Origin of the sequence: Oceanobacillus sp. Castelsardo (assembly GCF_001659985.1) — a bacterium.
In the GTDB taxonomy this organism is placed as follows: domain Bacteria; phylum Bacillota; class Bacilli; order Bacillales; family Amphibacillaceae; genus Oceanobacillus.
In genome coordinates, this window is sequence record NZ_LYCS01000006.1 from 114,875 (window position 1) to 172,545 (window position 57,671).

The window sequence follows — 57,671 nt, forward strand, 5'->3', positions numbered from 1 at the left end:
ATAGATGCAAAAATTGAAACGGACGATGTGGTGATTCATGCCTTACCGCTTTATCACAGTGCACAGCTCCATGTCTTTTTGGGGCCAAGTGTTTATGTGGGATCAAGCGGGGTTATTCTTGGTTCAGCAACACCTGAAGCCATTCTCAAAACAATTGAGAAGAAAAAAGTAACATCCTTATTCTGCCCGCCGACTGTGTGGATTGGATTATTACGTCATCCTGATTTTGGGAAGTTTGATTTATCTTCTTTACGAAAAGGTTATTATGGAGCAGCCATTATGCCGCGCGAAGTGATAAAAGAATTAAGTGAACGACTTCCTAACATGCGACTTTGGAATTGTTATGGCCAAACGGAAGTAGCTCCATTAGTCACTGTTCTTGGACCTGAAGATCAATTAAGAAAACTTGGGTCAGCTGGGAAAGCGATTTTAAACTGCCAGACTAAAATAGTAGATGAGAATGATCAAGAAGTGGCTGAAGGCGAAATAGGAGAAATTGTACATCGAACACCACATGCAATGAAAGGGTATTTACATAACCCGGAAAAGACCGCAGAAGCATTTCGTAATGGATGGTTTCATAGTGGGGACTTAGGTGTGAAGGATGAAGATGGATACATTACCATTGTTGATCGGAAAAAGGATATGATAAATACTGGTGGTGTTAATGTTTCCAGTAGAGAAGTAGAAGAGACTATTTATCAATTGGATGGAGTATCAGAAGTTGCAGTTATTGGAGTCCCAGATGCATATTGGATAGAAGCAATTACTGCTATTATTGTACCGAAAGATGGAAAAACATTAACGAAAGAAGAAGTATTAGATTATTGTAGGAAAAATTTATCCAAGTTTAAAATACCGAAATATATAGCCATTGCAAATGAATTACCAAAAAATCCAAGTGGAAAAATACTAAAACGTTCATTACGTGAACAATATGAGGACATTGCTACACAATAGATACGGGAGCGAAACAATTTTGTTTCGCTCTTTTCACTTTTTTAGGATATATTGATAAATTTTAGAAACAATATGACTGGAGGTGTTAATCATGACAGATAAAAAATCAAGAAACAAAAGAGTCAACTCAAGTGTGAATCCACAAGGTTTAACAGAAGATGTTGCTGATCAGCAGCCAAAGTCACAATTAGAGCAACGTGCAAAGAAGAAAAATACGAAGATCTAAGTAAGAGGTGAATGATCATAGATAATACACTAAAATATCTACGAGAATCTTTATCCAATTATAGTGAAAATGAAGTTTGTCAGCATATTATAAGAAAAATAGAACAGAATCACTATAAAAGTGAAAAAGAATTCGTAGATGACTTAGAAGAGGCGGAAGTTGCATACTTAGATAATGTGTTGGAAAATGAATTGAACTACGCGAAGAATGTACAAAATGATGAGAGAGTTCAACAGTTAACAGAGGTGTTTGAGATCTTATTTTAGTGTTAGTGTAATATTGAGGATGAAAAGGACTGATGAGCAAGTCGACGGAGACATTTGAAGTATTATTTTTTCCGGAACTTTTGAATATCCTCTGATAGGAATATTTTACTATTGCCATTTGTTATGAGAACGTGTAGTATATAAGTACAAGCTACATTGTGCGTATTTAATTAAAGTTTTAACCTCTAATATGGTAATAGGGAGTTTTACATCGGAATCCTAATGCCGGGCCGTCATGTAACGGAGGGCAGGAAGATTTCTGCGAACACCCACTTGGCGAAGTGGTGGTTTAAAACTTTTTATTATAACAAATACGGCAAATGTGGCTGTACTACATAGGTGTATAATCTAAGGTCAGTATTCATGTTGAATACTGACCTTTTACATTTTTAAATACATTTACTCTTAAAATCCAAACTTTAAAGTCGAAATGTATCCCTTTTCATGATGGAATGCAAATTATTAGAAACATTTTACTTCATTTTATGGGTTGTAATTCGGGAAATCCGTGTTATACTGGAAACAAATCTGAAAACTTAATACATTTTTTTCATATAATAGCAAGGATATGGCTTGCAAGTTTCTACCGGTTTACCGTAAATTAACCGACTATGAAAAAGCAGAGGGTAATCACTTTTAGGGATTACTGTAAATTTCAAACTTTTAAGCTTGAGAATATGCTTCTTCATAGAAAGGAGTATTTCTTAAGCTTTTTTTATTTATTTCAATTGGAAGGAGATCTTTATGAAGGCATTAGAACAAAAAATCCTTGAAGAGGGAAAAGTATTATCGGAATCTGTACTAAAAGTGGATTCATTTTTAAACCATCAAATTGATCCAGTGTTAATGCAACTAATTGGACAGGAGTTTGCTCAACGATTTAAAGATGCTGGAATCACTAAAGTATTAACATTAGAGTCTTCTGGTATTGCTCCTTCTGTAATGACAGCTTTAGAGCTAAGTGTGAAAACAGTTTTTGCGAGAAAGCGTAAATCTTTAACATTAGTTGATGGCTTATATTCAGCAGAAGTATATTCTTTTACAAAAAAAGAATCGAATGAAATATCTGTTTCCAAACAATACATTTCAAAAGAGGATAAAGTACTTGTAATTGATGACTTTTTAGCGAATGGCCAAGCTGCTCTAGGACTTACTGATATTGTGGAGCAGTCTGGAGCGACATTAGTTGGAATTGGGATTGTGATTGAAAAAGGATTCCAAACGGGTAGAGAACTGTTAGAAGGACGTGGTATTCGAGTGGAGTCGTTAGCTATTATCGATTCTTTGGTGGATGGAGAAGTCACCTTTAAGGAGGAAAAATAATATGAAAACAACAGCGTTAAGTCTTCAGCATGTATTAGCAATGTATGCAGGTGCCATATTAGTTCCGCTTATTATCGGTGGTGCCCTTGGTCTAACGACAGAACAGTTAACATATTTAGTTGCTATCGATATATTTATGTGTGGGGTTGCAACTATCCTACAAGTAATAAGTAATCGTTTCTTTGGAATTGGCTTGCCAGTTGTACTTGGATGTACATTTACAGCAGTAGGTCCAATAATTGCTATTGGTGGAGAATTTGGCATCACTGCTATTTACGGGGCAATTATTTGTTCCGGTTTATTCATTATTCTTATTAGTACCGTTTTTGGAAAACTTGTTCGATTTTTCCCTCCGGTTGTAACAGGTAGTGTCGTAACCATTATTGGACTAACTTTAATTCCAGTAGCCATTAATAACTTGGCTGGTGGTCAAGGTGCAAGTGATTTTGGTTCTTCTATTAATCTATTGTTAGGTTTTGGTACGTTGGCTTTTATCATCCTTATGTATCGTTTTGCAAAAGGATTTATTCGTTCTATTTCCATTTTAATTGGCTTAGTCATCGGTACAATCGTTGCTGGTTTTATGGGGAAAGTCGATTTTAGTGCGGTTGCAGATGCGTCTTATTTGCATATGCCCCATCCTTTCTATTTCGGGATGCCTACTTTTGAAGTCTCAGCAATCATTACGATGTGTCTTGTTGCAATGGTATCATTAGTAGAATCCACAGGTGTTTATTTTGCACTAAGTGATATAACAGACAAAAAGTTAACCGAAAAAGATTTAGCAAAGGGTTATCGTGCAGAAGGTCTTGCTGTGTTTTTAGGTGGAGTATTTAATGGATTTCAATATACAGCATTCTCGCAAAACGTAGGATTGGTTCAATTGACAGGCGTGAAAAAACGTAAAGTTATCTTGGTTGCAGGTATTATTTTAATTGTATTAGGGTTGGTTCCTAAAATTGCAGCCTTAACAACCATCGTCCCAACATCCGTATTAGGTGGCGCTATGCTTGCTATGTTTGGTATGGTTATTTCACAAGGGATTAAAATGCTTGGAAAAGTAATGGGGGATTCGTCTGAGAACTCTATGATTATCGCGTGTTCGGTGGGAATGGGTTTTGGAGTAACTGTTGTTCCAGAATTATTCTCTGTTTTACCGGCAAGCTTACAAATTTTAACGAGTAATGGTATTGTTGCAGGAAGTGTAACTGCTATTGTTTTAAACATTATTTTTAATATGAAACCAGAGAAAAAAGTAGAAAATAATCCTGTCCCTATTTTGCAGGAAAAAGAAGCATAGTTCGTTTTTATAAAGGTATCTCCATGCGGGGGTATCTTTTTTTTGTTTCTCTTTATGTCCGTGATCTTTGATGACAGGACAGTTCTTGTGATTTTTTAACAAGAACTGTCCTTAGGTATATATTTAGAAAGTGAATCTATTCATTACTATACTCAAAAATGCGAAATCCTAAAGTAGAGACTTTTATCTTATCTGACGCTGTCAGTTGAATCGGCTTTCGTGAATAGACTGTATCTATACTAGTTCCAACTACTAGTTCGCTACAATATTTTTCAGGAAAATCTGGTAAACCTAACGTCTGTTCCTCCGTACTATTATTTATTACAAAAAGGATACGCCGGTTATCTGCTTGCTTTTGATAGACCAATGTATTTGTTTCATTATCGTACATAACGATTTGGAACGTACCATCATTTCCAAAAGCAGGAATTGTTTTTCGCATTGCAATCAGATTTTTAACATACGTAAACAACTCTCGATTCTGCTTCGTTTCGTCCCATACCATACATGCGCGGCAACCCGGATCTTGACCGCCTTCCATCCCAATTTCATCCCCATAATAGATACAAGGTGTACCAATGAAAGAAAGTTGAAAGAGATATAGAAGTTTCACACGATCCATCTCGCCATCTGCTAATGTCAAAATCCGCGGTGTGTCGTGGCTATCAAGCAAATTAAATGCAACTTCATTCACATTCGCTGGATACATATGCAATACATTGGTAATGGAATTCGTAAAGTCTTCAGGAGATCGCTCATTTTTTGCAAAGAAATCGATTGCACTATTTGTAAACGGATAATTCATGACAGCATCGAATTGGTCGCCGCCAAGCCAAGGCATTGAATCATGCCAAATTTCTCCTAATATATAAGCGTCCGGTTTCACTGCTTTCACTTCTTTTCTAAAATCTCTCCAAAACTGATGATCGACTTCATTCGCGACATCTAAACGCCACCCGTCGATATCAAATTCCTCGATCCAGTAGCGGGCAACTTTTAGTAAGTAGGCTTTCACTTCCTGATTTTCCGTATTGAGCTTCGGCATGGATCCAGCAAAGCCAAACGCATGATAATTTGGTACTGGCTCTGGTTTTACAGGGAATTCTCGAAGGTGGAACCACTCCGTATAAGCTGATTTCTCTTGTTTATCCAGTACATCTTGAAATGGAGGGAAATAATAGCCGCTATGATTAAATACCGCATCAAGCATGACACGAATTCCCCGCTGATGACATTCCCGCACGAGACGGCGGAAAGTTTCCTTATCCCCAAATTGCGGATCAATTTCCATGTAATCAATCGTGTCATATTTATGATTGGAATACGCTTTAAAAATAGGCGTGAAATAGATACCATTAATTCCTAAATCAACAAGATAATCCAAGTGATCGATAACGCCTTGAAAATCACCGCCAAAGAAGTTTGTAGCAGTCGGTGCAGCTGACCCCCATGGTAAAGTTCCCTTCGGATTTAATGATGGGTCCCCGTTTCCAAATCGTTCTGGAAAAATTTGATACCAAACAGTGTCCTTAACCCAGTCTGGTGCTTGGAAGACATCGATTTGATTCAAGTACGGGAAGCAGAAGTAATTTGAAATATCTGCTGGAGGATCAGAATAAATACCACTCTCCGTGTAATAGCATGTTTCACTAGAATCCATGCAACGAAATCCATAGCGCATCCGGTAGAACTCAGGTTTTACTGCGATAAACCAATAATCATATAAGGCGGTCGATCCTGACTTAATCATTTCAACCGTTTGCGTTTGCCATACCTCATCTTTCCAGTCATACGGATCTCCAAACAGAAGTGCAACAGACTCCATATCATTCTTTTTCGTTTGCAGTACGATATGTAATGTGTCCTTATCATAAGCGTATGCGAAGTTATTCTTTGGACGGTGGTAGATTGCTTCTTTTAGCATTTAATTTTCTCCTTTCTGAAATAGAAACCCCGATTTCCGTAATGTTAGAAATCGGGGTTGTTGTCATTTGTACAAAGCATTGCCCTTAAGTTGTTCTCCATTTAATGTAATGTAAGCGGATTAGGCTGTCAATAATAAAGGTAGATTTGACACTAAATTGATAGTCTCTTTTTCTCCTTAAAACGCGAGGGAAAATAGTATTTGAATTATCCTATTTATATATAAAACTAAAAAATATTTAATGAAATCGTTTGCGTAAATCTTGAGTTTAGTATAATATATTAATAGAGGTTGTGCAAACGATTTCGCAAGTTTCAAAACTACGATATTGGAAAGGAGATATCATACTTAAAACAAAATCATTTTTTGGTAATTTAAGAAAGCGTTTTAGTAGTCTTTCGGGGGCAAAAGATTGAATTAATCGACAAAACGTGAAAGAGGGGTTGTAAAATGAATATAAGGAATTGGAAAAAGTTTACATTAAGTATGATTATGGTTGCAATTCTGTTTTTAGCAGCTTGTAGTGGTGGCAAAGAAGACAAAGCTGATTCATCCAATTCAACGGATGGAGGAGAAAGTACAGGATCCGCAACATTAGAAGTTGGGGTGGAGGATGATTATATCGGCTTTATAGAGGAAATTGCCCCTGCATTTGAAGAAGAACATGGTGTCACCATTAAGGTTTCAGAAAAAGACATGTTCGACACGTTGGAGGCGTTGCCATTAGATGGTCCAGCTGGACTTGCACCGGACGTTATGATTGCTCCTTATGACCGTGTTGGAAACTTAGGCCAACAAGGACATTTAGCGGAATATACGTTCCCTGAAGATGGAAGATATGATGAAACAGACGAAAAGCAAGTGACATTTGAAGAGAAAATTTACGGAGCTCCATTCGTTATTGAAGCATTAGTCCTTTATTATAATAAAGATTTACTAGACGCGGCACCGGAAACTTTTGAGGAATTGGAAGCTCTAATAGATGATGAGCGTTTTGCATTTGCTTCTGAAAGTGGTAAGAGTACTGTATTCTTAGCAAATTGGTTGGACTTCTATAGCACATATGGACTCCTTGCAGGACATGGTGGTTATGTGTTTGGACAAGACGGAACAGACCCGACAGACGTTGGCTTGAATGATCCAGGCGCAATTGAAGGAATTGCGTATGCGACAAAATGGTTCCAGGATGTATGGCCACAAGGAATGATGGATGCCACCTCTGCAGGAGATTTCATTGATGCCCAATTCACGGGTGGAAACACTGCAGCTATTATCGGTGGACCTTGGCAAGCTGCGACTTATAATGAAGCAGGTCTAAATTACGGCGTATCTGCTATACCAACTCTTCCAAATGGTGAAGCTTACCAACCATTTGCCGGCGGGAAAGCATGGATCATCAGTAATTATGCAGAAGATAAAGAGCTGGCAGAAGAATGGTTGACTTATGTAACAAACGAAGAAAATCAAAAAATACTATATGATATGCGAGCAGAAATCCCTGCTAACAATTTCACAAAAGAAGAAGTCAGCCAAGGAGATAACGAGTTAACAAGCGCGGTAATTGAACAATATAACACTTCTGTTCCAATGCCGAATATACCTGAAATGGCTGAAGTTTGGAAAGGTGCAGAAACATTAATGTTCGATGCTGCTTCTGGTAATAAAACACCGGAAGAATCAGCGAATGATGCAGTAAAAGTCATTCAAGAAAATATCGAACAAAAATATCAATAAGGAAAACAATGTAACGGCAGGGCCCAATTAGGCTCTGCCGGGCATTTGGAAAAAGGGAGTGACACTGTTGTGGAACGTACAAAGGACGCGAAGAAGAGGGTAAGAACAGCGACATGGCTCTCAGTCATTCCAGGAATAGGTCAGTTTTATAACAAACAAACATTTAAAGGCATTGCCTTTCTAGTAGTATTCGCTTTGTTTATTTATGAAATGATTGTGTTTGGTTTTGCTGCGTTTACTGGTATGGTTACGTTAGGGTTAACACCAGGTGAGGATCATTCTTTATTCTTGCTCATAGAGGGATCCTTGCAACTACTTTTGACAGTTATATTTTTCTTATTTTATGCCATTAATATTTATGATGCGAGGAAAGTTGCAATACAAATCGTTGAGGAAAAGAAAATAAATAAAACGGCGAAGGATATTTTGAAGAATGTGTATCATAATGGTTTTCCTTATCTATTTACAATACCCGCTTACCTAGTTATGATTTTTGCAATTATCTTCCCGGTTTTAGTTACGATCTTTATCTCATTTACAAACTATGACTTTTATCATATACCTCCAGCTAGTTTAATTGATTGGGTTGGGTTTGAAAACTTTATCAATATGTTCTTCCTCAGCTCGTATCGTGATACATTTATAGCTGTACTTGGTTGGACGATAATTTGGACACTAGGTGCCACTTCATTACAAATAGCGATCGGTATATTTACGGCAGTTGTGTTAAACCAGAAGTTTATTAAGTTTAAACGGTTATTTGGAATTATTTTCTTACTCCCGTGGGCTGTACCTGCATTCATTACTATTATGAGTTTCTCAAACATGTTTAATGATAGCTTGGGAGCAATAAATTCACAGGTCATTCCGTTTATCAATTCGCTTGTTCCTTTTATAGATTTGGGAGCTTTACCATGGAAGACGAACCCCTTTTTTACTAAGATAGCAATTATATTAGTTCAAGGTTGGTTAGGATTCCCTTATATTTATGTGCTGGTATCGGGAATCTTGCAATCTATTCCAGAAGAACAATATGAATCAGCAAAAATTGATGGGGCTGGTCCAATCCAGCGCTTTCGTCATATAACCCTTCCAACGATATTAATGATTGCAGCGCCAGTGTTTATTACGCAATATACCTTTAATCTGAACAACTTCAACATGATTTACCTCTTTAATGAAGGCGGACCAGGAAGTATCGGAGCAGGTGCGGGTTCAACGGATATCTTAATATCATGGATATTTAAGCTTACAACTGGAACATCACCACAATATTCAATTGCAGCAGCAGTAACATTATTTATTTCGATATTTGTCATTACTATTGCGTTGATTGTATTTAAAAAGACAAAAGCATTTGAAATGGAGGATTAACGATGAGTAATTTATTCCGATCACAAAAATCTTCCCGATTCTTTACAAAGTTTTTCACGTATGCATTTTTACTACTCCTATCCGTGATTATATTGTATCCTTTGTTGATAACAGCAAGCTCCGCGTTTAAAGCCGGTAACATCTCCGCCTTTGATCTCAGTTTCGATGCGACATGGACATTGGATAACTTCAGGAGATTATTTACAGAAACACTCTATGGCGAATGGTATATTAATACGTTGGTCATTGCATTTGTCACGATGATTGTCCAGGTGATACTTATTACATTGGCCGGTTATACATTTAGCCGTTACCGTTTTATTGGCCGTAAGAAAAGCTTGATGTTTTTCTTACTCGTACAGATGATACCAACGACTGCTACTTTAGTTGCTTTCTACGTTATGGCATTGCTGTTAGGTGCACTCGACCAAAGTTGGTTCTTGATGTTCCTTTACATTGGTGGAGGTATTCCGATGAATACATGGCTCATGAAGGGGTATTTTGATACGATACCATACGATTTGGATGAATCGGCAAAGCTGGATGGTGCTGGTCACTTCAGGATATTCGCACAAATCGTGCTGCCAATGGCAAAACCGATGATTGCTGTTCAAGCATTATGGGCATTTATGACACCGTTTGGCGAATACATGTTAGCTAAATTCCTATTGCGGTCACCTGAAAATTACACTGTAGCAATTGGATTACATACATTTATTAGTAATCCGCAAGAACAGAAAGTAGCACTCTTCTCTGCAGGGGCAATCTTAATTGCGATACCGATTAGTATCTTATTCTTTATGTTACAAAAGAATTTTGTTTCCGGTTTAACTGCAGGCGGAACAAAAGGATAATCGATTTAAATCATAGAAATGAAGTGAGTATAGATGAAAACAGATATATTCCCATTAAATTACTTTAAAAGTATATTCAGGCCTACCGACATGTTTACGGGGAGACATCAATTAAACTGGTTGCAAATCATTATTGTGTTTTTCTTTTTAAATGGTTTGATTTTGATCCCAGTGTCGCTGGATTTTGCGAAAATGGATACTTACGAAATTGATGAAACGTATCCGAATGCGTTTGCACTTATTGATGACACAACCGTGACCTCATTAGAAAATGCAACTTTCTCTCAAGGAGAAATGGAGCATGCTCCTACTTTCTATCAAGAGAAAGAAACTGGCGTGATCGGCGGAAATTTATCAGATGAGAAAATGGAGCAAGCGCTGGAAATGGAAAATGCAGTCCTCTTCCAAAAGGAAGGCATAACAATCAAAGAAGCGGGGCAGCCAATTGCAAACATTAAATATACTCGGGATTTCAATTTGTCTGGAGTAACCAATGAAAAAGAACTGCAAGCAGCGATTTCTAATCAATGGTTTACCCAGAATAAAGCAATCGTTGTAGGTGGCTTAATCTTTGCTGTTTTTAATATCGCCTTTGCAAGCCTGCTCTTTTTTGTAATAGGTGCTTCATTCTTCATCTATTTAACGAAGAGAGGTCAATCCTCATCAATAGGGACATATAAAGAATCTGTCAATCTAATTGTAAACACACTTGGATTAGCAACTTTAATCGCAATGATTATGGGATTGTTAGGATTCGATGTTATTGTCATTATTATGACACAGTCAACGGCTCTAATCTTTATCTTGCTCGCTGTGTTTTATCATACTCACTTCAGTGATGAGTACGTTGAAAGGAAACAACTACAGAAAATAAAGACCCAGTATGGGAAGTCAGTCGATTAAAGAAGCGGGGTGAAATGGAAAATGGTAACAATTAAAGACATAGCAAAGGTAACAGGTGTATCACCCTCTACAGTTTCTAGGGTAATTGCCGATAATCCGAGAATTAGTCCTGATACAAAGAAAAAAGTACGAAAAGCAATGAAAAAGCTAGGTTATCATCCGAATATTCATGCACGAAACTTAGTTGCCAAATCAACAAAGTCAATCGGTGTTATCTTGCCATCATCTGCTGACAAAGCATTGCAAAACCCATTTTTCCCAGAAGTATTACGGGGAATTGGATCTGTTACACATAAGGAACAATATACAATGATGCTTTCCAGCGGACAAACAGAGGAAGAAATACTTGCGGAAGTTGAACGTATGGTTTATGGCAGTTATGTCGACGGTATGATCTTACTTTATTCCCGGATGAATGATCCTGTTACGCAGTTCCTTAGGGAAAGTGAATTTCCGTTTGTTATCGTTGGAAAGCCCTATGAGAACATCAGCGAAACAACCCATGTCGATAATGATAACTTTTCAGCAGGGAAAGAAATTACCGAACATCTTATTGAACAAGGGCATGAAAAAATCGCTTTTATTGGTGGGGCAAGGGATTTATTCGTAACAGTTGACCGTGAGGAAGGCTATAAAGCAGCACTGGATGAAGCTGGACTAGAAAATAAAGAAGCGTATCAGATTCATACCGAATTTCTGAAATCAGGAGGGCGGGAAGCAGTAGAGAGTTTATTAGCGCTCGAGACGCCTCCGACAGCGATTGTAATTAGTGATGATTTAATCAGCTTAGGTGTTTTAAGCATGCTTGAAGATTCGGGATTGCATGTTCCAAAGGATATTTCGTTAGTAAGCTTCAATAATGTATATTTATCAGAAATTACACGTCCTGCATTAACAACGATTGATATACAAATCTATGAAATAGGCGCACAATCAGCTAAAGCATTAATAGAAAAGACAGTAAATAAATCAGAACCGGCAAAACGGATCATCATTCCACACAAAGTAATTTACCGTGAATCCGTAAGTGAATATAAGTCTGAGTGAATATGGAAGATTGACTGGCCCCCTGCGCATGGAAATGCGGATTCACTAGACAAATAGCCGAGAAATAATCGAAGGAGGAATCGTCCTATGACAAAAATTCGTGTTGCCGTCATTGGCTGTGGAAGTATTGCAAAACACCGCCACTTAATCGAATACAACAATAACCCACATGTGGAGATTGTCGCTGTGAGTGACATTAATGAAGCAAGAGTAAAAGAAACTGCTGAAAAATATCATGCTAAGGCATATACAAGTTATGAAGCATTGCTGGAATCAGAAAATATCGATGCAGTGAGCGTCTGTCTCCCTAACTATTTACATGCACCAGTAAGTATCGCTGCCCTAAATGCAGGCGCTCATGTCTTATGTGAAAAACCGATGGCAACTTCCCGTGAAGAAGCTGAACAGATGATTGAAGCAGCCGAGAGGAATAATAAGAAACTCATGATCGGCCATAATCAACGCTTCGTTTCTTCTCATCAAAAAGCAAGGAAATTAATCGAACAAGGTGAAATTGGAAAAATTTATAGTTTCCGTACGAGTTTTGGACATGGTGGCCCAGAAGGCTGGAGTGCAGACGAAGCGGACAGTTGGTTCTTCAAAAAAGATCAGGCCTTTATCGGAGCAATGGGTGACCTTGGTGTACATAAAGCGGATTTACTGCGTTATCTGTTAGGTGAGGAATTCGTAGAGGTTGGAGCTTTTGTCGAAACGAATGCGAAAGAAAATATCAATGTCGATGATAATGCAACGTTAATTTTAAAATCAACAAGCGGCATCGTCGGTACACTTGCAGCAAGCTGGGCATATACCGCAAAAGAAGATAATTCAACGATTCTTTATGGGGAAAAGGCAACGTTAAGGCTTGAGGATGATCCCGAATACTCCCTTATTGTGCAATACAATAATGGAGAGGTAGTGAAGTATGAGTTGGATGGCATTCAATCGAATGAAGATGGAGGTCAAACAACCTCACATACAATCGATCATTTCATCGAATCCATTCTTCATGATACAAATCCATTAATTGATGGCGAGGAAGGTAAGAAATCATTGCAAGTGATTCTAGGTGCATTGGAATCAGTGGAAACGAAACGAATTATCAGTTTGGAGAAGTGAAATGGATGCGGAAATTGAAAATGGGAATCATCGGAGTAGGTGGGATAGCGCAAGATCGTCATATCCCGGCCTACCAGGCATTATCAGACAAAGTGGAAATTACCGCAATACAAGATCTTAAAATTACAAAAGCAAAAGAAGTAGCGGAAAAGTTTAATATCCCTTACGTGTTTTCCGATTATGAAGAACTATTCGCCACCGTTGATGCGGTGACAATTTGCACACCGAATAAATTCCATGCAGAAATCTCTATCGCGGCATTAGAAGCAGGAGTCCATGTTTTATGTGAAAAACCGATGGCCATCACGGCCGAAGAGTGCGATTTAATGATCAAAGCAGCAAAGAAAGCGGATAAGTGTTTAAGCATTGCGTATCATTATCGGTTCATAGAATCTGTTCAGCTGGCAAAACAAACGATGAAAGAGGTTGGGGACCCGCTTGTAGCAAGGGTCCAGGCATTAAGGTGCCGGAAAGTTCCGGGCTGGGGTGTATTTACGAATAAACAATTACAAGGCGGAGGAAGTCTGATAGATTGGGGTTGTCACTTTTTGGATGCAGCACTTTGGCTATTAGATGAACCCAACGCAGTAGAAGTAACAGGAACAACGTATAACAGATTAAGCAAAACGCCAAATCAGCTCAACGACTGGGGCAACTTTGATCATGAATCTTTTGATGTGGATGACCATGTATCTTCCTATATCCGATTTGAGAATGGTGCCTCTATGTTATTTGAATGCTCTTGGGCAGCAAATATAAAAGAAGATACGACAAATGTAAGCATATCCGGTTCGAATGGCGGATTGAATGTATTTCCAATTGAATTCTATCAGCCGAAACACGGAGCATACCTAACAACCACAGCAAAAGTAGAAGATGATCAAGCAAAAGCAGGATTTCTTCAGGCCAAAAACTTTATTGAAAGCTGTCTTGGGGAAGCGGAATTAGTGAACAAACCCGAGCAAGCCAGAACTGTTACTAAAATAATTGAAGCGATTTACAAAAGTAGTGAAAACAAATCAAGTATAACATTAAATTAACTGGAGGCGGTATCCATGAAATTAGGCGTATTTACAGTATTATTTAATGAAAAACCTTTTGAACAAATGTTGGATCATGTAAAGGAAGCTGGATTGCAAGCAGTTGAAATTGGTACTGGTGGGAATCCTGGCACTGCTCATTGTGATGTGGATGAATTACTCGCTAATGAGGATAAACGGAAGGAATTTATCGATAAAGTCCATTCAAGGGGCTTAACGATCAGTGCATTCAGCTGCCATGATAACCCGGTTTCCCCAAATAAAGAACATGCAAAAAAATCCCATGATATGTTCGTGAAAACCGTGAAACTTGCGCAAATGCTGGATGTACCAGTCGTCAACACGTTTTCCGGTACACCAGGATCACATGAAGATTCCAAATACCCTAACTGGCCTGTGACACCATGGCCAACCGAGTACACTGATATTTTAAATTGGCAATGGGAGAAAAAATTGATTCCTTATTGGAAAGAGCAAGCTCAATTTGCAAAAGATCATGGGGTGAAAGTTGGATTGGAACTTCATGCAGGCTTTCTCGTTCATACACCTTATACATTACTGAAACTGCGAGATGCAACGAACGAGGCAATTGGTGCTAATCTGGACCCAAGTCATTTATGGTGGCAAGGCATCGACCCGGTTGCAGCGATTAAAATATTAGGTAAGGAAAATGCGATTCATCATTTCCACGCGAAAGACACATTTATTGATCAAGATAATGTAAACATGTATGGACTGACAGACATGCAGCCATATGCAGATGTCCAGACGCGTGCATGGAGTTTCCGTTCAGTTGGGTACGGTCATAGTATCCAAGAATGGTCTAACATAGTTAGTGCATTAAGGACGTATGGCTATGATTATGTCATGAGCATTGAACATGAAGATCCAATCATGTCTATTGATGAAGGCTTTCGCGCAGCAGTTCGAAACTTGAAAGCTATCAATATGGAAGAGGCCCCCGCTAATATCTGGTGGGCATAATCTTGCTTTACAGGAAAAGAATTAGCTGATGTTCTATATCAAACCGTTCAGCTAAAGGAGGAAATAAGTATGACTAGCCAGTGGTGGAAGGAAGCGGTAGCCTATCAAATTTATCCGCGAAGTTTTATGGATTCAAATGGAGATGGCGTCGGGGATATCCAAGGTATCATCTCGAAATTGGATTATTTACAGGATTTAGGGATTGATGTCATTTGGATCTCCCCAATCTATCCATCTCCGAACATTGATAATGGTTACGATATTAGCGATTACCAGGGAATTTCAGCCGAATACGGAACGATGGAAGATTTTGATGAATTACTGGAAGAGGTACATGCCCGTGGTATGAAATTGATTATGGACCTCGTCATTAACCATACATCGGATAAGCATGAATGGTTCATTGAATCCCGTTCTTCAAGGGACAATCCATACCGGGATTATTATATTTGGCATCCTGGGATAGACGGCAAAGCCCCGAATAATTGGGAATCTATCTTTGGAGGGTCCGTCTGGGAATACGATGAGAAGACAGGGGAATATTACATGCATGTATTCGCCAGTAAACAACCAGACCTCAACTGGGAAAACCCGGAAGTTCGCCACGATTTGTATAAAATGGTGAATTGGTGGTTGGACAAAGGAATCGATGGTTTCCGAGTCGATGCAATTTCACATATTAAAAAAGTTCCCGGTTTTCCGGATATGCCGAACCCCGACAATCAAAAATATGTTCCTTCGTATGAGGGACATATGAACCGACCTGGAATTGAAGTTTTCCTGGAGGAACTAAGAAAAGAAACATTTGATAAATATGATATTATGACCGTCGGAGAAGCGAACGGAGTCAAAATTCAACAAGCGGATGCATGGGTCGGCGAGGAGAATGGCTTTTTCAATATGATTTTCCAATTTGAACATTTGGACCTTTGGGGCAAGAGTGCAACAGGCGGACTCGATATGCAAGGTCTTAAAAAAGCGCTCAGCAAATGGCAAAAAGGTCTGGATGGTATCGGCTGGAATGCTCTGTTCTTAGAAAATCATGATCAGCCTCGTTCTGTTTCCACATGGGGAAATGATACGGACTTGCGGGAAAAATCGGCAAAAAGCTTTGCAACCATGTACTTTTTAATGCAAGGAACACCGTTTATTTATCAAGGGCAAGAGATTGGAATGACGAACGTCAAGTTTGATTCCATTGATGATTATAATGATGTTGCAATTAAAACACTTTATAAAGAAGAACGGGTAGCCGGTAAAAGTCATGAAGAGGTGATGAAAATCATCTGGAAGAGCGGCCGGGACAACTCCCGAACACCGATGCAATGGAATAGTAAGGAAAACGGCGGATTTACAACGGGAACACCATGGATGAAAGTAAATCCAAATGTGAAGGATATCAATGTAGAAGCCGAACTGGAGAATCCCGATTCCATCTACCATTATTATAAGAAGTTGATCGAGCTGCGCCGTGGAAATGAGACACTCATATACGGTAGCTATGAACTTATCTTAGAAGAACATGAGCAAATTTATGCTTACGTGCGTACGTTAGGTGAGCAACAGTATGTTATTTTAACAAACTTATTGGATGGTACTGCCGATTTCGAGTTCCCTGAAAATTTACTAGGGAAGCAGGCGGAATTGCGATTAAGCAACTATCAGGTGCAAGAGGCTCATGAAACACTGGATACGATGACTTTCCGTCCGTATGAAGCCCGAGTGTATCAGATAAAATAAGATGTTGTTTGATCATTCAGGAGTAACCTACTCATAAGGAAGCAATCCGCTAAACTTACATGATAAGGAGTACGTCTAAATGGATGAGTTGATGATAGGCATAGATATTGGAGGCACTACTGTAAAAATCGGCTTAATCAATCATAAGGGAGAATTTTTAGTTAAGTGGAAAATACCAACGAACAAAGATAATGCAGGAAAGACAATTGTAAAAGATATTTGGGCATCGATAGCGGATACCTTATCAAAATACAAAATAGAAAATAAAATAATAGGAATAGGTGTGGGCGCTCCAGGCTTTATACATCCAGTAACTGGTATCGTGGAAGAGGCTGTAAATATTGGTTGGAAAAACTTCAATCTGAAAGAAGAACTTCACCGATTATCAAGTTTACCTGTATTTATAGAAAATGATGCTAATTTAGCAGCATTAGCGGAGAACTGGAAAGGGAGCGGCAACTCTGCTGAAAACCTTATATTTATTACGCTTGGCACTGGAGTTGGTGGCGGAATTATCGCAAATGGAGAGATTTCGAACGGAACGAATGGCACTGCCGGTGAAATTGGACACATTTTAGTTGCGCCAAACGAATACCGCTGTAATTGCGGAAGAATGGGATGTTTGGAAACAATAGCTTCGGCAACGGGAATTGTGCACATGGCCATGGATCATATAAAAGAAGCTCCTCACGGTGTACTCGCTGCCCGTTATAACCAACGTGGTATGTTAGAAGCGAAAGATGTTTTTGATTGTGCAACGTCCGGAGATGAAGCGAGTCAAAGGATTATTGAACGGATGGCAGATATGTTAGGTAAGGCGATGGCAAATATGGCAGTTACGATCAATCCTAGTCAGATTATAATTGGTGGCGGACTCTCTAAAGCAGGGGAGCCGCTGCTCGCTAAAATAACAGCAGCATTCAAAAAGTATGCCCTTCCTAGGGTAAGTGAATGTTGTGAAGTGAAGCTCGCACAATTGGACAATGATGCAGGAATGATTGGTGCGGCTTATCTTGTGAAAAGTCGATTTGAGAAGCGGGAACTAAGGAATGATAATTTAGTAGAAGCATAAAAGGAGAAAGCCGTAAGAATGGCTTTCTCCTTTTAAAGTTATTTAGGAAACGTTTAATAAAAGTGAAATCATGAAATCTAGAATTAGTCATACCTGATATAGACGAATATATCACTTCTAATATTCTTTGATATTTTCCTGTAAATTGAAGAAACTAACAGGCAGAAAGGAGGTATTATCCAATGTCTATTAAAAATCCGTTAATAAGGTTAGTTTGTGTATTTGCGGTGATCATGGTTCTTTCTAGTTTTGGCTCGCTACATGGAGTTGCAGAAACTGAAGCTCAGAATGCAAATAATGAAGTCGTGGTCGAATTGAACGATGATTTCTTTAATCCGGACGTAATTACGCTTCCAAATGAAGAAACGACAATTCTACTGCTTCAGAATAAAGGAATGAAAGAACATACCTTTACTGTAAAAAGACTAGCCATTGATGTGGAGCTTCAACCGGGAGAAGAGAAAAAAATCTCGATAAAGCCCGAAAAGACCGGCACGTATGAATTGATATGCCGATACCATGAGAAGGAGGGCATGGTTGGAGAAGTAGTGGTTGAATAATGAGGATTTGTTGAATTACGACACAGCATGACATCTCGGAGAGAGAGGGTCATGCTTTTATTTATCGACAGGTGCTATGATTATCGCGTGTCCAGTGGGAATGGGTCTTGGAGTTACTGTTGTTCCAGAATTATTCTCTGTTTTACCGGCAAGCTTACAAATTTTAACGAGTAATGGTATCGTTGCAGGAAAAAGAAGCATAGTTCGTTTTTATAAAGGTATCTCTAATAGAGGGATACCTTTTTTGTTTCCAGCATAAGTTTTCTAATAAAGGTTCTTTAGGGTCACTCTTTTTGTCTATGAACCTTGTCACGGACATTCCAGGAGCGTTTTTATTTCTTTTGTCCGTGACAGGAGCTCACGGACAATTGAAGCAAGAAGAACAGGAACTTTGTCCGTGAGAAGAGCACTCACGGACAATTGAAGCAAGAAGAACAGGAGCTTTGTCCGTGACAGGAGCACTCACGGACAATTGAAGCAAGAAGAACAGGAACTTTGTCCGTGAGAAGAGTACTCACGGACGATTGAAGCAAGAAGAACAGGAACTTTGTCCGTGAGAAGAGCACTCACGGACGATTGAAGCAAGAAGAACAGATAAAGTCCATATAATTGTGTAAAAAGAAAGGTCATCTTTCATGACCCATGTTACAATGTTTTCGACCAAGAAAATAAAACATGGAGGTATGAAAAGATGACCCAGATTAATATTACTATAAATTTGGAAGACCTAAAAGAGAAAGTTGAAAATAGTTCTCTAGAATCCCCTGTAAAATCTTCCCTGGCCTTAATTTTGAATTCATTAATGGAAAAGGAAAGGGACGAATATATTAATGCTCTCTCTCATGAAAGAACTAGTAATCGCAAAGGGTATCGGAATGGTTACTATGAACGTGAGTTAATCACAGGTGCTGGCTCACTTAAATTAAAAGTCCCTCGTACGAGAGATGGGGAATTTTCACCGACAGCCTTTAAGAGATACGAGCGATATGACCAGGCATTAATCATATCCATGATGGAGATGGTTATTAATGGCGTCTCAACGCGTAAAGTATCTAATATCGTAGAGGAGTTGTGTGGAAAGAAAGTTTCGAAGTCCTTTGTGTCAGAAATTACGAAGGCACTGGATCCAATTGTTAATGAGTGGAAAAGTCGACCACTGAATGTCTATTACTACCCCTATATTTACGTAGATGCTATGTATATCAAGGTTCGAGAAGGTAGGCGTGTGGTTTCCAAAGGGGTTTATATTGCTTGTGGTGTAAATGAAAGAGGGTACAGGGAAATCATTGGCTTGAAAATTGATCATAAAGAATCTAAGGAATGCTGGTCTAGCTTTTTCGAGTACCTAAAATCTCGTGGTATTCATTCACCAAAAATGATTATCTCTGATGCTCATGCTGGTTTAGTTAAAGCTATTAAACAAACATTTTTAGGTACTTCTTGGCAAAGATGTGCAGTTCATTTTTTACGAAATATCATTGATACGATGCCTAAAAAGAATATGGAAGAAGTCAAGGATGATCTTAAGGCTATTTTCAGAACATCCAAACGTAAGCATGCCAATGAACTAAAGGAACGTTTTATGGATAAATACCAAAATACAAAAAGCCTTGAAAAGGCGATAAAATTGTTAGATTCAGGGTTTGAAGATGTGATGCAATACCATGCCCACCCACTAAAATATCATAAACATTTGAGAACTACTAATATGTTAGAACGTGTAAATAGGGAAATACGCAGAAGAGAAAAGGTAATTTCTATCTTTCCAAATGATCAATCAGCTATTCGAATAATCGGTTCTGTACTTATGAACATTGATAAGGATTGGGAGAATAAACAATACTTTAAGAATTATGACAAATACGAAGACGATTAGGAGCTTTACTCGAATAACGCCACCATTGACTTTACTTTTATCCGTGTTAGTGGTGCTGTCAAAGGATGGCTAAAAAACACCCTTTACGGGGCATCCTTCTCTAAATTGTAACACGGATAAATCGATTCTAAGCATCTGCTGGCGGGGCCCCGTCCCCTTCCAGCAAATACTAAGAATCGGGCGCTACAGTCAACGGCAAGCAGCATAGCTGTGGCTTGATCTGGTACTTAGATTTCACTTTAATAATATTTTGGTCGGAAATGTACTTTTACACACAAATATGGACTTGACTGAAGAACAGGAACTTTGTCCGTGAGAAGAGCACTCACGGACGATTGAAGCAAGAAGAACAGGAACTTTGTCCGTGAGAAGAGCACTCATGGACGATTGAAGCAAGAAGAACAGGAACTTTGTCCGTGATCCCCTTTGTCACGGACTTTCCGCGGTAGTATTCCGTTTCTTATGTCCGTGATCCCCTTTGTCACGGACTTTCCACGGTAGTATTCCGTTTCTTATGTCCGTGATAGACTTTTATCATGGTGATTTTACTAGTTTATTCCGTTACCCTAGAAATTAGACGAATGCTTAGTAGAAGTTTTTATGGTAATTTAAAAGAAAACGGATCGGGGGCAGACAATTGAAAAGAAAGATTATTAAAGTATTAGCAATCCTTTTTATTGTCCTGAGTGCATCTTTGTTTTTCGTTGTTAATTATTTTTATGGGGAAGCTGTAAAGCGTGGAGTGGAGTTGTATGATGGTAAAAAGGAACAAACTGTTGAGGTCGTAAAAAAGGAGGAAGAACCTTCTACATTAGATGACGCGAGGAATTGGTTTAAAGAACAAAATTTGGAAGCTGTTAGCCAAACTTCTTTTGATGGATTAACATTATATGCTAGGTATTTAAAGAATGAAAAACAAAATAATAAAGCAGTCATTCTTGCCCATGGTTATAGATCGGATAGTGACAAAATGGGAGATTATGCTAAATTCTATTATGATCTGGGATTTGATATTCTAATTCCGGATGCAAGAGGGCATGGAAATAGTGAAGGAGATTATGTTGGTTATGGATGGCATGATCGAATTGATTATCTTGGATGGGTTGATGTATTAATTGAAAAATATGATATAGAAGACATAGTCCTTCATGGTAATTCCATGGGGGCGGCTACTGTATTAATGGTAAGTGGTGAGGAATTGCCTCCACAAGTGAGAGGTATTATTGCAGATAGTGGATATACAACGGTAAAAGAAGAGCTTGCCCATCAATTAAAGCATTTATATGATTTACCAGCACGTCCGCTTTTGGACTTTACTAGTATGATGACTAAAGTTAGATCTGGATTCACCTTTGAGGAGGCATCTGCTTTAGATCAAGTGAAAAATAATAAGCTACCACTATTTATCATTCATGGGGATGAGGATGAATTAGTACCAACAGAAATGGCACATGAGCTTTATGAAGCCGCGGGAGGAGAAAAGGAATTATGGATAGTTCCTGGTGCGGGTCATACAAAAGCATATGAAGTGGCGACGGAAGAATTTGAACATCGATTATCTCAATTTTTAAATGGAATAATCCACTAAGAAAACAAAACATAAAAGAACACCCTCATTTCATATAAATGAACAAACACGTATTATTTATCATTTATCCTTTATAAGGAGTGAGGTCATTGGAAAGTTTGCCACAAATATTTTTGGTCATCTATATGATTATTTTTTCTATAACCCTAGTAGCAAGCATTGTATACTGGGTCAAACAGAGATTTAGTGCGTTGGCAGCAATTGCTATGATATTATCTCTTTTAATACCATTAGTTTCATTTGTGTATACTGCACAGAGAAAAACGGGTAATGGATATGAATTTATGTTGGAGAAAGTGTTTGATTTAAATGGGCTAGCCATTACATTAATGATTGGGTACGTATATATAATCGGCTGGCTTATATTTGTTATAACCGAATTGCTCACAAGGTTATATCACGTTCCATTTATTAATGAGAAACTGAAACCGATGTTTCAAAAGATGGAAGAGCATTGGATAAAGAAAGGGATACCACCGCTTAAGCGTTTCTTTTCATTAATACGGGAAAAACTACCGAAAAGAAGAAAGAAGGCGGACGAGACCTTGGAAGAAGAACATAAACAAAGTAGCCAATAATTTTAAAAAGCAAATACGGATAGTGAGTGATTGAATTGGATAAAAAAATAGTTTCTTTTCCACCAGTACTTCCAGATGAACCAAGAGTTTTAATCCTTGGTTCCATGCCTAGTGTGAAATCACTAGAAGAACAGCAATATTATGGCAATCCTAGGAATCATTTTTGGCCAATTCTTTTTGCTTTATTTCAAGAAAATAAAATAGATAATTATGATGACCGAATCGATTTTGTGAAAAAACATGGAATAGCATTATGGGATGCAATTGCAGCTTGTTATCGGGAAGGAAGTTTAGATTCTTCCATTAAAGATGCAGAGGCTAATGATATAGCTGGGCTTTTAGAGAGATATCCCACTATTCGTTTTATTGGATGTAATGGGACGAAAGCTTTTGACACATTCAAAAAGCACTTTGATTTCACTCAATTTCCGGATGTCCATGTTAAGAAATTGCCTTCCACTAGCCCTATTCCAGGTCGATTTACCAAAACATTTGATGAAAAAGTGGAGTCTTGGAGTATTATTTTAAAATTTATCCCACCTCAAACTTCTGGGGGACAAAGAAAGTGATGGGGGATAAGCTCCACGTAAAGATGTAATAAACTAGCATTTATATCGTCTTCCGCTATGACTATCTATTCGAGTATAATAGAATAATAGTTAGCGTAGAGGAGCGAATAAATGAAAAAAATAATCTTAAGAATCGTCGTAGGGTTATTTATTATAGCAATTATTATCAATTTCGTGATTGGATATTACTTATATGATCTAGCAATAGAAAGAAATGTTAAAGATTTCTTAAATGGCAATCAGGATCTGCAGGTTTCCGCCCAAGCGATGGAAGAGTTTACACAAGGGGATTGGCGTGATTGGGTAAAAGCTCAAGACTTTAGAGAGTGGGAAATGAAATCTTATGATGGAATTACACTTAAGGGATATTTTTTACCTGCCAAAGAGCCAACGAATAAAACAGTAGTCTTTGCTCATGGCTATTTAGGACGAGCTAGTGATATGGGCTTGTTTGGTCAGCATTATGTAGAGGAATTAGGTTACAATATGTTTACTGCAGACATGCGAGGACATGGAGAAAGTGGTGGCGACTATATTGGCTTTGGTTGGCATGATCGTCTTGACTTAATCGACTGGGTCAATCGTGTAGTTGATGAACTTGGGGATGATACAGAGATTGTTTTACATGGTCTTTCCATGGGCGCCGCAACAGTATTAATGGCTAGTGGAGAAGAGCTTCCGGATAATGTTAAAGCAATTGTAGCAGATAGTCCATATACAAGTGTAAATGATTTATTTGCATATCAATTGGATAGAATGTTTAAATTACCTGAATTTCCGATATTACCAACAACTGGACTCATCACCAATATAAAAGCCGGATATAACATTAAGGAGGCTTCCGCACTGGAACAAGTAAAAAAAGCGGAGGTACCAATCCTTTATATACATGGGGGAAGTGACACATTTGTTCCAACCTCCATGACTAAGGAATTGTTGAAAAACACGAAAAGTGAAGCAGAGCTTATGATTGTGGATGGAGCTAATCACGGTGAATCCATTATCTTGGAACGAGATAAATATTTAGATACATTAACTAGGTTTTTAGACAAATATGTATATTAAAAAATGGTTCTTCAGTTTTCTGGAGAACCATTTTTTATCCTTTAACCATCGGTGGTGGATAAAGGAAAATCCCATTGATGGAAGTCTTCTTTATACATCCTTTATACAATTAAATGGAGGTTTTCAGAAATATTTATGCATAAATATTAATTTTTTTTCATAAATATACTTGCGTAAATGGATAGAAAAATCTATAATAATGAATAATTCGAAAAATATGAAAGGGAGTCATTCGGTGAAAAATGTAGCAATCATTGGTGGAACGGGTTATGGCGCGGTTGAATTAATTCGATTACTTCAGTCCCATCGTTATATGAAGATTAAACAGATCATTTCACATTCACAATATGGAGAGCAAATTACATCTGTTTATCCGCATTTAACAGAATTTTATGATGATCCAATGGAAGAATTAAATATTAATAGATTAAAAGATGAAATAGATATTGTCTTTCTTGCTACACCTGCTGGGGTTGCAAAAGATTTAGTACCACAATTCCAAGAATCAAATGTACAATGCATTGATTTATCCGGGGACTTACGCCTACATTCTCGTGAAGCGTATCTAACCTGGTATGGTAAAGAAGCGGCACCACAGGAAACATTAGATGAAGCGGTTTACGGATTGTCCGAGATTTATAAAGAGGAGATTATAAAGGCAAAGGTTATTTCTAACCCTGGATGCTTTCCCACTTCTGCATTGCTTGGTTTAATACCTGCAGTAGAACATGGGATATTGAATAATCAATCCATCGTTATTGATGGTAAAACTGGAGTATCTGGAGCGGGAAGAAAACAATCTCAGATGACGCATTACTCTGAAACGAATGAAAATGTTACCCCTTATAAAATTGGAAAACATCAGCACATTCCTGAAATCGATTTATATTTATCGCAAGTTGCGAATGAAGACATAGCTACGACCTTTACAACACATTTAATCCCGATGACAAGAGGATTACTATGTACCATGTATGGAAAGTTAGATAAGCAAGTATCCACTCAAGACGTGATGGATTTATACCAATTCTACTATGAAACGCATCCTTTTGTAAGAATTAGAGAAGAAGGAGGATTTCCTTCAACAAAAGAAGTGTACGGAAGCAATTTCTGTGATATTGGCTTACATGTTGATGAACGAACCAATCAACTCATTATTGGATCCGCAATCGACAATTTAGTTAAAGGGGCAGCTGGGCAAGCAATTCAGAATGCAAATTTAATGAATGGTTGGGATGAGAAGCACGGACTATATCATATCCCTATTTTTCCATAAAAATATGTGTTCAAAAAGGAGGATGAAAAGTGTCAATTTCACCGGACTTTTTGGAACAACCTCATAAGGAAAGGATGAAATAAGTTGATCACAACACAACCAAAGAAAATGAATATCTTAGAAAATGGACATGTGACAAGTCCAAAAGGGTTTATAGCAGGAGGGGTACACTGTGGAATTCGTAGAAAAAAACTAGACTTTGGTTGGATTCATTCAGAAGTTCCGGCTGTTGCGGCTGGTGTATTTACCTTAAATGCTTTTCAAGCTGCGCCATTGCAGGTCACGAAGAAAAGTTTAGAAAAGGTCCATAAAATTCAAACCATTATTGTTAATTCTGGGAATGCGAATTCTTTTACTGGTGAACAAGGGTATCAAGATGCTTTAGAAATGCAAAGATTAGCAGCTGAAAAAATGACGGTTGAGGTCGATCAAGTTGCGGTTGCTTCTACTGGTATTATTGGTGAAACATTGCCAATGGATAAGATTCGTATGGGAATTGCCGCTATGGGAGAAGAAAATCATGTAGCTGCAGAGAACTTTGAGCAAGCAATTTTAACAACAGATACAAAAACAAAGCATGTAGCAGCGGAAATCGAAATTGATGGAAAAATGATCACAATTGGTGGGGCGGCTAAGGGATCTGGAATGATTCATCCCAATATGGCTACCATGCTAGGATTTTTGACGACAGATGCCGTAGTTGACGCTGTAAGTCTGCAAAACGCATTACGCCAAACAATCGACTATTCCTTTAATATGATAACGGTAGATGGCGATTCAAGTACAAACGATATGGTCCTTGTGTTAGCTAATGGAACGCAAGAAAATGAAATGTTAAATGAACAACATCCACAATGGGCAGAGTTTGTGGAAGCATTACAATTTGTTAGTCAAGAACTAGCGAAGAAAGTAGCTAAGGATGGAGAAGGGGCAACTAAACTTATTGAGGTTAACACTTTTGGTGCACCAACCGAAATAGTGGCGAAACAGGTGGCGAAAGCAGTTATTTCTTCTAATCTTGTAAAAACAGCTGTATATGGTTCAGATCCAAACTGGGGCCGTATTATTTGCGCAGTTGGCTATAGTGAACAACCAATTTTGCCAAACAAAATTGGTGTGTCAATTGGGGATATCGATGTAGTGAAAGATGGGGCAGTTGTTTCATTTATGGAAAAAGAAGCAAGTGAGTATCTTCAAAATGAAGTAGTTAAGATTAATATCGATTTGCAAAACGGAGAATTTGGAGCAACAGCGTGGGGCTGTGATTTAACCTATAACTATGTAAGAATTAATGCTTCTTATCGTACGTGAGGTGAACAAAATGGGTATTGTTGTGTTAAAAATGGGTGGTAGTGTTTTAGAAAAACTTCCTGAAGACTTTTATAAAAGCCTTGTTGAATTAAAAGAAAAGAAAATATGTGACCCGATTATCGTTCATGGTGGGGGACCTGAAATTAATCAAGCACTTAAACAAGCGGAAGTCGAGAGCTCCTTTGTGAATGGATTACGTATAACAACTGAGGATGTTCTAAAAATTGCCGAAATGGTGATGAGCGGTTCTATCAATAAACGAATTGTTAATAAATTGATAAAAGCGGAAGGGATAGCTTTTGGCCTTAGTGGTGTCGACGGTTCTCTTTTACAAGCAGAGCCGATGGATCCCTCTGGAAAATTAGGTTTCGTAGGCAAGGTGAAAAAAATTAATGATTATTGGCTTAAGTTAATCATGGAGCAAGGTGGTATACCAGTTATCTCACCAATTGGAATTGGTAAGGAAGGGATTCGCTACAATATTAATGGGGATATGGCAGCTGCAGCTGTTGCGAGTAGCGTTGGGGGCAAATTGATATTCGTGAGCGATATTCCAGGGGTTATGGAGAAGATGGATGGGAAACAAGTGGTCCATTCTAAACTAACCAAACGAGAGATTGATTCCATGATATCTTCCGGAGTTATTTATGGTGGAATGATCCCTAAAGTAAACTCCGCTATGGATGCATTATCGGCTGGTGTAGACGAATCCGTTATTATAAACGGGGTATCTCCGAGTGACTTGAAAGATTATATGGAAGGGAAAAACATTGGAACAAAAATCGTAATGGGAGAGGTCGAACATGTCTAATAATCTAGCAGTTAAAAATGTAGCAATCATGAATACATACAATCGATTCCCAGTAAAACTAGTAAAAGGGAAAGGGAGTAAAGTTTGGGATGATAAGGGAAATGAATATTTGGATTATACATCCGGTATTGCAACATGTAATTTAGGGCATGTTCCAGATCGAGTACAGTCTAAAGTAAAAGAACAACTTGACCTACTATGGCATTGTTCGAACCTGTATGAGATTCCAAATCAGGAAGAATTGGCCACGCTACTAACAGAAAACAGTGTGTTTGACAAAGTGTTTTTCTGTAATAGTGGTGCAGAAGCGAATGAAGCGGCAATTAAGATTGCTAAGAAATATGCGAAAGATCAAGGGAATCCAGAACGTACGGATATTGTAACGTTTAAACAATCTTTTCATGGACGTACCGGAACAACGATGGCTGCGACAGGCCAAGAAAAAATTCATCAAGGCTTTACTCCATTAGATAGAGGATTTCGTTATTTAACTTTAAACGATTTTGACGCATTAAGTGAGATTAATGATGGGAAAACAACCGCAGTCCTTGTGGAAGTAGTTCAAGGAGAAGGTGGAGTAAATCCAGCTGACAAAGAATGGCTTACACAATTGGAAAAGGTCTGTAAAGATAACGATATTCTCTTTATGGTTGATGAAGTACAAACGGGGATGGGGAGAACTGGAAAATTATTTGCTTATGAACAATTTGATTTGAAACCAGATGTGATCACTTTAGCGAAAGGACTAGGTTCAGGTATTCCGATTGGTGCAATGCTTGCGACTGAATCTGTTGCAGCTACCTTTAGCCCTGGAACACATGGATGTACTTTTGGTGGAAACCCGCTTGCTACAAGTGCTGGAATTGCAACAATTGAATGTTTATTAAGCGAAGGGTTCCTTGCAGAAGTAAAAGAGAAAAGCGATTGGTTCCGTACAGAATTGGCAAAATTACAGCAGGCCTCTACTAATGTTATCGGAGTAAAAGGACTAGGGTTTCTAGTTGGAATTGAATTTACTGAGCCAGTTAGTCCATTGATTGAGCAGTTCCGTGAAAAAGGAATTTTAGTATTAGTAGCTGGCACAAATGTATTAAGAATTTTACCTCCACTAACGACAACGAAAGAAGAATTAAAGCAATTTGTGAATGCTTTTCATGAATTATTATTGGAAACGGAGGAATAACATCATGACCAAAGGATATCTTGTGTTAGAGACGGGCGAAACATTCGTAGGTGAATGGTTAGGGGCAGATATAGAAACTGAAGGGGAAGTTATATTTAATACGAGTATGACTGGATATCAGGAAATGTTAACAGATCCGTCTTATCGAGGGCAAATATTAACATTCACTTACCCGACAATAGGTAGCTATGGTATTAATGAACATGATGACCAAAGTAATGATATCGCTGTTTCGGCTGTTATTATGAATGATGTTTGCGATGAGCCTAGCCATTATCAATCTACTACAACTATTTCAGAGCAGTTAAAAAAATCAAATATACCTGGATTAGCAAATATTGATACACGTTCTTTAGTTGATATGATTAAAAAATATAAGACAGTGAAAGGTACCATTACAAAGCAGGAAGGATATTCAAATAGCAAATGGAAAAGCACGGATTCAATAGAATTGGTTAGTGAAGTTTCTGTTAAAGTACCAGAAGTATATGGGAATGGAGACCATCATGTCGTCATTCTTGATTTCGGTTATAAAAAATCATTACTTCAGGCATTATTAAAAGAAAATTGTAAAGTAACGATTGTCCCATATAATACTTCTTTCGAGCATATAAAGTCTCTACTTCCTGATGGTATCTTGATTAGTAATGGACCAGGAAATCCTGAGGAATTACATGGGGTACTTTCAACCATTAAGGAATTAACTCAAAATTACCCTACACTTGGAATTTCCCTAGGTCACCAACTTATTGCCTTAGCTTACGGTGCAAAAACAGAAAAGTTATCATTTGGGCATCGTGGGAATTATCCAGTAAAACATATGGGATCCGGTAAAGTTTATATTACCTCACAAAACCATGGGTATGCTGTGATGGGTAACAGTATAGATTCTAATGAATTTCAAGTGTTGTTTAGAAATGTCAATGATAAATCTGTGGAAGGAATGAAACATATACACTTACCCGTTCAATCCGTTCAATTCCACCCTGAAGCACATCCGGGACCAAGTGATACAGAATATATTTTCGCTGATTTCGTGCAGCAGATGATTTCTTCAGGAGGGAAAAAGTATGTCGAAGCATAAATCATTAAATAAAGTAATCGTTATAGGTTCGGGACCGATTGTTATCGGGCAAGCTGCAGAATTCGACTATGCTGGCACACAGGCATGTCTTGCTTTAAAAGAAGAAGGCATAGAAGTAGTGCTTGTTAATAATAATCCCGCAACGATTATGACAGATGAGTCCATTGCTGACCACGTATATATGGAACCATTGACCATTGAATCTATAGAAAAAATTATTGCTAAAGAAAGACCAGATGGTTTAATTGGAACATTAGGTGGTCAAACGGGTTTAAATTTAACAGTTAAATTATATGAAGAAGGTATTTTAGATAAATACAACGTCAAATTATTGGGAACTTCTGTTGACTCCATTCAAAAAGGGGAAGACAGAGAAAAATTCCGTCAATTAATGATTGATATAGGTGAACCGATTGCTGAGTCCCAAATTGTGGAATCATTAGATGAAGGTTTGGATTTCATCAAACAAATTGGTTACCCAGTTATTCTTAGACCGGCTTATACTCTTGGTGGGGAAGGGGGAGGTTTTGCCTATAATGAGAAGGAGTATATTGCCCTTCTCGAAAATGGTCTAAAACTAAGTCCCATTCACCAAGTACTAGTAGAGAAGAGTATAAAAGGATGGAAAGAAATCGAATATGAAGTAATGCGTGATTCCAATGATACATGTGTGATTATTTGTAACATGGAAAATGTTGATCCAGTTGGTGTGCATACTGGGGATTCCATCGTTGTTGCGCCTTCACAAACACTAACAGATGTGGAATATCAAATGCTTCGTACTTCCTCTTTAAAAGTTATACGTGCATTGGGTGTAGTTGGAGGATGTAATATTCAATTTGCTCTTCATCCAGAATCAAAAGAATACTGTATTATCGAGGTTAATCCACGAGTTAGTCGATCATCCGCACTAGCATCAAAAGCGACTGGTTATCCAATTGCTAGGATTGCAACAAAATGTGCAATCGGCCAGCATTTAGATGAAATTATTAATCCGATTACAGGTAATACATATGCCTCATTTGAACCAGCAATCGACTATGTCGTTTTAAAAATTCCACGTTTTCCTTTTGATAAATTTACGGAAGCAGACCGTACACTGGGGACACAAATGAAAGCTACTGGGGAAGTTATGTCAATGGATCGGACTTTTGAAGGTGCATTAAATAAGGCTGTCCGATCACTCGAAATGAATATGTATAGTTTGAACTGGCCTGGAATGGATGAAAAAACAAATGTTGAAATCCTAGATTTACTAACTAGTCCAAATGACCTAAGACTATTTGCTATCGCAGAGGCTTTTCAGCGAAAAATAAGTATGGAGAAAATCAAGAATATCACTCAAATTAATTTTTGGTTTTTACGAAAAATAGAAAGAATTGTACAGCTTGAGGCTACATTGAGTGGGTGCGAGTGGCCAAATGTCCCGAAAGAGGCGCTATTCGAAGCGAAACGATTAAATATTAGCGATCTTCGAATTGCTGAACTTGTAGGAACATCGGCGAAAAATTTAAGAAACTATTATAAAGAGATTTCTATACATCCGGTATATAAATTAGTAGATACTTGTGCAGGTGAGTTTGATGCAGTTACTCCATATTATTATTCAACCTGGCAAGGAAAAGATGAAGTGAAAATAACCAATAGTAAGAAAAAAGTGCTTGTTTTAGGATCAGGTCCGATTCGCATTGGACAAGGGGTAGAATTTGACTATTGTTCGGTACATGCAGCCTGGGCTGTGAAAGAAATGGGATATGAAGCCATTGTTATCAATAATAATCCAGAAACAGTAAGCACGGATTATTCGATTGCTGATCGCTTATATTTTGAACCATTAGCATTAGAAGATGTCCTTCAAGTTATCGAGAAAGAACAAGTAGAAGGGGTTCTTATTCAGTTTGGTGGTCAAACAGCCATTAATTTAGCCAATGATTTAAAGGAAGAAGGTATCCATATTTTTGGTACACTTCCAGAACATATTGACCAAATGGAAGACAGAGAACAATTTTATGATCTTCTAAATCAATTAAATATCCCACACATTTCCGGACATATCGTTCATTCTTTAGATGAAGTATCCGCATCGGCAAATAATTTAGGTTTTCCAGTCCTTATTCGTCCTTCCTATGTGATAGGCGGGCAATCGATGTTCATTTGTAATAATGAAAAAGAATTATATAGTTATATATCGCGTATACAAAAGGATACGAATGATCGTTGTTGGCCATTGCTTATTGACGAATATTTACCCGGTGTGGAATGTGAAATCGATGTGATTAGTGATGGGACCGATATCGTTGTTCCCGGGATTTTCGAGCATATTGAACGTGCTGGAGTTCATTCAGGGGATAGTATGGGAGTATTTCCGCCAATTTCTTTATCGGAAGAAGTGAAACAACAGCTCGTGGCTATGGCTAAAAAGATAAGTCAGACAGTTCCGGTTATTGGAATGATGAATATTCAGTTTGTTATCCATCGTGATGTTATCTACGTATTAGAGGTTAACCCTAGATCATCAAGAACTATTCCGATTATGAGTAAAGTAACTGGTGTTCCAATGATTGAATGGGCAGTTCAAACGCAATTAGGTCATTCATTAAAGGAGATTACAAATCAATTAGATTTACTCCCTGAACCCACCTATTATACTGTCAAATCACCAATATTCTCTGCAAGTAAATTAAAAGGGGTCGACCATGTTTTAGGGCCAGAAATGAAATCGACCGGGGAAATTATTGGATTAGGGTATTCCAATAATGAAGCACTACAAAAAGTCGCATCACATATGGGTGATTTAAGAAATGTAAATCAGTTATTTGTTTCCATAACTAATCGGTTAAAAGAGGAGAGCTTACCTCTTATACAAAAATTTGTAGAAGCAGGAACTCAACTTGTGGCAACGGAAGGGACTGCGAAATTTTTAGAAACAAAAGGAATTTATGCATTTCCACTTTCTAATAATAAAGATGAAATATTAAATTATTGGATAACGAATACGCCAGATGTTGTATTGAATATCCCAAACCAAGGAAGAGAAAAGGAAAAAGTCGGATTCTATATAAGGGAATTGGCAGTAAGATACCAAATCCCATACTTCACAAGTTTAGAAACACTTGATATCATGATAGAATGCTATAACAATAAAGAAAATCAAGTAAAAACCTTATCGTTACAAGAATACTTGGAAGAGAACAAAAGCGCAAGCGCCCGTTTAGCGACGTAAGGACTCCGCTACCGCAGGACATAAAGACCGTTCTTAGTCGGTCTTCTCAAAGACAAGATTTAATAAGCTAAATTTTTTAATTTCACAAGGATAAAAGAAAACGGGAGTGATTTACACTCCCGTTTTTTCTATCTAATCCTTATTTTGTTAGTTTAGCATCTTGTTCATAAGCTGCCTGAAGCATTTTTGTTACTTTACCAGGTTTTCCGTCAGTAATAATTGTATGGTCTACTTGGATGATTGGTAACACTTCGGAAGTACTACTTGATAAAAATAATTCATCAGCTTTTGCAATATCTTCAACAGAGAAGGCATCTTCAATGAATTCAATATTTAGATCTGTAGCAAATCTCTCAACAGCCATTCTAACACAACCATGTAGGATGTTATTTGTAGCTGGGTGAGTGAATATTTTTCCATTCTTCACTAAATATACGTTAGAACTACTACACTCCGTTACCGTCCCATCTTTATGTAGAATTGCTTCATAACAATCATTCTCACTAGCTTCCTGTTTAGCGAGAACATTAGGTAAAAGATTCAAACTTTTAATATAGCAATTTTCCCATCGTGCATCACGCCTTGTAATAGCTTTTACTCCATTGTTTAAATTGTTTAAGTTCCGGGGTAATTCTTGAATGTACCCATAAATATTTGGTAGAACCCCTTTAGGAAAAATATGATCCCTTGGAGCTGAACCGCGGGTTGCTTGGAGGTATAACTTACCATCCTTGTTCATCTTATTTCTAGTCATTAATTCCAGTAATAAATCTTTTAATTCTTCTTTTGAATAAGGTAGTGTAAGTTTGATTGCTTCCGCAGAACGGTATAAACGATCTATGTGTTCTTCAAATAAATAATACTCACCCTGATAAATGCGGATTACCTCATAAACTCCATCACCGAACTGTAAACCTCTTTCTTCAAATGGATACTTTAAATGATCGCGATGCATGAATTTAGATTGAGTCAAAATAATAGGATATACACCCATTTTTCTACTTCCCCTCCCCTAAGTAAGTCTAGTTTATCACTTCTTATATAGTAGGTCGACAACAAATCTTGTCGTGTATTCATGTGTTTTTATCTAAAATTGTAGTAGAAAGATAGGTGTTTATAATATAATTGTAAAAAAATGTAGAATTTCCTTGAATTCAATATACTAGATTGTTATAATATATTTTGTTAGCACAACAAACAAAAAATTAAATAATTTTCCTATGCGGGTGTAGTTAAATGGTATAACCTCAGCCTTCCAAGCTGATGTCGTGGGTTCGATTCCCATCACCCGCTCCATACATAAGGTTGTAACGCAGTGTTTCGTAGTAAAAATGGCTACGAAGTATTGCGTTTTTTACTTTTTATCTACGCGGCGGCACTTATCTCCCGCCTCTACAGGCGGGAGATAAGTGCCGCCAAGCTTCGAAATAAGAGCGACTAAGTATCAGGTGGAGTTAAAACTCCACCTAAACTAAGTCTTCTTTGTGACCACCTTTTCCAATTTTTTAACACGTGAAAAATGGTATCAGCTATATAAAAAAATAAACTTCATTGATAATCCCGCTTATAGACATAACTTGAAAACAGCATTTTTTCCGTAGTATTCTAAAACTATATAAAATAAAAAATATACATAGAAGGTAGAAAGGAGGTTCTATGGATGCGCACCGAAGAACTACAACAAGAATTAAGAGAATATGCGCTCGGAATAGGTATAGATAAAATTGGTTTTGCTACAGCGGATGTTTTTACTGAATTAAAGGAACGTTTAAGACGTCAACAAGAATTAAATTATCAATCTGGTTTTGAAAAAGGGTCTATAGAAGAACGTACAGAACCAGTACGATTACTTCCAGAAGCACAATCCATTATTTCTATTGCTTTAGCTTATCCGTCTCGAATGAAAAATGCACCGAGAAGTACGAAGGAAGAAAGACGTGGCCTTTTTGCTAGAGCTTCGTGGGGGATTGATTATCACGAAGTATTACGTGAACGATTAAACAAACTAGCTGATTTTATTCATGAAAAAGTACCCGAAGCTGTAACGAAGATAATGGTAGATACTGGAGAGTTGTCAGATCGTGCGGTTGCGGAACGTGCTGGTATCGGTTTTAGTGGTAAAAATACATCCATCATTACTCCTGAATTTGGTTCGTTTGTGTATTTAGGAGAAATGATAACAAACATTCCTTTTATTCCAGATAGTCCGGTAGAAGATAGTTGTGGGGATTGTAGGAAATGCTTGGATGCTTGTCCAACTGGTGCATTGGTTGGAGAAGGTGGACAACTTAATGCGAATCGTTGTATCGCGTTTTTAACTCAGACAAAGGATTATTTAGAGGATGAATTTCGTATAAAACTAGGAAATCGCATATATGGCTGTGATACGTGTCAACAAGTATGTCCAAAAAATAAAGGTGTTGATTTTCACATCCATTCAGAGTTCGAACCCGATCCTGAAATATCCAAACCAAAATTAATCCCTATGCTACGAATTTCGAATCGCGAATTCAAAGAAAAATTTGGTTCCATTTCAGGTTCATGGCGTGGGAAGAAACCACTTCAACGAAATGCATTAATTGCTTTAGCTCATTATAAAGACAAAACTGCTGTAACAGAGATAATTGAAGTAATGAAAAATGATCCAAGACCAGTTATTCGAGGAACAGCTGCATGGTCATTAGGTAAAATTGGAACAGAAGAGGCATATTTAGCTATCAAAGAAGCAATGCAAATAGAGAAAGATGATCGAGTAATATACGAAATGGAAAAGGGCTTGGAATTTGAGAAAACGACTCGTTAAGCAGGTGGGAAAGTATAATCGGAAGGAAGGTGTGTGCGATGAAGTTTTATTTTGATGAAATAGAGTCTCCTATTGGTCCGATGACTCTACTTAGTCACGACGATAAACTTATTCGGACGGATTATGGTTCTATGAATGAATTATCCGAACACTATCATAAGTGGATGACACGTTATTTGCCGGCGCGGACAGAATTAATTCATAAACCAAATGCTTTCTTGCAAGTTAAATCAGAGTTAAAGAATTATTTTGATAAAAATCAACCAAGTTTTTCAGTTGATTTAGAGTTTCATGGTACACCTTTTCAAAAAGCAGTCTGGCAATCATTATATGACATTATTCCTTTTGGTGAAACGAGGTCATATAAAGATATAGCGATAGCGATTGGAAATCCTAGGGCAGTTCGAGCGGTAGGCGGAGCTGTTAATAAGAATCCTTTTTCTATCATTGTCCCGTGCCACCGAGTTATTGGAACAAACGGAAAAATGGTTGGCTATAACGGAGGATTATATAGGAAAGAATTTTTATTAAAACATGAAAACATGGTAAGGTAGGTCTTTAATTTTATCACGTCTTAACTGGCTGTAAGATCCCCAATTCAAGAAATCGAGTTAAACCAAAGAAATCAAAGTGGGGACAACAGCCAGTAGCGCCCTGATAAGTTAAACTACTTTCAGTGGGAAAAAAACTCCACTGAATGAGTTTCACTTTATACTTAAACCAAGCTATCCCTCCATATACTAAAAAGTGGAGGGGATTTTATGGAAAAGGTTAAACATTGGTGGTTAGACTTTTTTCAAAACGAGCGAAATAATGACGATTGGTGGGCACGAAAAAAAGCTCTATGGGAAAAAAGAAATGCTAAAATTGTCCAGACGAAGGGGAACGGAAAGGTATTTCGAAAACTGAAATATGATAGGGAAACTCTTTACCAGTACTTATTTCATGTTTCTTTCTTAATAAAACAGGGAAAGAATTTTCATCTAGAAGAACTAGTCGTTCCGTATCAATATAGACTAATAGATAATGAAATAGTAGATCATGAACAGATTGTTACCAATGTCGCTTCAGACGACATACCAACCCTGAATGTAGATAAAATAAATGAGCGAAATGGTGAGCGATTTTCTTATGACAGACATTCTGCAGTACAGTATGCAGAACGATGGTGGAATAATTATAATCCTGAGTATCGAGTGTTTGATGTAGATTGTACCAATTTTATTTCTCAGTGTCTTAGAGCCGGTGGAGCGCCAATGCGAGGGGCACCAGTTCGTGATAGAGGATGGTGGTACACTGGGGATAACTGGAGTTTTAGTTGGGCGGTTGCCCATTCATTACGATGGTATTTAAGTGGTTCAACAGAAGGTTTGAAAGGAAGAGAAGTTGAAAAACCGGAAGACCTTTTGCCAGGGGATATAATTTGCTATGATTTTCAGGGAAATGGCAGATGGGATCATAATACAATTGTTGTAAGTAAAGATGCCTATGGAATGCCTTTAGTAAATGCCCATACGGACAATAGCAGACATCGATATTGGTCTTATGAAGATTCAACCGCATATACGCCGAATATACAATATAAATTTTTCCGTATAGGGGAATAAAACGTGCTATAATAAATTTCGTGTTTAAAGAGGTTGTTCAAAAAGGAGGGTGAAAAGGACCGAGCAGTTCGAGGCGGCGTAGCTTTGAGCAGCGGAACGTATGCAGTTAATACGTGAGCAGCGGAATAGCAAGCCAACGAAGAAATGCGAAGTGTCACTTTCACCGGAATTGATAGGAGAATGAAAAGTGAGTTTACATGTTGTACTATACCAACCAGAAATTCCAGCTAATACGGGTAACATTGGAAGAACATGCTTAGCAACGGATACTACCCTACATTTAATTCGTCCTCTTGGATTTTCAACGGATGATAAAATGGTTCGTCGTGCGGGTCTTGATTACTGGCAAAATGTAGATATCCATGAACATGATTCACTTGATGAGTTATATGATAAATATCCTGAAGGTGAATTTTATTATATTGAAAATTTTGGAACTAAACATTACACAGATTATGATTTTAGTGACCAAAATAAGGATATATTTTTCGTTTTTGGCAGAGAAACAAACGGAATACCAAAGGAATTGCTTGTTGGTAAAGAGGATCGATGCTTAAGAATTCATATGAATGACAAAGTACGTTCCTTGAATTTATCCAATACAGCGGCGATTATTGTTTACGAGGCACTAAGACAACAGAACTTTCCTAATCTGACATAAGAAAAGCGGAAGCGCCCGTTTAGCGACGTACGGACTGGACTGAGCCGTAGGAGATAAAGGAAACACGACGAACGTGGTGAGTCGATGTTGACTTTCACCGCAAGGGTATAAGTGCGACTAAGCCTCTGCAAGCAATCGGCAAGTCTTCTTTATCGTACGAAGGTGAAGGAAGTCTCGCTAGTCGTTGGGCGCTGGAGCTAGACATAAGAAAAGCGCTGGGGTTAGCCATAAAAAAACCGTCATGTTTTCATACATGGCGGTTTTAGTATTATTGATTATCTTTTGGAACTCCTGGTTTTGCTTCATAACCTGATTGGAAGATAGAAACTAGAAATGTAACAGTTACTCCTAAAATTAAAGCTAATTTCATATGTATTTCCTCCTTATTTAAGAAAATAGAGATACTATTATAATATAGTATAAATCAAAACGGTTTCAATGTTAACTAAAATTCAACACAAAATGTAAAGAGAATATTCAGTTATTTTTCGTAAAATATATAATTATTACGACAATTCATTTTCTTTACAAATATCGAGTAGATTTATTGTCTCCACCAATAAAATAAGGTATATTATTGGTGAAGGGCAGTATCTATCAATTATTAACCGTTTACATAAACGGAGAAAGTATTTATGGGGGTATTCATCGTGGTAGTAGGATTGGAAAAATCTGCTAAAAGATTTTGGGAACAATTTTATGGCCCAAATATTGGGTATGTACAGCAACAATATGAATTATTTAAAAATGATCCTGAAGCTGTTGAGCCATCAATGAAAGAAATATTTGAAAAATACGGTTCACCTGAGAAGCTAAACCAGCAAAATATGGAAGAATCTTCGAACATAGCGACTCTTCATGCGCCTTCGAATTTTGATGTAAAAAAGCTTACCTCAGCATTGAAACTTGTTGAGGCTATTCGTCGTTATGGTCATTTAGAAGCTGATATATACCCTGTATATCAACATAAAGACCCAATGTCTCATGAGATTGATCCAGAAACATATGGTATTACAGAAGAAGATTTAAGAACTATGCCAGCTAATTGGCTATGGGAACAATCCCCGGCTGGAGTTGAAAATGGTCTAGATGTATATAATACATTGAAAAAATATTATACTGGAACCATTACATTTGAGTATGATCATGTAAACAATGATGATGAAAGAAAATGGTTATTTGATTTAATTGAATCTGGTAATGCTAGATTAGAATTATCAAAGGATGAGAGAATTAAATTACTCGAGCGCTTAGCTCATGTAGAAGGTTTCGAATTATTTTTACAAAAAACATTTGTAGGACAGAAACGATTCTCCATCCAAGGTCTAGAAATGATGGTACCAATGTTAGATGAATTAGTTAATTTTGGTAATCAAGATAAAGTTGAAGATATAATGATGGGTATGGCACACCGTGGGCGTCTATCTGTACTTGCACATGTGCTTGGAAAACCAATCGATAAGATTTTTTCTGAGTTCCATCATTCATCAGATAAAGAATTAATACCTTCTGAAAGTTCTAGGAAAATTAATTACGGGTGGACTGGTGATGTTAAGTATCACTTTGGTGCACAAAGAGTAGTTAAAAATGGAAATCACACAACAAGAGTAACTTTAGCTCACAATCCATCACACTTGGAGTTTGTCAATCCAATTGTGGAAGGCTTTGCTCGAGCTGCACAAGATGATAGAAGTGAAACAGGCTATCCGAAACGTGATGTCGATAAAGCATTCAGTGTACTTATTCATGGAGATGCCGCATTTATCGGAGAAGGTGTTGTAGCAGAGACGCTTAACCTAAGTGGATTGCCTGGATATCATACTGGTGGTACCGTTCATATTATTGCTAATAACCTTTTAGGATATACGACAGATCGAGAAGATGGCCGTTCTACTAGGTATGCAAGTGATATGGCTAAAGGTTTTGAGATTCCAATTATTCGTGTAAATGCAGATGATCCTATTTCTTGTATGTCTGCAATTAAAATTGCCTATGAATACCGTAAAAAATTTAAAAAAGATTTTTTAATAGATTTAGTTGGCTACCGTCGTTTTGGTCATAATGAAATGGATGAACCGAGAACGACACAACCACTACTTTATAAAGAAATAGATAATCGTCCTTCCGTAACTTACGTATATGCCGCTTCACTCGAGAAAAATGGATATATCGATGAAGGAGACATAAAGCAAATTACGGAAAGAGTAGAGCAAGAATTCCGCGATATTTATAATGGTATGATTGAAAATGACTCGGTAGATTCAGAGCCGACTCCAATGCCAAGTGTTTTAAGGAATGGCTTAAATAAATTTGAAACTGGCGTTGAACTAGAATCGTTAAGAAAACTAAATAAAGATCTGTTAAAACGTCCTGAAGGTTTCAAAGGATTTAAGAAAACAGAAAGAATATTGAAACGTCGTGAAGACGCGCTTAAAGAGGGGAATAAAGCGGATTGGGGAACTGGTGAAGCATTAGCATATGCTTCCATACTAAAAGATGGAATTCCAATTCGCCTCACTGGCCAGGATACCGAACGTGGTACCTTCGCCCATCGTCATATGGTACTTAATGATGTGGAAACGGGTGAAAAGTATTGTCCGTTACATGGAATCGAGGATTCTAAAGCTACTTTCGAAATTAGAAATAGTCCACTTTCCGAAGTAGCTGTACTAGGATTCGAATATGGCTATAGTATTTATTCACCAGAGACATTAGTTATTTGGGAAGCTCAATTTGGCGATTTTGCCAATGTGGCGCAAGTAATGTTTGATCAATTTATTTCTTCCGCACGTGCTAAATGGGGAGATAAATCGAACTTAGTAATGTTACTTCCGCATGGATTTGAAGGTCAGGGGCCTGAACACTCTAGTGCTCGTCTAGAAAGATTTTTACAAATGGCCGCAGAAAATAACTGGATTATTGCTTATCCTACATCATCTGCACAATTCTTCCACTTGATGCGCCGACAAGCTAAATTAGGTGGAGAAGATGTTGCAAGACCATTAATTGTTATGACACCTAAGAGTAGTATGATTCGTAATCCAAGAATGGCATCTGAGGCAGGAGAATTTACAGATGTTAAATTTAAATCATTAAGAAACCAGCCAAACGTTGCAGTAAGTAAAGATGCAAAACGTTTATTAATTGGTACTGGTAAGATTATGGTAGACATTGAAGAAACAATGGATGAATCACGTGAAAACTATGATTGGTTACGTATTGTTCGATTGGAACAGATTTACCCATTCCCTCTGAAAGAATTAGAAGAGATGATGAATGAACTTCCAAATCTAGAAGAAGTTGTTTGGGTTCAAGAAGAACCGAGAAACATGGGAGCATGGGACTTTGTGGATGATTATATACGCCCATTATTAAAAGATGGACAAAAAATACGTTATATTGGTCGTCCAGATCGTTCAGCACCAGCTGTAGGATTACCAAACGTGCATAAATTTGAACAAAATCAAATAATACAACAAGCAATTAACCCTGAAGGAGGAAAATCCAGTGCAAGAAATTAAAATTCCAGAACTCGCAGAATCAATTACAGAAGGTACTATCGCTGAATGGCTTGTAAATGTAGGGGATAAGGTAGAAAAGGGAGACCCTATTGTAGAACTTGAAACAGATAAAGTAAACGTTGAAGTAAACTCAGATTTTTCAGGGGTAATTACAGAGGTTCTTCAAGAAGAAGGTAATGATGTATCAGTAGGAGACATTATTGCTAAATTAGATGAAAATGGAACAGCGGGAGCAGCACCAGCGCAAGAAGAAGCTCCTGAAAAGGATGAAGCAAAAGCGGCACCAGCAGCGGAAGCAAAGGCTCCACAAGCACAGGAGGAAGTAAGTAGCAATGCGGATGTTATCGCGACACCTGCAGCTAGAAAACGAGCGCGTGAATTAAATATTGATTTAAGTACGGTAACCCCACGTGACCCACTAGGTCGGGTTCGTCCAGATGATGTGGAAGCAGCGGCACAAGCAAGTGCAGCTCCAAAACAGGAAACTCAAGCGAAGAAAGAAGCACCTGCACAAGACACTAAACAGGAATTCGAAAAGCCGGTTGAGCGTATTAAAATGACAAGACGCCGCCAAACGATCGCAAGAAATCTTGTTTCTGTACAACAAGAGTCTGCAATGTTAACTACTTTTAATGAAGTAGATATGACTGCAATTATGAATTTGAGAAAAGAAAGAAAAGATAAATTTGTTGAAAAACATGGTGTAAAACTTGGATTTATGTCATTCTTTACTAAAGCAGTAGTAGGGGCATTAAAAGAATTCCCATTATTAAATGCGGAAATTCAAGGTAATGAACTTGTTTTGAAGAAATTCTACGATATCGGTATTGCTGTTTCTACGGATGATGGCTTAGTTGTGCCAGTTGTTCGGGATGCGGATCGACTAACATTCGCTGGTATTGAAAAAGAAATTTCTGACCTTGGTAAGAAGGCTCGAGATAATAAATTAGGGTTAAGTGATTTACAAGGTGGTACATTCTCTATTACTAATGGTGGAATCTTTGGATCTATGATGTCTACACCAATTCTGAATGCACCACAAGTAGGAATTTTAGGAATGCATAGTATACAAAAACGCGCGATGGTAATGCCTGATGATTCTATAGAAGTTCGTCCTATGATGTACCTTGCTCTATCATATGATCACCGAATTGTGGACGGAAAAGAAGCAGTTAGTTTCCTAGTTCGTGTGAAAGAAATGCTAGAGGATCCAGAAACGTTATTGTTAGAAGGTTAATTATATATGGAACCCTCGTATTGACTGATTGGTTAATACGAGGGTTTTTTTCTGCTTTTTATGGCAAACTAAAAAGAACTTTTCCATTGCAATTTATGTTAAAAACGAATATTATATAGAATGTTGGTTTTATTATTCGGAAAGATAGGTGTTTGAAATGGAGAACTTCTTTAAACTAAAACAAAATAATACAAATATCCGAACAGAAGTAACTGCGGGAATTACAACATTTTTAACAATGGCTTATATTATAATTGTAAATCCAGCTATTTTATCGGCCGCGGGTGTTCCATTTGAACAGGTGTTTATGGCTACTGTTATCTCCGCAGTTGTTGGTACATTAATGATGGGATTACTTGCAAATTATCCAATAGCGATAGCGCCGGGAATGGGATTAAACGCATACTTCACTAGTGTTGTAGTAACACAAGGTTTATCTTATCAAGTTGTTTTTGGAGCGGTTTTTATAGCCGGTTTACTCTTTTTAATATTAACTTTTACTAAATTACGTGAAACAGTTATCACGGCTATTCCTGATTCATTAAAGTATGGAATTACGTCTGGGATTGGTTTATTTATTGCATTTGTTGGATTAAAAAATGCAGGAATCATAAGTACCAATGAAGTAAATATGATTGGGTTAGGGGATTTGACAAACCCAATGGTTGTATTATCAATAGTTGGATTATTCATTACTTTGATTTTATACACTTTAAAAGTTCAAGGTGCATTATTTTTTGGAATGGTAGCTACAGGTATAATTGCCTTTTTTACCGGACAATTACACTTTGAGGGAGTAATGGAAACACCTCCATCCCCTGTGTTTTTTGATGTGGATATTGCTGGTGTTTTTACGAATGGTCTTTATACAGTAATAGTGGCATTCTTATTAGTTACATTGTTTGACACAACTGGAACGATGGTTGGTGTTGCCGAACAAGCAGGATATATGAAAAATGGAAAAATGAAGAATGCTAAAGAAGCATTGCTATCAGACGCTACTGCAACAACAGTAGGATCCATGTTTGGAACAAGTCCATCTACTGCATATATAGAATCTAGTTCTGGTGTTGCGGCTGGAGGAAGAACAGGACTTACTTCGGTAGTTGTTGCCATATTGTTTATTGTTTCTATTTTCTTTACTCCTATTATCGAAGTGATTGCGGGTGTTCCGGCTATTACTTCTCCAGTTTTAATTATAGTTGGAAGTTTTATGATGGAAGGGTTAGCGAAAGTAAATTGGCGAGAATTTGATGAAGCATTTTCAGCGTTTGCCGTTATTTTAATGATGCCCCTCACCTCTAGTATTGCAACGGGAATAGCAGTTGGTTTTATTATTTATCCAATCCTCAAATTAATTAGCGGTAAAGGGAAGAATGTTCATTGGATTATTTACGTGTTTGGTTTTATTTTCCTCCTACAAATGATTTTCTTTCCAATGCATTAAGCATAAAAGCGCCGTTGGGAAGTGAAGGAAGTTCTGCTAGTCGCTGAAGCTGGACGGGCTTTTCTTAAGTCAAGAATTAATTAGCTTAATTTTACTTAATTGCATAAAGGGATAACGATTTCGGTTTATCGTAGGCGTATATTGACTACAAATTGTATATCAATTTGTAGTCAATTTTTTATTTGTAGAAGAATTGTCCATTGAATTCTTATCATGGAAGATTAGGAGCATATTTACGGTAAAGTAAGCCGAGATAGAGCTTGTCACGGAAGACTAGGAGCGGAATTAAGGTAAAGTAAGCCGAGATAGAGCTTGTCACGGAAGACTAGGAGCGTATTTACGTTAAAGTAAGCCGAGATAGAGCTTGTCACGGAAGACTAGGAGCGGATTTAAGGTAGAGTAAGCCGAGATAGAGCTTGTCACGGAAGACTAGGAGCGGATTTAAGGTAGAGTAAGCCGAGATAGAGCTTGTCACGGTAGACTAGGAATGAATATCCGGTAAAGTAAGCCGAGATAGAGCTTATCACGGTAGACTAGGAACGAATATCCGGTAAAGTAAACCGAGACCCCACTATTCACAATGGATATTGTGCCTATCCGGTTTATATTGTTAATCATTTGCTCGTTTAATGGTGAAAGTTACTCTATTAATGGGATAAGTATAAAAAATAAATCATAGGAAATAAGATAGGTATTTTAGCATGGTGATATTATTTTTAAAAATTCATGTTAAACCTTTAAGTTAAAGGGTATAACTAAAATGGATTGAAAAGGAGGAATTTCAATGGACATTTTATTAGGAATTTTAGCTATTATCTTGGTTCTAGTAATTGCTTATTTCATGTCCAATGATAAAAAAAGAATTAACTATATAGGCGTAGGTATTATGCTGCTACTTCAGTTGATTGTTACTTGGTTTATGTTTAAAACTGAAATAGGAACAAAAATTATTAATGGGATTTCTGCTATGTTTAATAAATTAATTGAATTTGGAAGTGCGGGGATTCAGTTTGTTGTTGGTGGATTTGTCATAGATGAGGGAGGCGTTTTCTTCTTTAATGTTTTACTTCTCATTATCTTCTTTGCAACCCTTTTATCTGTGTTAACCTACTTACGAATTCTTCCTACCATTATTAAATGGATAGGTGGATTGATTTCTAAAATTACTGGTTTACCAAAGATTGAATCGTTTAATGCGGTGAACAGTATCTTTTTTGGACAATCAGAGGCGATTATTGCCATTCGCTCTCAATTTCATTATTTGGATAGTAACCGTCTATTCATTGTTTGTGCGTCTGCCATGAGCTCGGTATCGGCATCTATCGTAGGATCGTATATTTTAATACTTCCTCCAGAATATATATTAGTTGCCTTACCTTTGAACATGTTTAGTGCTTTAATTGTTGCGTCTATTATGGTACCAGTTCATGTCCCAAAAGAAGAAGACCATGTCGATATTAAAGATGTATCTAGTGATAAGAGTATTTTTGAAGCGATGGGGAATGGAGCGCTAGAGGGTGGAAAAATAGCCTTAATTGTAGCAGCAATGTTAATCGCGTTTATTGCTTCACTTGAATTGGTAAACTGGTTGGTACAATTGGTTTTTGCTGGTTTAACGTTACAAGCTATTTTAGGTTATATATTTGCTCCATTTGTATTTTTAATGGGTATACCATGGAATGAAGTAGTACAAGCTGGGGCTATTATGGGAACTAAAATTGTAACTAATGAGTTTGTTGCAATGCTCGAATTTCAACCGATGTTAGATCAGATGTCTGAAAAAACGATTGCGGTTGTAACCGTATTTTTAACTAGCTTTGCCAACTTTTCTTCCATTGGAATTATTGCAGGATCTGTAAAAGGGATTGATAGCGCAAAAGCTTCCATTGTTTCGGGATTTGGGATGAAGTTATTATTAAATGCGATTTTAACTTCAATATTATCAGCTACTTTTGTTGGGCTTTTTATAAGATAAAGGTAGTAAGGATCTTATTTGGGGAAAAATCCCTCAAAGATAAAAAGGGCCCATCTGTATACTTCATACAGACGGGTTCTCTTTCAAATCTCTATATTTTTTATGCAATACAAACATTCTCCAAAATAGGGCAATTGCTCCGCAGCTCAAGCCTACCGTAATTCCAACCCAGTAACCAAATGGTTCAAGCGAAGTATAATTAGCTAACAACCAACCTGTTGGTAATCCGATTAACCAGTAAGATACTAAAGCAATAATTAACGTTATGTTTACATCTTTATATCCACGCAATACGCCTTGAATCGGTGCACCAAATGCATCAGCCACTTGATAAAAAATCGCAAAAGTAATGAACTGGGTTGTTAATTCAATAACCTCTGGATTTGAATTATAAAGCGTAGAGACGGGACCTCTTAATACATACAGAATGGCTCCATTTAATATTGCAATAAAAATAGATCCGCTTATTCCAATATAAGCATACGTTCGTGCTTCCTTAAAGCGTTTAGCACCAATCTCAAAACCGATAGGAATGGTTAATGCCATTCCCACGCTTAGTGGAATCATATATAATAATGATGCAAAATTCATTGCAGCTTGGTGTGCTGCTATGGTATAGGTGCTATATACACTCATTAAAATCGTTACAGCTGAAAAAATACTAGTTTCAAAGAACATAGCAAATCCTATTGGTGTACCAATTTTTAATTGTTCTCCCCAAGTTTTTATTTTGGGAAAAGCCCAATCTGACAATACATGGTACGAACGAAATGGGGAGACTTTTTTAGTAACGATAAGTGCGATAATACAGACAATCCAATAAGTTAGTGCAGTTGCAATTCCAGCTCCAATTCCACCAAATTGGGGTATACCTAGCTTACCGAAAATAAAAATATAGTTAAAGATAATATTGATTGGCAAAGATATTAGAATAATCATCATGGAAATTCTCGTTTGACCTAGGGCATCCATGAAATTTCGAAGTGTACTGTAAATGAAGAGTGGAATAATCCCTACTCCTAAAGAAATAAGGTAATATTTTGCGATATGGTGTACTTCCGGTTCTAAATCCATTAGGCTTAAAATGGGATTAAGGGCTAACCCGCCGACAATGATGACGATAAGCCCAAGAGCAATGGCTAAATAGATACTTTGTTGTATTTTATTTGAAACGAGATGATTTTTCCCCGCGCCAGTAATTTGCGCTATAATAGGAGTTATTGCTAAAAGAATACCATTTATAGCGGTCAAGACAGGTACCCAAAGACTGGATCCTATGGCAACCCCAGCTAAATCAGCTGCGCCTGCTTGGCCAGACATAACGGTATCAAAAAAGTTCATTAAAAAGATTCCGAGTTGAGTTACTAAGATAGGGATTAAAATCATAGTAAATAATTTAAACTTTTCTTTTAAAGAAGATGTTTCATACATAATATAGCATTCCTTTTTTGTATAATGGAAAATAAACGCATAAGACTCATTATAACTCAATAAGATATTTACGGGAAGAAAGGACGTACATAAATGAATACGAAACGAATATTATTCACTGGTGGTGGAACGGCGGGACATGTCATTGTTAATTTAGCTCTCATTCCATATTACCAGGAAAAAGGTTGGGATATCGATTATATCGGATCGTACAATGGAATTGAACGAGATTTGATTACATCATTAAAAGGTGTTACATATCATCCAATCTCAACAGGGAAATTAAGAAGATATATTTCAAAAGAAAATATAAAAGATCCTTTTAAAGTGCTAAAAGGAACGATGCAGGCCTATCAAATAATAAGGAAGCGAAAGCCATCCGTTATTTTTTCAAAAGGTGGTTTCGTTTCCGTACCAGTTGTAGCAGCTGCTAAGCTTCGTGGTGTACCGACCATTATCCATGAGTCTGACTATACTCCGGGATTAGCGAATAAACTATCGATTCCATTCGCGAAAAAAGTGTTAGCTACATTTCCGGAAACGATGCAGTATTTACCAGAAGATAAATCAGAACATGTTGGGGCTGTCATTCGTGAGGAACTTTTCCAAGGTAATCGCGATAATGGGTTAAAAGTTGCAGGATTAACAAAAGAAAAGCCGGTTCTTCTCATCATGGGGGGCAGTGGAGGTTCACAAAAAATTAATGAAACCGTAAGAAATAGTTTATCCGAGCTATTACATACGTTTCAAATTATTCATATATGCGGTAAAGACAAGGTAGATCATTCAATTAAGGAAAAAGGGTATGTTCAATTTGAATATGTCAATGAGGAATTAAAGGATATATTTGCTACTACTGATTTTGTTCTATCGAGAGCTGGTTCCAATGCTATTTTTGAATTTTTAGCTTTACGAATTCCCATGTTGCTTATTCCTCTTTCTAGGGCAGCGAGCAGGGGAGACCAAATTGTAAATGCCAAATCATTTAAAAATAAAAACTATGCTCAAGTGTTAGAGGAGGAGCAATTAACAGAGGAGACGTTAGTGGAAGAACTACTTCGCTTGAAAAAAGTTGCTCCAGTTATGATTGATCATATGAAAGAATTTAAAAGTGAAAAAGCCCGTGACAGAGTTATTGAGATTATAAAGGAAGTACGAAAATAATCAAAAAGGAGGCTGGGACAAAAGTTTTTTAACCACATAAAATCCGAACATGGTTGAGCGAATAATCGCTCCGGAAATATACTTCGCTTTCACTTCCAGTACAGGGGCGACATCTGCTCGAAAAACCCTCGCAGTGTCTACCTTGCCGTGGGCGGCTGGTGAGCCACCTTGTGCTATCGCACTGTGGTGTCTCACCTAGGCCTTTCCTCCCACTTGAGTCTACGTATATTTCCTCCGCTTAGATAGCGGATTGTTCGCCTTTAGGATTAAGCACTTTTGTTATGTCCCAGCCTCGATTTACTTCTATTCTGTTGTACCAGTATGCATAATATCTACATTTACATTAAAGTCTACAGAGATTTTTGGATATTTCTCATCCCACTCTTCTTCAGTAATTAAACCTTGCTTTTTGGCAATACGATATATTTTACCATATCCGAATGGATCGACATTAGCTTCTTGTGTTTTATTTAGTAACCCCTCAAATTGCTTTTTAAACTCTTTTTCTAATTCTTTTTCCAAAACTTTTGTAACCCCTCTTTTGTTAATTTTAATATCGTCGTATATTTCCAATAAATCAATTTTCATACTAATGTCTGTTTCATACGTTAAATTTTTAAAATTTTTCATGTTTGTCTTACTTTTACCCTCGACAATAAGGAAATTTAACGGAACTTCTTGTTTTTCCTGATTTTGTTCGTGTAGGATGAGAGGAGATTCGTCATGATATTTTTCAACAGGTTTCGATGGTATGGCCATTTCAAATGGAGTATCTTTTATATCATCTATAATCAGCTTTAATAACAGACTTTCTTTAAGAGATATTTCTAATGCCAGTTGATCATTATGAAAAAGACCCAAACCTTTAAGGGTAGGAACTCCATCTTTTAAACCAACTATAGGTATTACTCCGTCTTGGCCCGTTGTAGCAGCTCTTCGGGAGAAATCCTGAAGGGAAGAAGAAGGAATATTACCCACTTCTGTTTCTTTTTCAAGTAGCTCATCTAAAAATTTTCCAACTCGGGAGGCTTCTTCAGATTTTGCATTAAATATTTCTTTAGCCGTTTCCTCCGCTACCACTAGGTACATCGTATCAGATGTTCTGGCATCTCGTACGGAGCTCATTATATATGAGCTTATTCCTCTTTCAGCTATTCCCTTTCCGTAAATTTCCGCATTAAGTTGACCTTCTCTTAATTTATAACTAACTTGTCTTGCAATAACTTCCCTCGCCCCTTTTAATGTTTTACCAACGCCTGAAACCGTACCATATATACTATCTGATTGAGGATCAAATCGCATGAAATTAACCGTTTTCTCGATTTTATCATCTTCCGCAACATCTATTCCCCGTGCAGTAATAATCGCAAGTTCCTCTATGACATTCGTTTCAACACAACCAGTAAGGAAAATTAAAGCTAAACTAATCATTCCAAGTTGAATTTTTTTTCGCACGATAATCACTTCCTATTTTCTATAAGTCGTTTTTTTATTAGAACGATAGGCAATAGGATAAAAGGATAAATATAGACTAGCCAAAATCCCAATTGAGCTGAAAGGTCGATAACCTTCTGTATTAAAAAATGTTCATAAAAAAATGGACTAGCTGCGAGTATGAGGAAAGAAACGATATAAAGTGTATATTTTTGTGGTATTTTATACATTCGTTTCAACCCATAAGTTATTCCCCACATTAGTAAGATCATATTAGATATAACGATGATCATCCAACTGGATACAACGATATAGTCAAATCTTTCAATAAAGGAAAAACGTTGAATTTTATATAAACTAAGCAAAATCCATTCTCTCGTACTTATTTCACTGAAACTTAAATATCCCATAACTATAATAGTAACGAATAACATGATCAAAGTTGTCCAACTAACAGCTAGAAATAGAGGGAATTTAATCTTTTTTTTGTTTTTTATATATGGATATAGAACTAATATAATTTCAAAACCAAGAAATGAATACCCACTTAGTTTAGTCCCCTTTAATATATCAGGGAATGGGGCTTCGAATATTGGTAACAGATGAGTGAAATCCATTTGTAATGCAGGTTGAATTAATGGAAATAAAATCCAATTAGAATAAATACCAAATACAGTACAAACACCTACAACGACCCGGATACCCCCAAGAACACTATAAATGACTAAACAAAGGATTAAAAAACTCAATACAAAAATTGAAATGTTCGGGAAAATGAAGACCCTAACAATCTCAATGTAAGTAATTAATAAAGAGAACATGGAAATAGCAAAGTGTATGAGGAATAGTGTTCCTATTAATTTTCCAATCCATTTTCCGAAAATGTCAACGTGGATTCCGAAAACATCGGAGTTATCATACTGTTTAAGAATAAGTAACATGGCAATAAGTACACAAACGATATAAGCATAAGCTATAAGAATCGAAATCCATGAGTCTTGAAGGGCTTCCATAACAACAATCCTAGGAAACCCAATTAGACCAACTCCAATTTGAATAGATACAACAATGAAGAAGACGTAAAAAGCACGTATTTTTAAGTTTTCTTTCACTTTTATATTAATATCCATCGTTCCACCTACTCATCAATATCCTTTTTCTTTTTTGCTTTTTCACGACTATAACGAATTAAGTTTTTTGGACGATATGACTTAAATCTTTTATTTTCGAATTCAGTTGGCAAACGAAAAAATACTTTATTAAAGTCTTGAAGTCTTAATGGATATAGAGGAGATAAATAAGGTCTACCAAGCGAATTCAATTTAAGTAAGTGAATGACTAAGAAACAAAGACCAAAAGCTAATCCTAACATTCCTAAATATCCGCCAAGAATGATCATAGGGAATCGTATAACTCTAGCTGTTGTACCCATCCAATAATTAGGTGCTGTAAAAGATGCTAGAGCACTTAAGGCAACGAAAATGATAAGAACATTACTTGTAATTCCAGCTTCTACTGCTGCCGTTCCTACAACTACACCACCAACGATACCGATTGTTTGTCCAACTTTGGTTGGGAGTCGTGCTCCAGATTCCCGGAGTAATTCAATCATTAGTTCTAAAACCAAAGCTTCAATTAAAGGAGTAAATGGAACTCCCGCCCTGGATTGACCTAAGTTTATCAACAATGGTGTTGGGATGATTTCATAATGAAACATTACTGCAGCCACATACAATGGTGTCATAATAGTGGAAAGAATAAATGAAAGAAATCGTAATGCTCTTAAAAAACTCCCAATATTCCAACGCATATAAAGGTCTTCCGTTGATTCAAAAAAACTAAAAAAGGTAGTTGGTGCAATTAGTGCTGTGGGGCTGTTTTCTACTAATACTCCAATTCTTCCTCGGTTAATACTATAACTAAAGCGATCTGGCAATTGAGTTGTCATAAACAAGGGGAAAATAGTAGAGGAAGAGTCCTCTATATATTGCATCAATACCGAACTGTCATCTACAACATCAATTTCTAGCTCATTAATCCTCTGTTTCATCGTATTAACATCTGCCTCGTTGGCTAATGACTTCAAGTAAATGATGCGTACTTCCCTTGGTTCTCGTTCTCCAACCAGGAATCTTTCTAAAACTAAATCTTTAGATCTTATCGTCCAACGAACAATATTTAGATTCGTAATCATTGATTCTGTAAAACCTATTTTTGGACCTAATACGACCGATTCCGTTTCAGATTGTTGTAAGGAACGTTTTTCTTTTTTTGAAATAAGATAGGCAATAACACTATCTTCTCCTTCTATATAAACAAATACGCCACCAATTAATAAATCTGTTAGTATATCATTCAATGACTGGACAGTTTTTGCCCTACTTAAAGGAATTTCATTCATAATAGTAGAATTGTTCCACTCAATATCCTTCTCGAGAAATGGTGCATATAAGTATTCTTCCACCATGTTTCCTTCAACTTGGTAAGCAATGAAAAAAATCATTGCTTTTTTACCTTGTTTTTCGAATTTAGAAATAGTAAGGTCCGGGTTATTTTCAAATTTACTATTCAATAATTCTTCTAATTCTTCAATGGTGATTGGAAAAATATTATCTTTTTTCATAAACCGATTTTTCCTCATTAGTATGCCCTCCACATAGTGAAGCATTCATTTCATTGGTATAGTATGAGGAAAAAAGAGAAATTTTATGTAAGAACAAAAAAACTATCGCAAAAATTTGCGATAGTTTTTTTTACTTAACTTAATCTTCCCTAGTAACTACATCTACTTTCCCAGTACCTGGATCGATTACTAGTCCGTGAACTTTAATGCCTTCAGGTAAGAGTGGGTGATTGCGAATAATTTCTACACTTTGCTCAACAGATTCTTCAACCGTATTAAAACCATGGAATTCATCATGAAAATCAATTCCTGAATGTTTTAATGTGTCAATCGTTTCTTGTTTAATTCCACGGTCTGTCATACTATCTGTTAAAGCCTCAATATCCACGTGAGACATTCCACAATCATGGTGGCCAATCACAGCTACTTCATCCGCTTTTAAATTATAGATTGCAACTAAAATACTTTTCATAATACTATCAAATGGCTTACGGATGATGGCACCAGCATTTTTCACCATTTTCACATCACCGTTCTGAATATTCAAAGAGCGATGTAATAATTCAACCAGTCTTGATTCCATACAAGTGAAAATAACCATTTTTTTATTTGGATATGTATCCGTCGTGTAAGCTTCATATTCTTTGTTCTCTACGAATTTCTTATTAAATTCTAACATTTCATCAAGATGCATTTCTAATCAACTCCATTTCTTTTATAAAATAATATCAGATTTTGTAGGAAAGTTGTAACAATTTTGTCTTGAAAAGTAAAAATAATTATAAACATTAACTAAGGTATTCCCCGATGTCTGAAGCAAATGCCATAGCGCGCTTTATGCTCCCGAAAGAAGGGGAATTAGTGTGTATTGGTAGAATAGAGCTGTTCTATGCTCCCGAAAGAAGGGGAATTAGTGTGTGTTGGTGAATAGGGCTGTTCCATGCTCCCGAAAGAAGGGGAATTAGTGTAGAACGGTCGAATAGAGCTGGCACTTATACTTATCCATACGATATTGCGAATAATCAAAGTTTCAGAAAGAAGGTTTTATAATTTCCTGCAAATTAAAAATAACATAGTTAATTCATGCATGGTATAATGGTATAAATATGACAGAATTATTTTATTTACAAATGAACGTATATTGCTCGAGGTGATATATGGATAAGAAAAATAATGATAGACTAGATATTATTGATGAAGATTTATATGAAGAAATTGATGATGAGGAATTATATGAACTTGTCCAGGAAGAACGCAGGAAAGTTTTAGAGAAAGAGAAAATGAGAAAGCATGAACCACCAAAACGCCCATTTCCGAAATGGGCGTTTTGGTTAATTGCTATTACTATGATTTTTAGTATGTTTTCTACTATTCCAGAAACGTTTTCTATACCTGCAATAGAGTTTTTAAAGAAGTCAGCAACCTTATCTATGAATGAAGATATTCAACAATATAAAAAAGCAGTGGTAGTTGTCGAATCTGAAAATAGTAAGGGGACAGGGTTTGCTATTTCAAATGATGGGTTTATCTTAACGAATCATCACGTCATTGAAAATAAACGAGAAATTGTAGTGGCATTTCCGGATAATGGACTTTTTGAAGCAGAAATATTAAATACATATCCTTCTATTGATTTGGCTTTAATAAAAGTAGAAGGAGAAGACTTACCATATTTAACATTATCAGATACTTCTTTTGACGTGGAAGAAGAAATACAATTTATTGGAAATCCATTACGATTTAACGGAATTGCAAATGAAGGACACATTATTGGAACTACCATATTAAAGGATTGGGAAGAAAAAGTTGTGATGATCAAAGCCCCTGTATATCGCGGTAATAGTGGAAGTCCTGTATTAAATCAGACAGGGGAAGTAATCGGAGTTATTTTCGCGACATTAGATCACGAGTCGCATGGTAAAGTTGGGTTATTTGTTCCTATTCAGTTATTTTTGGAGTAAGTAGCATAAAAACATTGTTTATTAAATCTTTTCCTAGGAAAGGCCACGTCCAGCTCCAGCGCCCAGCAACTAGCAGATCCTTTTGATGGGATGAGCTTTAGCGTAGTCCCAAACTTCACACTCTTCCACTACGATAAAGAAGACTTGCCGATTGATGAAATCAGAGGCCTAGTCGCACTTATACTCTTGTGGTGAAAGTCAACATCGGCTTAGGACATTAGGGAAGGCCGACTAAGAACGGGCTTTGCGCCCAACGTCGGCACACCTCTATGAAGAGGCGTGTTTTCTTTATCTCATTGCAGAAAAGGAATGTCCAATTAAAACCGCTGCTTTGCGCGGCAACATCGGACCACCTGGCATGGCCAGGCGCAGTTTGTACGTTGCTAAACGGGCGCTTGCGCTTTTGATTTTAACACGAAAATGAAATATATGGTCACGGAGATTTAAATAAATTGTAATGCTTTTGAGATAGCTTCTCTACATTGGTTGCGATACGATAGGGTATGTCGAAGTGAATCGAAAAGTGTCGTGACACGAATTAGAAAATGGTGGAATAGAAATGTTAGTTTCTTTAGTAAGTCAAATAAATAATAATAGTAGGGAACCACACCCAAAAAGTTTCCTTATACTACGAAAAATATATTATCAGGGGGGGTCCTGTAATGATTAATGAAACAGTACAAGAAAAACCCCTTGAGCAGATGATCATTTCTGCGCAAAATGGAGATACAGCTATACATAATTATCTATTGAAAACGTATCAACCATTTGTAGCCAAATGTGTTTCGGAGGTTTGTAAAAGATATATCAATCCTCAACATGACGATGAATTTAGTATAGGATTAACCGCTTTTAATGATGCGATTTTCTCCTATTCAGTTGATAAAGGTAGTTCCTTTTTAAACTTCGCGAACATTGTCATAAAGCGGAAAGTAATTGATTATATCCGTTACAGTCAAAAGGGCGTCAAAACGGTTTCTATGGATGAAAATTTTGAAGAAGACCAATTGGAAAATCCGACCGAAATTCGTATTGCCAAAGAACATTATCAAGAAAAAGAAAATACGGCTATGTTAAGGGATGAAATTGAAGAATTTAAGAAAAAGCTCTCGGAATACAAATTAAGTCTTATTGAGTTAACAGAGGTTTCTCCAAAACATAGAGATGCAAGGGAATCTGCTGTTCGAACGGCACGTATTTTATACACAGATAAAGAATTACGAGAATATGTTTGGAAAAAGAAAAAGTTGCCAATTAAAAGGCTTTCCCAACAGGTGGATGTAAGTAAAAAAACATTAGAACGTAACCGAAAATTCATTTTGGCCATTTTTATTGTTTTAAGTGAAGATTTTATATATTTGAAGGACTATCTTAAGGGTGTGGGTCTGTGAAAAAAGGAATTATACTCGAACAACATCGAAAATATACTATCTTAATGACAAAAGACGGGGCTTTTGAAAAAGGAAAAGTTTTTATAAAGGATGCAAAAATAGGGGAAGAAGTAGCATTCAAGCCAATTCGCCAAAAAAAGTTCTTATTTTTATCAAAACATAATAAAAGGCATTTTCCTGCTAGAATATTAACGATTGCATGTATCATACTGATCTGTTTTCTTCCCTTTTATTTTTTTCCAAATGATAAAACATATGCCTACGTTACAATCGATATAAACCCTAGTATCGAATTAGAGGTAGATGAAAATTATACCGTTCGCAATATACGTGCAATGAACAACGATGCATATGAAATAATGGAAGAATTAACGGATTATTTAAACGAAAATTTGGAAATAGTCATCCAAATGATAATGAATACTAGTGAAAAAAATGGATTAATCAACGATGAGAAAAATATTTTAATTGGAATAAGCTATATAAATGGTGAAAAAACGGACGAACGAAAGATATTAAAGGAAATTGAAAGTCATTTTGGGCAAAATAAACCTGATTGGAATCTTGCAGCTTTTAATGTTCCGAAAGATATTCGTGATTTGGCGAATGAACAAGAGACATCAATGAATAAAGTAATGGCTAAGCAATTAATTATCGACCAGGAACCAAAATCCATTCAGATTCTTCAAAATGATGATATTCTTGATATTTCAGAAGTAGAAATTATTGATACTTTCTTTAAAACTACAGATACCTCTGAAGAGAAAGCAATGGAAGAAGATACTGCAAAAGAAGAGGTACCGCAGAAAAATCATGAAAAAGAAATCGAAAGTGACCTAAATATTGAAGATGAAGTGAAAGGTGAAGTCAATTCTTCTGATTCATCACAGGAATCTGAAGTTGAAGAACAAGCAGAAACAAACGAGGATAACGAAGAAATTCCAATTATTAACGAACCATCAAAAGATGCCCCACATCCAAGTGATTTAAAAGGTAAAAATGGCGAAATTAATTCAAACGGAAATAATATAAAAAAGAATAAGGATCATCATCCTAATCATAAAAAGGACGATGATAAAGAGAAAGATGAAAATCATCCAAGCAATAATAAAGGAAACAATGGAAATAATGAATAAACATAAAAGGAAAAGCAAAAATGCTTTTCCTTTCTTATATTTCCATTGTCACAGTAGGTGTTTGTTTCATTGCATGGTCTAAATAATAAAGAAGGTTATCATGAGATTCCATTATCTTCTGCTGATCAAGGGAATAACGGAATGAATGGAGAAAATGCTGAATTTTTTTTGAAAGCATATCATCCTTTGTTCGTACCATTAATACAAGTAAGTCATCCCATTGTCCCCATAGCGTGTAATATAAGGCTTTATCATAATCAGGCACCATTCTACCCCTCCTTAAAATTCAG

Annotated in this window: 47 protein-coding genes, 1 tRNA gene, 1 other RNA gene, 1 pseudogene and 1 riboswitch (1 of these 51 cut by a window edge); of the genes and pseudogenes, 42 read left to right on the forward strand and 8 right to left on the reverse strand. The window is 37.0% G+C overall.

Going from position 1 to position 57,671, the window contains the following annotated elements; all coding sequences use genetic code 11:
- The 6 genes from A9178_RS11990 to A9178_RS12010 all read left to right on the forward strand — a co-directional run.
- Positions 1–960 carry the 3' portion of a fatty acyl-CoA synthetase gene (locus A9178_RS11990; RefSeq protein ID WP_231889847.1) on the forward strand. Its footprint begins 639 nt before the window's first position, so 960 of the gene's 1,599 nt are visible here — the last part of the coding sequence; the start codon falls outside the window, past its left edge; its stop codon occupies positions 958–960.
- Between the two features lie 91 nt (positions 961–1,051).
- Positions 1,052–1,186 carry a small, acid-soluble spore protein L gene (sspL, locus tag A9178_RS11995; RefSeq protein ID WP_068675606.1) on the forward strand — a complete coding sequence of 45 codons (135 nt, stop codon included), beginning with the start codon at positions 1,052–1,054 and terminating at the stop codon, positions 1,184–1,186.
- Positions 1,187–1,203: 17 nt separating this feature from the next.
- Positions 1,204–1,452, forward strand: a complete 249-nt coding sequence (locus A9178_RS12000; RefSeq protein WP_068675771.1) for a sigma-G-dependent sporulation-specific acid-soluble spore protein CsgA — start codon at positions 1,204–1,206, stop codon at positions 1,450–1,452.
- Between the two features lie 145 nt (positions 1,453–1,597).
- Positions 1,598–1,785, forward strand: a non-coding RNA gene (gene ssrS / locus A9178_RS19770) — 6S RNA.
- 197 nt (positions 1,786–1,982) lie between these two features.
- Positions 1,983–2,084, forward strand: a riboswitch (purine riboswitch).
- Between the two features lie 112 nt (positions 2,085–2,196).
- Positions 2,197–2,775, forward strand: coding sequence for a xanthine phosphoribosyltransferase (locus tag A9178_RS12005; RefSeq protein WP_068675608.1), 579 nt, complete (start codon positions 2,197–2,199; stop codon positions 2,773–2,775).
- Position 2,776: 1 nt separating this feature from the next.
- Positions 2,777–4,075 (forward strand): nucleobase:cation symporter-2 family protein, encoded by a 1,299-nt coding sequence (locus tag A9178_RS12010; protein ID WP_068675610.1) that lies wholly within the window; start codon positions 2,777–2,779, stop codon positions 4,073–4,075.
- A gap of 136 nt (positions 4,076–4,211) precedes the next feature.
- Here the strand turns inward: A9178_RS12010 and A9178_RS12015 are convergent, their stop codons facing one another.
- Positions 4,212–5,999, reverse strand: a complete 1,788-nt coding sequence (locus A9178_RS12015; protein WP_068675612.1) for a glycoside hydrolase family 13 protein — start codon at positions 5,997–5,999, stop codon at positions 4,212–4,214.
- Between the two features lie 456 nt (positions 6,000–6,455).
- Here A9178_RS12015 and A9178_RS12020 point away from each other — a divergent pair, with 456 nt between their 5' ends.
- From A9178_RS12020 to carB, 23 genes and pseudogenes are all read left to right on the forward strand, one after another.
- Positions 6,456–7,733: an extracellular solute-binding protein gene (locus tag A9178_RS12020; protein ID WP_222115721.1), complete on the forward strand. Its 1,278-nt coding sequence runs from the start codon at positions 6,456–6,458 to the stop codon at positions 7,731–7,733.
- Between the two features lie 69 nt (positions 7,734–7,802).
- Entirely contained in the window at positions 7,803–9,107 is a 1,305-nt protein-coding gene (locus tag A9178_RS12025) for a carbohydrate ABC transporter permease (protein WP_068675614.1), read from the forward strand.
- Positions 9,108–9,109: 2 nt separating this feature from the next.
- Positions 9,110–9,961: a sugar ABC transporter permease gene (locus A9178_RS12030; RefSeq protein WP_047185226.1), complete on the forward strand. Its 852-nt coding sequence runs from the start codon at positions 9,110–9,112 to the stop codon at positions 9,959–9,961.
- 33 nt (positions 9,962–9,994) lie between these two features.
- A complete protein-coding gene (locus A9178_RS12035) occupies positions 9,995–10,864 on the forward strand; it encodes a DUF1189 family protein (protein ID WP_060667514.1) in 870 nt (289 codons plus the stop codon).
- A gap of 21 nt (positions 10,865–10,885) precedes the next feature.
- Positions 10,886–11,911, forward strand: coding sequence for a LacI family DNA-binding transcriptional regulator (locus A9178_RS12040; protein WP_060667513.1), 1,026 nt, complete (start codon positions 10,886–10,888; stop codon positions 11,909–11,911).
- 87 nt (positions 11,912–11,998) lie between these two features.
- The gene (locus tag A9178_RS12045; RefSeq protein ID WP_068675616.1) at positions 11,999–13,030 is read left to right on the forward strand and encodes a Gfo/Idh/MocA family protein; all 1,032 of its coding nucleotides are present in this window, start codon (positions 11,999–12,001) and stop codon (positions 13,028–13,030) included.
- Between the two features lie 5 nt (positions 13,031–13,035).
- Positions 13,036–14,070, forward strand: coding sequence for a Gfo/Idh/MocA family protein (locus A9178_RS12050; RefSeq protein WP_047185230.1), 1,035 nt, complete (start codon positions 13,036–13,038; stop codon positions 14,068–14,070).
- A 15-nt stretch (positions 14,071–14,085) separates the two neighbouring features.
- Positions 14,086–15,054 (forward strand): sugar phosphate isomerase/epimerase family protein, encoded by a 969-nt coding sequence (locus A9178_RS12055; RefSeq protein WP_047185231.1) that lies wholly within the window; start codon positions 14,086–14,088, stop codon positions 15,052–15,054.
- A gap of 69 nt (positions 15,055–15,123) precedes the next feature.
- A complete protein-coding gene (locus A9178_RS12060; protein ID WP_068675617.1) occupies positions 15,124–16,794 on the forward strand; it encodes a glycoside hydrolase family 13 protein in 1,671 nt (556 codons plus the stop codon).
- 79 nt (positions 16,795–16,873) lie between these two features.
- Entirely contained in the window at positions 16,874–17,866 is a 993-nt protein-coding gene (locus A9178_RS12065) for an ROK family glucokinase (RefSeq protein ID WP_047185233.1), read from the forward strand.
- A 182-nt stretch (positions 17,867–18,048) separates the two neighbouring features.
- Positions 18,049–18,426 (forward strand): cupredoxin domain-containing protein, encoded by a 378-nt coding sequence (locus tag A9178_RS12070; protein WP_047185234.1) that lies wholly within the window; start codon positions 18,049–18,051, stop codon positions 18,424–18,426.
- Between the two features lie 73 nt (positions 18,427–18,499).
- Positions 18,500–18,685 (forward strand): annotated as a pseudogene (locus A9178_RS12075) (purine permease); the annotation flags it as partial.
- Positions 18,686–19,117: 432 nt separating this feature from the next.
- Entirely contained in the window at positions 19,118–20,302 is a 1,185-nt protein-coding gene (locus A9178_RS12080) for an IS256 family transposase (RefSeq protein ID WP_068673896.1), read from the forward strand.
- 637 nt (positions 20,303–20,939) lie between these two features.
- Complete coding sequence (locus A9178_RS12085; protein ID WP_068675620.1) at positions 20,940–21,890, forward strand: alpha/beta hydrolase; 951 nt, start codon at positions 20,940–20,942, stop codon at positions 21,888–21,890.
- Positions 21,891–21,979: 89 nt separating this feature from the next.
- Complete coding sequence (locus A9178_RS12090) at positions 21,980–22,468, forward strand: hypothetical protein (protein ID WP_047185237.1); 489 nt, start codon at positions 21,980–21,982, stop codon at positions 22,466–22,468.
- Positions 22,469–22,494: 26 nt separating this feature from the next.
- Positions 22,495–23,037 (forward strand): DNA-deoxyinosine glycosylase, encoded by a 543-nt coding sequence (locus tag A9178_RS12095; RefSeq protein WP_338113669.1) that lies wholly within the window; start codon positions 22,495–22,497, stop codon positions 23,035–23,037.
- Positions 23,038–23,148: 111 nt separating this feature from the next.
- A complete protein-coding gene (locus A9178_RS12100) occupies positions 23,149–24,102 on the forward strand; it encodes an alpha/beta hydrolase (RefSeq protein WP_068675622.1) in 954 nt (317 codons plus the stop codon).
- 235 nt (positions 24,103–24,337) lie between these two features.
- Positions 24,338–25,378: an N-acetyl-gamma-glutamyl-phosphate reductase gene (gene argC / locus A9178_RS12105; protein ID WP_082918185.1), complete on the forward strand. Its 1,041-nt coding sequence runs from the start codon at positions 24,338–24,340 to the stop codon at positions 25,376–25,378.
- A gap of 84 nt (positions 25,379–25,462) precedes the next feature.
- Positions 25,463–26,689, forward strand: coding sequence for a bifunctional ornithine acetyltransferase/N-acetylglutamate synthase (gene argJ / locus A9178_RS12110; protein ID WP_068675624.1), 1,227 nt, complete (start codon positions 25,463–25,465; stop codon positions 26,687–26,689).
- A 10-nt stretch (positions 26,690–26,699) separates the two neighbouring features.
- Positions 26,700–27,500, forward strand: coding sequence for an acetylglutamate kinase (gene argB / locus A9178_RS12115; protein ID WP_068675626.1), 801 nt, complete (start codon positions 26,700–26,702; stop codon positions 27,498–27,500).
- Entirely contained in the window at positions 27,493–28,683 is a 1,191-nt protein-coding gene (locus A9178_RS12120) for an acetylornithine transaminase (protein WP_068675627.1), read from the forward strand. The genes argB and A9178_RS12120 overlap by 8 nt, the downstream gene beginning before the upstream one ends.
- 4 nt (positions 28,684–28,687) lie before the next feature.
- Complete coding sequence (locus tag A9178_RS12125; RefSeq protein ID WP_068675629.1) at positions 28,688–29,767, forward strand: carbamoyl phosphate synthase small subunit; 1,080 nt, start codon at positions 28,688–28,690, stop codon at positions 29,765–29,767.
- Positions 29,754–32,990 carry a carbamoyl-phosphate synthase (glutamine-hydrolyzing) large subunit gene (gene carB, locus A9178_RS12130; RefSeq protein WP_068675631.1) on the forward strand — a complete coding sequence of 1,079 codons (3,237 nt, stop codon included), beginning with the start codon at positions 29,754–29,756 and terminating at the stop codon, positions 32,988–32,990. The genes A9178_RS12125 and carB overlap by 14 nt, the downstream gene beginning before the upstream one ends.
- 139 nt (positions 32,991–33,129) lie before the next feature.
- On the opposite strand, the gene dat is transcribed toward carB, so the two are convergent.
- Positions 33,130–33,984: a D-amino-acid transaminase gene (gene dat, locus A9178_RS12135; protein ID WP_068675633.1), complete on the reverse strand. Its 855-nt coding sequence runs from the start codon at positions 33,982–33,984 to the stop codon at positions 33,130–33,132.
- 228 nt (positions 33,985–34,212) lie between these two features.
- Between dat and A9178_RS12140 the strand changes: the two genes are divergently transcribed.
- The 9 genes from A9178_RS12140 to A9178_RS12180 all read left to right on the forward strand — a co-directional run bounded on the left by A9178_RS12140 (position 34,213) and on the right by A9178_RS12180 (position 46,241).
- A tRNA-Gly gene (locus A9178_RS12140) sits at positions 34,213–34,286 on the forward strand.
- 364 nt (positions 34,287–34,650) lie between these two features.
- Positions 34,651–35,793 (forward strand): tRNA epoxyqueuosine(34) reductase QueG, encoded by a 1,143-nt coding sequence (queG, locus tag A9178_RS12145; RefSeq protein WP_068675635.1) that lies wholly within the window; start codon positions 34,651–34,653, stop codon positions 35,791–35,793.
- Between the two features lie 38 nt (positions 35,794–35,831).
- The gene (locus A9178_RS12150; RefSeq protein WP_068675637.1) at positions 35,832–36,347 is read left to right on the forward strand and encodes a methylated-DNA--[protein]-cysteine S-methyltransferase; all 516 of its coding nucleotides are present in this window, start codon (positions 35,832–35,834) and stop codon (positions 36,345–36,347) included.
- Positions 36,348–36,554: 207 nt separating this feature from the next.
- Positions 36,555–37,400 (forward strand): amidase domain-containing protein, encoded by an 846-nt coding sequence (locus tag A9178_RS12155; protein ID WP_068675640.1) that lies wholly within the window; start codon positions 36,555–36,557, stop codon positions 37,398–37,400.
- Between the two features lie 187 nt (positions 37,401–37,587).
- Positions 37,588–38,061 carry a tRNA (uridine(34)/cytosine(34)/5-carboxymethylaminomethyluridine(34)-2'-O)-methyltransferase TrmL gene (gene trmL / locus A9178_RS12160; RefSeq protein ID WP_068675642.1) on the forward strand — a complete coding sequence of 158 codons (474 nt, stop codon included), beginning with the start codon at positions 37,588–37,590 and terminating at the stop codon, positions 38,059–38,061.
- 635 nt (positions 38,062–38,696) lie between these two features.
- A complete protein-coding gene (locus A9178_RS12165) occupies positions 38,697–41,582 on the forward strand; it encodes a 2-oxoglutarate dehydrogenase E1 component (RefSeq protein WP_068675644.1) in 2,886 nt (961 codons plus the stop codon).
- Positions 41,569–42,819 (forward strand): 2-oxoglutarate dehydrogenase complex dihydrolipoyllysine-residue succinyltransferase, encoded by a 1,251-nt coding sequence (gene odhB / locus A9178_RS12170; protein ID WP_068675646.1) that lies wholly within the window; start codon positions 41,569–41,571, stop codon positions 42,817–42,819. Before A9178_RS12165 ends, odhB begins: the two co-directional genes overlap by 14 nt.
- 157 nt (positions 42,820–42,976) lie before the next feature.
- Complete coding sequence (locus tag A9178_RS12175; protein WP_068675648.1) at positions 42,977–44,266, forward strand: NCS2 family permease; 1,290 nt, start codon at positions 42,977–42,979, stop codon at positions 44,264–44,266.
- A 784-nt stretch (positions 44,267–45,050) separates the two neighbouring features.
- Positions 45,051–46,241 carry a NupC/NupG family nucleoside CNT transporter gene (locus A9178_RS12180; RefSeq protein ID WP_068675650.1) on the forward strand — a complete coding sequence of 397 codons (1,191 nt, stop codon included), beginning with the start codon at positions 45,051–45,053 and terminating at the stop codon, positions 46,239–46,241.
- A gap of 63 nt (positions 46,242–46,304) precedes the next feature.
- Here the strand turns inward: A9178_RS12180 and A9178_RS12185 are convergent, their stop codons facing one another.
- Positions 46,305–47,672, reverse strand: a complete 1,368-nt coding sequence (locus A9178_RS12185) for an MATE family efflux transporter (RefSeq protein WP_068675652.1) — start codon at positions 47,670–47,672, stop codon at positions 46,305–46,307.
- A gap of 93 nt (positions 47,673–47,765) precedes the next feature.
- Here A9178_RS12185 and A9178_RS12190 point away from each other — a divergent pair, with 93 nt between their 5' ends.
- The gene (locus tag A9178_RS12190) at positions 47,766–48,836 is read left to right on the forward strand and encodes an undecaprenyldiphospho-muramoylpentapeptide beta-N-acetylglucosaminyltransferase (RefSeq protein ID WP_068675654.1); all 1,071 of its coding nucleotides are present in this window, start codon (positions 47,766–47,768) and stop codon (positions 48,834–48,836) included.
- 303 nt (positions 48,837–49,139) lie between these two features.
- Here A9178_RS12190 and A9178_RS12200 read toward each other — a convergent pair whose 3' ends face one another.
- The 4 genes from A9178_RS12200 to A9178_RS12215 all read right to left on the reverse strand — a co-directional run bounded on the left by A9178_RS12200 (position 49,140) and on the right by A9178_RS12215 (position 53,587).
- Positions 49,140–50,291, reverse strand: coding sequence for a Ger(x)C family spore germination protein (locus tag A9178_RS12200; protein WP_068675658.1), 1,152 nt, complete (start codon positions 50,289–50,291; stop codon positions 49,140–49,142).
- 5 nt (positions 50,292–50,296) lie between these two features.
- A complete protein-coding gene (locus A9178_RS12205; protein ID WP_068675660.1) occupies positions 50,297–51,400 on the reverse strand; it encodes a GerAB/ArcD/ProY family transporter in 1,104 nt (367 codons plus the stop codon).
- Between the two features lie 8 nt (positions 51,401–51,408).
- A complete protein-coding gene (locus A9178_RS12210; RefSeq protein WP_082918186.1) occupies positions 51,409–52,911 on the reverse strand; it encodes a spore germination protein in 1,503 nt (500 codons plus the stop codon).
- Between the two features lie 121 nt (positions 52,912–53,032).
- Positions 53,033–53,587: a beta-class carbonic anhydrase gene (locus A9178_RS12215; RefSeq protein ID WP_068675662.1), complete on the reverse strand. Its 555-nt coding sequence runs from the start codon at positions 53,585–53,587 to the stop codon at positions 53,033–53,035.
- A 463-nt stretch (positions 53,588–54,050) separates the two neighbouring features.
- Here A9178_RS12215 and A9178_RS12220 point away from each other — a divergent pair, with 463 nt between their 5' ends.
- The 3 genes from A9178_RS12220 (at position 54,051) to A9178_RS12230 (ending at position 57,381) form a co-directional block, all read left to right on the forward strand.
- Complete coding sequence (locus A9178_RS12220) at positions 54,051–54,854, forward strand: S1C family serine protease (RefSeq protein WP_068675664.1); 804 nt, start codon at positions 54,051–54,053, stop codon at positions 54,852–54,854.
- Positions 54,855–55,516: 662 nt separating this feature from the next.
- Positions 55,517–56,245, forward strand: a complete 729-nt coding sequence (sigI, locus tag A9178_RS12225; protein ID WP_068675666.1) for an RNA polymerase sigma-I factor — start codon at positions 55,517–55,519, stop codon at positions 56,243–56,245.
- Positions 56,242–57,381: an anti-sigma factor domain-containing protein gene (locus A9178_RS12230; RefSeq protein WP_068675668.1), complete on the forward strand. Its 1,140-nt coding sequence runs from the start codon at positions 56,242–56,244 to the stop codon at positions 57,379–57,381. Before sigI ends, A9178_RS12230 begins: the two co-directional genes overlap by 4 nt.
- Before the next feature lie 34 nt (positions 57,382–57,415).
- Here the strand turns inward: A9178_RS12230 and A9178_RS12235 are convergent, their stop codons facing one another.
- Entirely contained in the window at positions 57,416–57,649 is a 234-nt protein-coding gene (locus tag A9178_RS12235; RefSeq protein WP_068675670.1) for a YhdB family protein, read from the reverse strand.
- Between the last annotated feature and the right edge of the window lie 22 nt (positions 57,650–57,671).

What these genes read in the sequence shown, in the direction of transcription:
- sspL (WP_068675606.1), top strand. Translation starts at nt 1,052, where the DNA reads ATGACAGATAAAAAATCAAGAAACAAAAGAGTCAACTCAAGTGTGAAT.
- A9178_RS12005 (WP_068675608.1), top strand. Translation starts at nt 2,197, where the DNA reads ATGAAGGCATTAGAACAAAAAATCCTTGAAGAGGGAAAAGTATTATCG.
- A9178_RS12010 (WP_068675610.1), top strand. Translation starts at nt 2,777, where the DNA reads ATGAAAACAACAGCGTTAAGTCTTCAGCATGTATTAGCAATGTATGCA.
- A9178_RS12015 (WP_068675612.1), bottom strand. Translation starts at nt 5,999, where the DNA reads ATGCTAAAAGAAGCAATCTACCACCGTCCAAAGAATAACTTCGCATAC.
- A9178_RS12030 (WP_047185226.1), top strand. Translation starts at nt 9,110, where the DNA reads ATGAGTAATTTATTCCGATCACAAAAATCTTCCCGATTCTTTACAAAG.
- A9178_RS12035 (WP_060667514.1), top strand. Translation starts at nt 9,995, where the DNA reads ATGAAAACAGATATATTCCCATTAAATTACTTTAAAAGTATATTCAGG.
- A9178_RS12040 (WP_060667513.1), top strand. Translation starts at nt 10,886, where the DNA reads ATGGTAACAATTAAAGACATAGCAAAGGTAACAGGTGTATCACCCTCT.
- A9178_RS12045 (WP_068675616.1), top strand. Translation starts at nt 11,999, where the DNA reads ATGACAAAAATTCGTGTTGCCGTCATTGGCTGTGGAAGTATTGCAAAA.
- A9178_RS12050 (WP_047185230.1), top strand. Translation starts at nt 13,036, where the DNA reads ATGCGGAAATTGAAAATGGGAATCATCGGAGTAGGTGGGATAGCGCAA.
- A9178_RS12055 (WP_047185231.1), top strand. Translation starts at nt 14,086, where the DNA reads ATGAAATTAGGCGTATTTACAGTATTATTTAATGAAAAACCTTTTGAA.
- A9178_RS12060 (WP_068675617.1), top strand. Translation starts at nt 15,124, where the DNA reads ATGACTAGCCAGTGGTGGAAGGAAGCGGTAGCCTATCAAATTTATCCG.
- A9178_RS12065 (WP_047185233.1), top strand. Translation starts at nt 16,874, where the DNA reads ATGGATGAGTTGATGATAGGCATAGATATTGGAGGCACTACTGTAAAA.
- A9178_RS12070 (WP_047185234.1), top strand. Translation starts at nt 18,049, where the DNA reads ATGTCTATTAAAAATCCGTTAATAAGGTTAGTTTGTGTATTTGCGGTG.
- A9178_RS12080 (WP_068673896.1), top strand. Translation starts at nt 19,118, where the DNA reads ATGACCCAGATTAATATTACTATAAATTTGGAAGACCTAAAAGAGAAA.
- A9178_RS12100 (WP_068675622.1), top strand. Translation starts at nt 23,149, where the DNA reads ATGAAAAAAATAATCTTAAGAATCGTCGTAGGGTTATTTATTATAGCA.
- argB (WP_068675626.1), top strand. Translation starts at nt 26,700, where the DNA reads ATGGGTATTGTTGTGTTAAAAATGGGTGGTAGTGTTTTAGAAAAACTT.
- A9178_RS12120 (WP_068675627.1), top strand. Translation starts at nt 27,493, where the DNA reads ATGTCTAATAATCTAGCAGTTAAAAATGTAGCAATCATGAATACATAC.
- A9178_RS12125 (WP_068675629.1), top strand. Translation starts at nt 28,688, where the DNA reads ATGACCAAAGGATATCTTGTGTTAGAGACGGGCGAAACATTCGTAGGT.
- carB (WP_068675631.1), top strand. Translation starts at nt 29,754, where the DNA reads ATGTCGAAGCATAAATCATTAAATAAAGTAATCGTTATAGGTTCGGGA.
- dat (WP_068675633.1), bottom strand. Translation starts at nt 33,984, where the DNA reads ATGGGTGTATATCCTATTATTTTGACTCAATCTAAATTCATGCATCGC.
- queG (WP_068675635.1), top strand. Translation starts at nt 34,651, where the DNA reads ATGCGCACCGAAGAACTACAACAAGAATTAAGAGAATATGCGCTCGGA.
- A9178_RS12150 (WP_068675637.1), top strand. Translation starts at nt 35,832, where the DNA reads ATGAAGTTTTATTTTGATGAAATAGAGTCTCCTATTGGTCCGATGACT.
- A9178_RS12155 (WP_068675640.1), top strand. Translation starts at nt 36,555, where the DNA reads ATGGAAAAGGTTAAACATTGGTGGTTAGACTTTTTTCAAAACGAGCGA.
- A9178_RS12165 (WP_068675644.1), top strand. Translation starts at nt 38,697, where the DNA reads ATGGGGGTATTCATCGTGGTAGTAGGATTGGAAAAATCTGCTAAAAGA.
- A9178_RS12175 (WP_068675648.1), top strand. Translation starts at nt 42,977, where the DNA reads ATGGAGAACTTCTTTAAACTAAAACAAAATAATACAAATATCCGAACA.
- A9178_RS12180 (WP_068675650.1), top strand. Translation starts at nt 45,051, where the DNA reads ATGGACATTTTATTAGGAATTTTAGCTATTATCTTGGTTCTAGTAATT.
- A9178_RS12185 (WP_068675652.1), bottom strand. Translation starts at nt 47,672, where the DNA reads ATGTATGAAACATCTTCTTTAAAAGAAAAGTTTAAATTATTTACTATG.
- A9178_RS12190 (WP_068675654.1), top strand. Translation starts at nt 47,766, where the DNA reads ATGAATACGAAACGAATATTATTCACTGGTGGTGGAACGGCGGGACAT.
- A9178_RS12205 (WP_068675660.1), bottom strand. Translation starts at nt 51,400, where the DNA reads ATGGATATTAATATAAAAGTGAAAGAAAACTTAAAAATACGTGCTTTT.
- A9178_RS12210 (WP_082918186.1), bottom strand. Translation starts at nt 52,911, where the DNA reads ATGAGGAAAAATCGGTTTATGAAAAAAGATAATATTTTTCCAATCACC.
- A9178_RS12215 (WP_068675662.1), bottom strand. Translation starts at nt 53,587, where the DNA reads ATGCATCTTGATGAAATGTTAGAATTTAATAAGAAATTCGTAGAGAAC.
- A9178_RS12220 (WP_068675664.1), top strand. Translation starts at nt 54,051, where the DNA reads ATGGATAAGAAAAATAATGATAGACTAGATATTATTGATGAAGATTTA.
- sigI (WP_068675666.1), top strand. Translation starts at nt 55,517, where the DNA reads ATGATTAATGAAACAGTACAAGAAAAACCCCTTGAGCAGATGATCATT.
- A9178_RS12235 (WP_068675670.1), bottom strand. Translation starts at nt 57,649, where the DNA reads ATGGTGCCTGATTATGATAAAGCCTTATATTACACGCTATGGGGACAA.